The organism is Mesorhizobium sp. WSM4842, assembly GCF_055901575.1.
Genome location: NZ_CM148372.1, coordinates 1,023,193 through 1,079,834, shown reverse-complemented (window position 1 = coordinate 1,079,834; position 56,642 = coordinate 1,023,193). Strand labels below are relative to the sequence as shown.

Below are 56,642 nucleotides of genomic sequence, written 5' to 3'. Positions count from 1 at the left end.
GCGATCTGTTCGACGCCGCTCGGGTCGAGGGGGTCAAGGAGTGGCGGATCTTCCTGTTCGTAGCACTACCGCTGGCGCGGCCGATGCTGGCGGCGCTCGCCATCATCCTGTTCCTTGCCTCCTGGAACAACTACCTCTGGCCGCTGCTGATCAATTCCAAGCCCGGTGCGATGACGGCGCCGGTAGCGCTCGGCACGCTGATCGGCCTCACCAAAGTGTCGTGGGGCGGCATCATGGCGGGCGCCGTGATGCTCACCGTGCCGATGCTCGTCGTGTTCGTGCTCTTGCAGCGCCATTTCGTCGCCGGCATTGCCGCCGGCGCCATCAAATAGGATCAGCATGGCAGCGGTTACACTCAAGAATGTCGTCAAGCGCTTCGGCGTCTTCGAGATCGTTCACGGCGCGAACATCGACGTCAATGACGGCGAATTCGTCGTCTTCGTCGGCCCTTCCGGCTGCGGAAAATCCACGCTGCTGAGGATGATCGCCGGGCTCGAGGACATCAGCGGCGGCGAGATCGCCATCGGCGGCAAACTGGTGAACGATGTCGAGCCGGCCGACCGCGGCATCGCCATGGTGTTCCAGTCCTACGCGCTCTATCCGCATATGAGCGTCGAGCAGAATCTGAGCTTCGGGCTGAGGATGAACGGCAACCCGAAAGCCGACACCGAGCGGCGGGTGAAGCGGGCCTCCGAAATCCTGCGCATCGCCGAGCTGATGAAGCGGCGCCCGCGGCAATTGTCGGGCGGCCAGCGCCAGCGCGTCGCTATCGGCCGCGCCATCGTGCGCGAGCCGCAAGTGTTCCTGTTCGACGAGCCGCTGAGCAATCTCGACGCCGAGCTCAGGGTGCAGATGCGGGTCGAGATCTCGCGCCTGCACAAGGAGCTCGGCGTCACCATGATCTATGTGACGCACGACCAGACCGAAGCGATGACGCTGGCCGACAGGATCGTGGTGCTCAACGCCGGCAATATCGAGCAGATCGGCGCGCCGCTCGATCTCTATGACGACCCCGCCAACCGCTTCGTCGCCGGTTTCGTCGGCTCGCCGAAGATGAATTTTATGGCGGCGAACGTGGTCGGAAACGACGACGGCGCAATAACCGTCGAACTCGCCAACCATTGTGGCGCCAAACTGCGGAAGCCGCTTTCGGGTGCCCCGCCTGCGGTCGGTGCCGAGGTCGTGCTCGGCGTCCGGCCGGAGCATTTCTTCGAGGCCGGCGAAGGCGATTGCGACATTGCTGTCAAGGCCGACGTCGCCGAGCACCTCGGATCGGTGAGCTACATCTATGCCAATGCCGGGCCAGAGGAACTGATTATCGAGCGCGAGGCATCGCGGCAGCGGGCGAATGGCGACCACATGGCGGTGTCGATCAAGGCCGGCCGGTCGCTTCTCTTCGACAAATCAGGTGCACGCATTCGCTAATGCATGTCGCCCAAAAGCATGCCCTCGGGCGTGAACCGAGGATGCGCAGCGGTTTGGGACAACGACATGCACAAAACTAAGACACGCAATTTTTCTTTTACCAACTCGCGACGCCGAGGCGTCCCCAAGGAGATTTGAAATGACGTCCGAACCACGAAAGATCCACTGGGGCATTCTCGGGCCCGGCACCATCGCCAAGGCCTTTGCCGGCGGTGTGGCCCATTCGCATACCGGCACACTGGTTGCGCTCGGCGCACGCAATCCCGGCAAATCAGGCCTTGCCGATAACTTCCCCGGTGCCCGCATCCTCGACGGCTACGAGGCTCTGCTCGCGGATCCGGACGTCGATGCGGTCTGTATTTCGACACCTCACCCGAGCCACGCCGAATGGGCGATCAGGGCGGCCGAGGCCGGAAAGCATGTGCTTTGCGAAAAGCCGATGGGGCTGACCGCCTTCGAGGCGGACGCGATGATCCATGCAGCGCGCAAGGCCGGCACCTTTCTCGGCGAAGCCTTCATGTACCGGCTGCATCCGCAGACGGCAAAGCTGGTCGAACTGATCAGGTCCGGCGCGATCGGCGAGGTGCGCATGGTGAAGTCGAGCTTCGGCTTCGCCATGCCTGATTTCATGCCGGAACACCGGCTCTACGCGAACGATCTCGCCGGCGGCGGCATTCTGGATGTCGGCGGCTATCCCGTTTCGATGGCGCGGCTGATTGCCGGGGCAGCATTGGGAAAACCCTTCGCCGAGCCGGACAAGGTGGCGGGTGCTGCACATCTTGGTCAGTCCGGCGTCGACGAATGGGCTTCGGCGCTGCTGCATTTTCCCAGCGGCATCGTCGCCGAAGTCTCCTGCGGCATTTCGCTGGCGCAGGACAATGTCCTGCGCATCCTTGGCACCAAGGGCCGCATCGAGGTCGCGGATTTCTGGTATGCGAGCGGCAGGGAAGGCGGCACCGGCGAGATTCGCATCATCCGTCCGGGCGGTGAGGAGGTGGTCGAGGTCAGGGAAGACCGCTGGCTCTACGCTTTCGAGGCCGACGCCGCCGGTGAGGCGATCGTGGCCGGAAAGCAGGAGTTTGCCTGGCCGGGCATGGGCTGGGCCGACAGCCTCGGCAATCTGCGCGTGCTCGACAAATGGCGTGCCGCCATCGGGCTCGAATACGAGATCGAGAAGCCCGAAAAACGCGTCAACACCATCTCCGGCCGGCGGCTGCGCTCCGGCGGTACCACCATCCCGAAGCGCGAAATTCCAGGCCTGCCGCCGCCGGCCTCGTGCCTGGCGCTCGGCTTCGAGGATTTTCGCACGTTCTCCTCGGGGATGATCCTGCTCGATGCCTATTTCGAAGCCGGCGGCAACGTCTTCGACACGGCCTTCATCTATGGCAGCGGCTACACCGAAACGCTGCTCGGCCAGTGGTTGAAGAACCGCGGCGTGCGTGAGCAATCTGTGGTCATCGGCAAGGGCGCGCACACCCCGCTCTGCTATCCCGATGTGATCGGCAAGCAGCTCACCCAGTCGCTCGACCGGCTGCAGACCGATCATGTCGACGTCTATTTCATGCACCGCGACGATCCGGACGTGCCGGTCGACGAATTCGTCGACGCAATGGACAGGGAGTTCAGGGCTGGCCGCATCCGCGGTCCGTTCGGCGGCTCGAACTGGACGAGGGAACGCATGGACGAGGCCATTGCCTATGCCGAGCGGACCGGCAAGCAAAAGCCTGGCGCGCTTTCGAACAATTTTTCGCTGGCCGAAATGCTGGTGCCGATCTGGCCGGGTTGCGTCACATCGTCGAGCGATGAATGGAAGGCCTGGCTGACCGCCCGGCAGATGCCCAATTTCGCCTGGTCGAGCCAGGGCCGGGGTTTCTTCACCGGTCGCGCCGGGCGCGACCAGCGCGACAATGAAGAGCTGGTCCGGGTCTGGTACTCGGAAAAAAATTTCGGCCGCCGCGACCAGGCGATCGAGCTCGCCAACAGGCTGGGCAAGAGCCCGATCCATGTCGCGCTCGCCTATGTCCTGGCCCAGCCGTTCCCGTCCGTCCCGCTGATCGGACCACGCACGCTCGACGAACTGGAGGACAGCCTGCAGGCGCTCGACATTGCGCTTTCGCCTGACGACATCGCGTGGCTGGATGGCGGTTCGGACCAGCATCCCGCGCGCCGCACGGGCTGAGCTTCCTTCCACCTTCTCCCCTTGTGGGAGAAGGTGGATCGGCGCGCAGCGCCGAGACGGAAGAGGGGTGCTGGACGGAGTGCCGTCGGTGCCAAGCTGGAGCACCCCTCATCCGTCGCCTTCGGCGACACGTTCTCCCACAAGGGGAGAAGGGAAGACGGGGCGGCGCAACGCTGCGGCTCTGCCCTACCTACCAGCTCACCTTCGGTCTGCGGTTCCAGTCGGTCATCCCGCAGAAATCAGCCTGTAACTCTCCTACTTTACTGCCAAGCGGCGACCGCGGCTCTCGCTGGCAAGATCGCTATTCTCAGCAGCATGTGTTTGTTTTAACTGAGCTTTCTATTTCTTGAAAAGCTTGTTGCTTTCCTACATACTTCGGAAACCGGCCGCGTGAGGCGAGCAGGCAAGCGATGCGCGAACATGGTAGAGGTCGAGTTCTACGAACTGCAGGGGAAAGATTCATGACCGAAGCTGAAGGCCATGTACGATTGACCTCGGGCGACGAACCCGATGGGCGCGATCATGTCAGGCGCATCCCCGACATCATCTCGCTGGTCAAGGACTCTTACGGTGAATTGCGCCCGGCGGAGCGGCGCGTCGCCGATGTCGTGCTCGACGATGTCAGATTCGCGGTCGACGCTTCCAACGCAGCACTTGCCCAGCGCGCCCAGGTCAGCGAACCCACCGTGACCCGGTTCTGCCGGGCCATTGGCTGCGAGGGCGTGCGCGATTTCAAGCTGAAGCTGGCGCAGAGCCTCGTCGTCGGCGCGCTCTATCTGAGCAAGCCGCCGCCCACCAGCGGCGACAACGGCATGCCGTTCTGGAATGCCGTGTTCGGCGAAGCACGCCGGGCGCTGCAGGAGGCCGAACGGCAGCTTGATCCGGCACAGCTGGTGAAGGCGGCCGAGCTCATCGCCAAGGCGCGCCAGGTTACGGTGTTCGGCCTCGGCGGCAGCTCCTCGGCGCTGGCGCAGGAGACCCAGTACCGGCTGTTCCGCTACGGCATCACCGTCAGCGCCCAGTGCGACCCGTATCTGATGCGGATGACCGCCTCGACCTTGAAGCCCAGCGATCTGGTGATCGCCATTTCGGCGACCGGACGCACCCGCGAAGTGATCGAGGCCGTCGAACTGGCCAAGCACTACCGCGCCAACGCGATCGGCGTGACCGCGCCCGACACCGACCTTGCCCGCGCCTGCGACGTCAGGCTGACGGTGGCGGTGCCCGAATATCCCGACACGCTGAAGCCGACCGCCTCGCGGTTTGCCTTTCTGGCCGCGATCGACCTGATGGCGGTGGCGGCCGCCTACAAACTTGACGGCTCGGCTCGCGAAACGGTCCGCCGCATCAAATACAACGCCCAGATCCACAGGACGGGCAAAGAGATGGAGCCGCTGGGGGACTGAGAGGCGCGGCTCTCGTTCTCCCCTTGTGAAGGGCGGGCGAGGCCCGTGACTCGCCCCGGGCGGTGGATTGGCGCGTAGCGCCAAGCTGGAATACCCCTTGCATGTTCGGATTGCGGCTATTTGTGCAAGATAGCTGTACTCCCCGACGGATGGCCGTCCGCCGGGGAGTGGACGGATGGGACCGTACGCCCCTTGGTGTGAGCCGCGGATGAGCAAGGTCCATTCGTTCTCACATTGGTCCTGAACAGATGATGGGGAGCAAGTCCCGCATGCAAGGCAAGGTATTGTCCGAACCGAATGCGACGCCGCCAGTCTATGCCGGCATCGACGTGTGTAAAGAGTGGCTGGATGTCTACGTCCATCCGGCCGGCAAGAGCTTCCGCGTCGCCAATGACAGTGGCGGACTGCGGCGGCTGAAGCGCCTGCTCGGCGAGCTTGCGGTGAGGCGGGTGGTCCTGGAGGCGACGTCCAAATACCATCGGGCGGCGCAACGCTCGCTGCACGAGGCGGGATTGGCCGTGGCCGTCGTCAACCCGCTGCGCGCTCGGCTCTTTGCCGAAGCCTGCGGCCAGCTCGCCAAGACCGATAGGATCGACGCCAGGCTGCTGGCCTTGATGGGGGTCGCACTCGAACCGGCCGAGACGGTACCGGCTTCGCTTGCGATGGAAGCATTGCAGGAAATCGTCGGCGTGCGCGGTGCCGCCAGTGCCGAACGCACCGCGCTCATCAACCGCTTGGCGACACTCCAAAGCCCCTTTCTGCGCGCCGAACTCAAGCGCAGACTGCGGATGATCGAACGCCACCTCGTCCGTCTCGAAACCGAAACCGCTCGCCTGATCTCGGCCGACCCCGCCCTTGCCCGCCGCCACGCCATCTTGGTGTCGATCCCGGGCATTGGCCCGATCACGGCCACCGCGCTGCTGGTCGGTCTCGCCGAGATGGGCACGCTCAACGCCAAACAGGCGGCCATGCTGACCGGCCTCGCCCCCGTCGCCCACGACAGCGGGCCGCGTCAGGGCCGCCGTGCAATCAAAGGCGGACGCAAGGCTGTCAGAAACGTCCTCTACATGGCGGCGCTGTCGGCAAGCCGCTACAACAAGGACCTTGCCGCCTTCGCCGCACGCCTGCGCAACGCCGGAAAGGCCGCAAAGGTCATCCTCGTCGCCGTCATGCGAAAGCTCGTCGTCATGGCCAACGCACTCATCGCCCAAGACCGCTTCTGGAGCCCAATCGCCCCTTGACAACAAACACAGATGCTCATCCGTCGCCTTCGGCGACACCTTCTCCCACAAGGGGAGAAGGAAGACCGGGCGGCGGCGACTTGAAGGAGAAAAAACAGATGCTCGACATGGAACCATCGAAACAGGCGGCCACCTGGTTTTCCTCCCTCTCCCGCGCGCTCGAGACGGGCGACGCAGCGGCCGCGACCAACCTGTTCGTCGAGGATTGCTACTGGCGCGACCTGCTGACCTTCACCTGGAACATCAGGACGATGGAAGGCCGCGCGGCGATCCGCGACATGCTGGAAGCCACACTGGCTACGACCAAGCCGACTGCCTGGCAGCTCAGTGGCGAGGCAAGCTCGGACGAAGGCATCGTCGAGGCCTGGTTCACCTTCGAGACGTCATCGGCGTGGGGCCGGGGCATCATGCGCCTGCAGGACGGCCGATGCCGGACGCTGTTCACGGCGATGAGCGATCTTAAGGGTTTTGAGGAGCGCAAGGGGCCGGCGCGGCCGCTGGGTGTCCGCCACAAGGCCGATCCGGACCGCGAGACTTGGGCAGAGGCGAGGGCGCGCGAGATGCGTGATCTCGGCGCCGGCCAGCAGCCCTACTGCCTGGTCATCGGCGGCGGCCAGGGCGGCATCATGCTAGGTGCGCGGCTGCGGCAGCTCGGCGTGCCGGCCATCGTCATCGAGAAGAACGCTCAAGCCGGCGATTCCTGGCGCAACCGCTATCGCTCGCTCGTGCTGCACGACCCGGTCTGGTACGACCATCTGCCCTACATCCCGTTTCCGGAAAACTGGCCGGTGTTCACGCCCAAGGACAAGATGGGCGACTGGTTGGAAATGTACACGCGCGTCATGGAGCTCAATTACTGGACCTCCACGACATGCGTCCGCGCGTCCTACGACGAAGCCGAAAAAATCTGGACGGTCGAGGTCGATCGCGCCGGCGAGCGCATCACGCTCAAACCCAGGCACATCGTCTTCGCAACCGGCGCCTATGGCCCGCCGAGGCAGATCGACCTACCGGGCGCCACGGCGTTCCAGGGCGAGATCCTGCATTCCAGCCAGTATTCCAGCGGCGAAAAATTCCGTGGCAAGGCGGTCGCCGTCATCGGCGCGGCAAGCTCGGGCCACGATGTCGCCGTCGATCTCTGGGAGAGCGGCGCTGAGGTGACCATGATCCAGCGCTCGCCGACGACGGTGGTCAAATCCGACACGCTGATGGAGGTCGGCTTCGAGATTTTTTCGGAGAAGGCGCTGGCCCGCGGCATCACCACCGAGAAGGCCGACATGATCGTCGCCTCGACGCCGTTCGCGCTGCTGCCGCAAAGCCAGCGGACGCTCTACGGCGTGATCAAGGCGCGCGACGCGGCCTTCTACGACCGCTTGCGCGGCGCCGGCTTCGCCATCGATTTCGGCGACGACGAGACCGGGCTGCTGATGAAGGCCTACCGCACCGGCTCGGGCTACTACATCGACGTAGGCGCCTCAGATCTGATCATCGACGGCGAGATCGGCGTCCGCAGCGGCGTCGAGATCAAGTCGCTGACGCCGACTGGGATCCTGTTCGACGACGGCACCGAACTGGCGGCCGACGCGATCATCTCCTGCACCGGCTATCAGTCGATGAACGAGACCGTGGCGGTGATCGTCTCGCGCGAGGTCGCCGACAAGGTCGGCCCGTGCTGGGGGCTCGGCTCGGGCACCAGAGGCGACCCAGGCCCATGGCAAGGTGAATTGCGCAACATGTGGAAGCCGACGGCGCAGGAAACACTATGGTTCCACGGCGGCAATCTCGCACTGTCGCGTTTTTACTCGAAATTCGTCGCGCTGCAGATCAAGGCGCGCATGGAAGGCGTTGCGACGCCGGTTTATGGGGCGCCGGGGTGAAGCTGTGATCTCCCCCCTTGAGGGGGAGATGCCAAGTTCTGGCAAAGAGGGCAGGCCAAAGGGGGTCGCCGCATGTCGAGCGCCAACCTCCATCCGTTGCAAGGCGAGCCCGGTCGAACCGACCCCCTCTGTCGCCTTCGGCGAACATCTCCCCCTCAAGGGCCCTCAAGGGGGGAGATCACCCACGCCCGAAATGCCGGACAGCAACATCGACATGCGTCTCGTGCGCATGCGCTTCGAAGCGTTCGGTATCGCCAAAATCGTTAGCCGCCTCGTTCGGCCACCAGATGCCGCCAATCACAATGCCGTCCGAGACCAGCCTCTGCTCGGCGACCAGCGAGGCGCCGACCGCATCGACGAAGGTGAAACTGCCCGGGCGCAGCCGCAGCACCGCGATGTCGCCGACGGCACCGACTGCCAGCGCGCCAAGCTCGGGCCTTGCGATCGCCTCGGCCGGCCGCTGTGTTGCCGCGCGCAAAACCTCGACCAGCGGCATGCCGAGCGCCAGCAGTTTCGACATGCACACCAGAATGTCGAAGGCCGGTCCGTCGACGCAGTAGAGATGCACGTCGCTGCTGATCACATCAGGCGCCAGCCCCTCCTTGAGCATCGCTTTGGCGACCTCGAAATCGAACGAGCCCATGCCGTGGCCGATATCGAAGATGACGCCGCGCTCGCGCGCCAGCCGCATGTCGGGCCGCACCGCGCCGGATGCGAAGATCGGCGCGTTGGGAAACGGCCGGAAGCAATGGGTGAGAATATCGCCCTTGCGCAGGCGCGGCAGCACTTCCGAGCGGCCCGGCGGCGGCTCGTCGATATGCGCCATCAGCGGCAGGCCGGCCTGGTCGGCGGCCTCGAGCGCCAGATCGACCGGCGCGATGCCGCTGCTGCCGCCGGCATGGCGACCCGAGCGGACTTTTACGCCGACAATCATGTCTGCGTGCTCGCGCACCGCCGCCACCGTCTCGCGCGGTTCGCAGAGCCGGAGATCACTGCACTCGCCAACCGAAACGGTCTGCGAGAAGCCGAAAATCCCGGCAAAGGAAATGTTGACATAGGCCAGGATGCGGACTTTCGAGCGCTCGATGACATGGCGGCGAAAGCCGAGGAAGTTGCCGGCCCCAGCACTTCCCGCGTCGATGAACGTGGTGGTGCCGCTTTTTGCGGCGAGGCGGTCGGCATCGACGCCGAGCGAGGTGCCGCCCCAATAGACGTGGCTGTGCAGATCGATGAGGCCGGGCGCGACGATGGAGCCGGTGGCATCGATGACGCGCGCGGCGCGATCGAAGGGAATGTCGGCATCGATCGCGGCGATGCGGCCACCGGCGATGGCCAGATCGCGTTGCGCATCGAGGCCGGACGCCGGATCGATGAGGCGGCCGCCCTTCAGGAGGAGATCAAATTGCATCGGCGTCCGGCTCCGTTGTGTCTTTTCGTCAAACCGGTCTGTAGGCGACAGCCTCGACCTCGATCTTGATGTCGATCATCAGCCGCGACTCGACGGTTGTCCGCGCCGGCGGATCCTTTGCAAAATGCCTGGCATAAACGGCATTGAAGGCGCCGAAGTCGCGCGCGTCCTCGAGCCAGACTGTCGTCTTGACCACGTCGTCCATGGTGCAGCCGGCCAGCGCCAGGGCTGCCTGCACATTCGAAAGTACCTGCTCGGTCTGTTCTACGATACCGCCCATGACCACCACGCCGTCGCTGCCAACCGGCACCTGGCCCGAGATATAGACCATATCGCCGGCCCGGACTGCCGGCGACAGCGGCACATGCGATGTTCCAAAACACTGCTTGGGCAAGGTCTGTTCTCCTTCAAAAAGCATTGGTGCGTTGCCGTGCTGTCCGGCAATCGCCGCGAAGCTCCGCGCGGGCTCTTCGCTGCGCCGGTTTGCCCGTTCCCGGCGGAAGGCTATGCCTCCCGGCGATTCTCATACAGGCCGTGTTGGAAAGCAACATTTTTTAGAATTCATGTTGCTTTATTACAGGAGCATCGGAGGTGTGAGCGGAGTGCCGAAACTGCCGATCTCCCCCCAAGTGGGAGATGTCCGGCAGGACAGACGGGGCGCTGTCCCGCCGACGCCCCGAAAGGTTCCGCTCGACAGCAGCATTTGGAAGGGACCCTAAGAGTTTTTGCTTCGCCCTGGGAGGGAAGCGGCCCAATGCTCCCGCCAAGCCAGTCACCGATCAATCCGCGTCGACAGGATGATCGAAGACGATGTCCGCTCGACCCCGTCCATCGCGCCGATCTGGTCGAGAAGCGTGTCGAGATCCCTGATCGACGGCGCGTCGACGATGACGATCATGTCGAAATTGCCGCTCACCGAATGCAGCGTCCGCACCGGCGGCAGCGCCTGCAGGCTGCGCACCACCTTGTCGGCGAGCTTGGGCGTGACGGTGAGCAGGACATGCGCCCGCACCAGTCCCTGTTCGTAATCCGGCGAAAGCCTGACGCCATAGCCGGTGATGATGCCGCGCTGCTCCAGCCGCTCGATCCGGCTCTGCACCGTTGTCCGCGACACGCCCAGCCGCCGCGCCAGCTCGGCTGTCGAGGCGCGCGCATTCACGCGCAGCAGGGAGAGCAGGGCCTGTTCGGCGTTGCTAAGCACTTTCGACGAACCTCATCGGCATACTGAGCAATCTGACACTTCGTTTCGAACAATTCCACGCTTCCTTTCGACAGGCAAGCTGCGATTCTATCGTCTTGAGCAAATGTAAGGCGAGGGAACCGGTCATGAAGAAAATCATAGTTGTCGGCGCCGGCAAGATCGGCTCGACCATCGCCGAGATGCTGGCGTCCACGGGCGACTATCAGGTCACCCTCGTCGACCGCTCGGCCGCACAGCTCAGCGCAGCCGAATTGCCTGCCACGGTCGAGACGCTGGAACTCGACATCGAAGCCGCCGGAACGCTCGAAGCGGCCCTGGCCGGCAAGTTCGCGGTGCTCAGCGCAGCGCCCTTCCATCTGACCACGCGCATCGCCGAAGCGGCGGCCAGCGCCGGCGTGCATTATCTCGACCTGACCGAGGACGTCGTCGCGACCCGACGCGTCAAGCAACTGGCGCGCTCCGCCAACAGCGCCTTCATCCCGCAATGCGGGCTGGCGCCGGGTTTCATCTCGATCGTCGCCAACGATCTCGCCAGCCGCTTCGACACGCTGGAGAGCGTGCGCATGCGGGTTGGGGCGCTGCCGCAGTACCCCTCGAATGCGCTGAACTACAATCTGACCTGGAGCACGGACGGCGTCATCAACGAATATTGCGAGCCTTGCGAGGCGATCGTCGAAGGCGAACTGATCGAAGTGCCGCCGTTGGAGGAGCGCGAGGAATTCTCGCTCGACGGCGTCACCTACGAGGCGTTCAACACGTCCGGAGGGCTCGGCACTCTGGCCGAAACGCTGAAGGGCAAGGTGCGCACGCTGAACTATCGCACCATCCGCTACCCTGGCCACGCCGCGATCATGAAGGCGCTGCTCAACGATCTCGGCCTGCGCCACCGCCGCGACGTGCTGAAGGACATTTTTGAGAGCGCCCTGCCGGCAACGCTGCAGGACGTGGTCATCGTCTTCGTCACCGTCAGCGGCCGCAAGAACGGCCGCCTGCTGCAGGAGACCTACGCCAACAAGATCTATGCCAGGCGTGTCGGCGATACGGTGCGTAGCGCCATCCAGATCACCACGGGCTCAGCCATCTGCGCGGTGCTCGACATGCTGGCCGACGGCACCTTGCCGGCGAAGGGTTTCATCAAGCAGGAGGACATCGCGCTCGATGCCTTCCTTGCCAACCGCTTCGGCCACGCCTATGCGCAGCACGAGATGGTTAGCCGGCTGGCGGGGTGAGCTGTGTAATCTCCCCCCTCGAGGGGGAGATGTCGCCGAAGGCGACAGAGGGGGTCGCCTCGCGTAGAGCGCTAACCTCCATCTGTCGCAAGGGAGGTCGCATCCAGTCGAACCGACCCCCTCTGGCCTGCCGGCCATCTCCCCCTCAAGGGGGGAGATCACCTGCCCTCAAACATGCAGCGCGTGCCCAAGCGCCTTCAGCGCGGCTTCCTGAAAACCCTCGCCTTGTGTCGGATGTGCATGGATGGTGCCGGCGATGTCCTCCAGCCGCGCGCCCATCTCCAGCGCCAGGCCGAACGCCGCCGACAGTTCCGACACGCCCTGGCCGACCGCCTGGATGCCGAGCACCAGATGGTTGTCCGCGCGGGCAACAACCCGGACAAATCCATCTTCACCCATTTTGGTCATTGCCCGGCCATTGGCGGCAAAAGGAAACAGCCCGACCTTGATCTCACCGCCGAGCCCCTTTGCCTCCTCCGGCGACAGGCCTGCGGTGACCAGTTCCGGATCGGTGAAGCAGATGGCGGGAATGCAGCGTTTGTCCCAGCTGCGCTTGTGGCCGGCGACGATCTCGGCGACCATTTCGCCTTGCGCCATCGCCCGGTGCGCCAGCATCGGCTCGCCGGTGACGTCGCCAATGGCAAAGATGCCGCGCATCGAGGTGCGGCACTGGTCGTCGATGCGGATGAATTTCCCCGCCATGTCGAGGTCGATCTGCTCCAGCCCCCAGTCTTCGATCACCGGCTTGCGCCCGACGGTGACCAGAATCCTGTCGGCAGCGATCTTGCCATTCTTGCCGGTGGCCGTCTCGATCAGCAGCGCATCGCGCTTGGTCGACAACCCCTTGGCCTTGGCGTTCACGAGCACCTCGATGCCGAGCTCAGTGAGCCGTTTCACCACCGGCCGGGTCAGTTCGGCATCATACTGCGCCAGTACGCGCGGCAAAGCCTCGACCACGGTCACCCTGGCGCCCATCTTGGCGAAGGCGATGCCGAGCTCGAGCCCGATATAGCCGCCACCAACGACGGCAAGCCTTTCCGGCACTTCGCTCAGCCCCAGCGCTTCGGTGGACGAGATCACCGGCCCACCGAACGGCAGTGACGGCAGCTCGACCGACGCCGAGCCGGTGGCGATCACCACCGTCTCGGCGCGGACGACCTGTGTACCGGTCTCTGTCTCGACCTCGACAGTCTTGCCGTCACGGAATTTCGCCCAGCCATGCACGGTCTTGACCCCGGCCCTCTTGAGCAGGCCGGCGACGCCGCTGTTCAGCCGGCTAACAATGCCGTCCTTCCAGGCGACGGTCGTTTCGAGATCAATGGATGGTGTTGCGACTGAAATGCCAAGCGGGCTCTTGCCGCCGGCCATGTGCGACGCCTTTTCGAACTCTTCGGCCGCATGGATCAGCGCCTTGGACGGAATGCAGCCGACATTGAGGCAGGTTCCGCCCGGCTTGCCGAACTCGACGATAACCGTATCGATGCCGAGCTGGCCGGCGCGGATGGCACAGACATAGCCGCCGGGCCCGGCGCCGATGACGAGCAGCTTGCAGGATATTTCCTTCATGTCGATATGCTCTTTTTGGCGAAGAAAGGCCCCGTCATCCGGCCGCTTCGCGGCCACCTTCTCCCCACCGGGGAGAAGAGGCTGGCGCCGGCGCTGGAGACCTCCTCTCCCCTCGGGGAGAGGGTGGCCGTAGCGAAGCGGAGGCCGGGTGAGGGGGCCTTTGCGACCGTTCTCATCTCATCAATCCACAAAAATCAGCGCCGGGGTTTCCAGCAGCGTCTTGATCCGTTGAATAAACACTGCGGCATCCCAGCCGTCGATCACCCGGTGGTCGAAGCTGGAGGACAGGTTCATCATCTTGCGCGGAATAAATTGGGTGCCGTCCCATACCGGCCGCACCATCATCTTGTTGACGCCGAGGATCGCCACTTCCGGATGATTGATCACCGGCGTCGTCGCCACGCCGCCCATGGCGCCGAGCGAGGTGATGGTGATGGTCGATCCCGAGAGCTCGTCGCGCGTCGCAGTGCCGGATCTGGCCGCCTCAGCGAGCCGGTTGAGCTCGGCGGCGCAGTCCCAGATGTCGCGCGCCTCGGCGTGCTTGACCACCGGCACCACCAGCCCAGAAGGCGTCTGCGCGGCGATGCCGACATGGACGCCGCCATGCTGGTGGACGATGCCGCCCTCGTCATCGAACAGCGCGTTGATATTGGGCTGGTCGGCGATCGCCTTGACCATCGCCCGCATCAGGAACGGCAGCAGCGTCAGCTTCGGCCTTTCCGCGCCGCTGCGCTTCTCCTTGTTGAGCGCCGCGCGCAAATCCTCGAGCGCAGTAACGTCGATCTCCTCGACATAGGTGATGTGCGGGATGCGAGACTTGGCCAGCGTCATCTTCTCGGCGATCTTTCGCCTGAGCCCGAGGATCTTGATGTCTTCGACGGCCTCGTTGCGGGCGAGGCCGGAGACCTTCGCAAGTTGCGGTCCGCGTGCCAGGAAGGCGTCGATGTCCTCATGCTGGACACGTCCGGCCGGGCCGCTGCCCGCTACCTGCCGAAGGTCGACGCCAGCCTCTTTTGCCCTGAGGCGGATGGCCGGCGACGCCAGCGGCTTTTCGCCTTCGGGACGCGGCGCGGCGACGGGCGCAGTACTACCACCGACCGCAGTACCCCCACCCCTAGCCCCTCCCCACAAGGGGGAGGGGGATTCCGTCGCCATGGCAGATTCATCCTCACGCGCGGAGACTTTTGCGGACGGGCGCGCGACAGATTTGGCATCAGCCTTGGGAGCCGAAGCGCGTCCCCCTCCCCCTTGTGGGGAGGGGCTAGGGGTGGGGGTAGCGCCGGTAGCTTTCGCCTCACCCTCTAACGATGTCGTACCCTCCCCCACATTGCCCTCGCCGGCCACTTTCAACCTGACGATGGGCGAACCGATCGCCACCGTGTCGCCGATCTCGGCGCCCAGCCAGAGGATCTCGCCATCGACCGGCGAGGGAATCTCGACCGTCGCCTTGTCGGTCATCACGGCGGCCAGCACCGCGTCCTCGCGCACGAGATCGCCGACCTTGACCTGCCATTCGACGAGCTCGGCCTCGGCGACGCCTTCGCCGACATCGGGCAGCTTGATCACATATTCGCCCATCGTCGTCAGGCCTCCATCGTTTCAACGAGCGCTCGGCCGAGCCTGGCCGGACCAGGAAAATAGTCCCACTCCTGCGCATGCGGATAGGGCGTGTCCCAGCCGGCGACCCGCGCCACCGGCGCTTCCAGATGATAGAAGCAGTTCTCCTGTACCAGCGCCGAAAGTTCGGCACCGAACCCGGATGTCAGCGTCGCCTCGTGCACGACCACGCAGCGGCCCGTCTTTTTCACCGAGCCGACGATCGTCTCGAGATCGAGCGGCAGCAGCGTCCTCAGATCGACGATCTCGGCGTCGATGCCGGTCTCCTCGGCCGCCGCCTGCGCGACATAGACCATCGTGCCATAGGCAAGCACGGTGACATCGGCACCCGGCCGGCGGATCACCGCCTTGCCGAGCGGGACCGTGTAATGCCCGTCCGCGACCTCGCCGAGCTCATGCTTCGACCACGGCGTCACCGGGCGCTCGTGATGGCCGTCGAACGGACCGTTGTAGAGCCGCTTCGGCTCCAGGAAGATCACCGGGTCGGGATCCTCTATCGCCGCGATCAAAAGACCCTTGGCGTCGTTCGGGTTGGACGGCACGACGACCTTCAGGCCGGAGACATGCGTGAATAGAGCCTCCGGGCTCTGGCTGTGGGTCTGGCCGCCAAAAATGCCGCCGCCGGTCGGCATCCTGACCACGATCGGGCAGGTGAAATCGCCGTTCGAGCGGTAGCGCAGCCGCGCCGCCTCCGAGACGATCTGGTCATAGGCCGGATAAACATAGTCGGCAAACTGCACCTCGACGCAAGGTTTCAGGCCGTAGGCGGCCATGCCGATGGCCGAGCCGACAATGCCGGATTCGCTGATCGGCGCATCGAAGCAGCGGCTCTTGCCGTATTTCGCCTGTAGGCCCTGTGTGCAGCGGAAGACGCCGCCGAAGAAGCCGACATCCTCGCCGAACACGATGACGCGTTCGTCGCGCGCCATCGACACGTCCATGGCGTCGCGGATCGCTTCGATCATGGTCCGCCTTGGCATGGTCAGACCCCTGCCTGCTGGCGTTGGCGCCTGAGATGCGGCGGCATCTCGGCATAGACTCCCTCGAACATGTCGCGCGCCGAGGGCTTGCCGCCGGCATGCAGCGTGCCGTGGCGCTCGGCCTCCCTTTGCGCTGCGATCACCGTTTCGAGGATTTCCGCCTCGGCCTGAGTGTGGCGTTCGTCCGACCAGACGCCGCGCTGGATGAGGTGGTTTTTCAGCCTGACGATCGGGTCGCCGAGCGGCCATGCGTCGGACTCGGCCTTCGGCCGGTAGGCCGACGGATCGTCCGAGCTCGAATGCGCGCCGACGCGGTAGGTGACATATTCGATCAGCGTCGGCCCGAGATTTTTCCGCGCGCGCTCGGCCGCCCATTTAGCCACGGCATGGACGGCCAGATAATCGTTGCCGTCGACCCGCAGCGAGGGAATGCCGAAACCAAGACCGCGGGCGGCGAAAGTGCCGGAGCCGCCCCGGGCGATGCCCTGAAAAGTCGAGATCGCCCACTGGTTGTTGACGACATTGAGCACGACCGGCGCCTTGTAGGTCGAGGCGAACACCAGCGCCGAATGGAAATCGGACTCGGCCGTCGAACCATCGCCGATCCAGGCGGCGGCGATCTTCGAATCATTGCTGATCGCCGAAGCCATCGCCCAGCCGACCGCTTGGATATATTGCGTTGCCAGATTTCCGGAGATCGAGAAGAAGCCGTGCTCCTTCGACGAATACATGATCGGCAGCTGCCGCCCCTTCAGCGGATCGGCCTCGTTCGAATAGATCTGGTTCATCATTGTGACCATCGGATAGCCGTCGGCGATGAGCAGCCCGGCCTGCCGATAGGTCGGAAAGTTCATGTCGCCCGACGCCAGCGCCTTGCGGAAGGCGCAACTCACCGCCTCTTCGCCGAGATGCTGCATGTAGAAAGAGGTCTTGCCCTGGCGCTGCGCCATCTGCATGCGCGCGTCGAAGCTGCGCAGCTTCATCATATGGCGCAGCCCTTCCAGCAACTCGTCGTCGGAAAGCAGGCCGGCCCACGGACCGACGGCTTCGCCGGCGCGGTTCAGCACGCGGATGATCGAGAACGCCATGTCGCGGATGGTGCGCGGATCGACGTCGATCTCCGGGCGCGGCACCGAGCCGGCCTTGGGGATGGTCACATCAGAGAAATCCGGCGTCCCGCCCGGCCGCACCTCGGGTTCCGGCACATGGAAGCGCAACATTCCTGTTTCGGCCATGACCTTCGTCCTCCCATGTTGCCCGGCGCGATATTTGCACACCGCCAGACCAGTGCCAATTCGTCGGGCAGGGCTTCAGGCCAGCGACGCGCCAGCCAGCACTTGCCAAGATGAAGATATGTCGGCGAAATTTCTTGTCGATCTTCCGCCGCCATGCGCAATTTGGCGCATGATTGCGCCGGGTTTCCCGCCAGATAAGACAATGCGTCGGATTGAGGCCTCGCGCGGCGCCCCTTTCCTTCTCCCCTTGTGGGAGAAGGTGTCGCCGAAGGCGACGGATGAGGGTGTTCCAGCTTGGCAAGGACGGCACTCCGTCCAGCACCCCTCAACCGTCTTGGCGCTACGCGCCAATCCACCTTCTCCCACAAGGGGGAGAAGGAAAGGAGGGGTGCGCCGTTCACCCCGCACCCGCATCATGCTAACCAGAACCCATGGCACAGAAGAAAGGTTACGAAGTCGATTCGTGGTTGGCGCGGCCGGACCCGCGCATCTCGATCGTCCTGCTTTACGGGCCCGATCGCGGGCTCGTCGCCGAGCGGGCGAAGGCCTTTGCCGGCAAAACCGGACTGCCGCTCGACGATCCGTTCTCGGTGGTCAGGCTGGACGGTTCGGAAGTCGACCACGACGAGGGCCGCCTGCTCGACGAGGCGCGCACCGTGCCGATGTTTTCGGACCGGCGCCTGCTCTGGGTGCGCAATGCCTCGGGCCAGAAGGCGCTTGCCGATGACGTCAAGGCGCTGACATCAGAGCCGCCGCGTGACGCCATCATTCTGATCGAGGCCGGCGACCTGAAGAAAGGCGTCGGGTTGCGTTCCATCGTCGAGGCGGCAGACATTGCCATGGCCTTGCCGTGCTACGCCGACGAGGCCCGGGACATCGATGCGGTCATCGACGACGAATTGCGCAAGGCCGGCATGTCGATGACGCTGGAGGCCCGTCAGGCGCTGCGCCGTAACCTCGGTGGTGACCGGCTGGCCTCCCGCGGCGAGATCGAAAAGCTGGTGCTTTATGCCCACGGTCAGGCCGAAATCGGCCTCGACGACGTCAAGGCGACATCGGGCGACGTCTCCGGTCTGTCCTTCGACGACGCCGTCGATGCCGTGCTCGAAGGCAAGGTCGGCGATTTCGACATGGCCTTCACCCGCCACTGCCAGTCCGGCGGCCAGGCTTTTCTGGTGCTTTCCTCGGCGATGCGGCAGCTGCAGGCGATCCAGGCGATGCGCGGCTTGATGGACACCGGCGGCCGCAACGCCGCGGCGGTCGTTGCCGCGGCGCGCCCGCCGGTTTTTTTCTCGCGGCGCAAGTTGGTGGAGAACGCCCTCGAACGCTGGAACAGCGAGGCGCTTGGCCGCGCTTTGACCAGGCTGCAGACGGCGGTCCTGCAGACGCGGCGCCGGCCGGACCTCTCGGTCGCGCTGGCACGGCAGGCGCTGCTCGGCATTGCTGTGGAAAGCGCCCGGCTGCTCCGAGGTAACGGCTTGTAGGGGCCTCGTGGAAACGAAGAAACCAAAGCTCAATCTGTCAGAGCGAATCAAGCTCGCATTTCGTTATGGCGATCTTAATCCGACTACTGATTCCGAAGAACTCAAACGAAGGGATGAGTTTCTCGTCAGTATCTCAGGCTACTTCGTTATTATATTCAAACTGATACTCGTGGGCTTCGCCATCTTCGCGATTGCCGCCACAATAGTCATTAATCTTCAGTGAGAGCGTCCAGCCCAGACAAAACTCCAATTTGGAGGCTAGCAGTTGTCGATGCTTGCGCCGCCCCTCATTGCCCTGCCGGGCATTTCTCCCCGTAAACGGGGAGAAAGAGGCTGACCGCAGCCTCGGCACCTTTTCTGCAACGTTGGTGATTGGCGAAACCCTCGATGACAGCCCCCTCTCCCGTCGCTATACGGGGAGAGGATGCCGGCAGGCAGGTGAGGGGCGGCGGAAACGCTGGAGCAGGTAGGCTATGAGGTCGCCTGTCCTCGCCTAAAACAAGCAGACCCCGAGGCCATTGCCGGCTAATCACCGCTCCTGCTTCAACCGCCGGCAAAGCTCATCGAGCTGCTCCAGCGTCCGGTAAGCGACGCTGATCACGCCGCCGCGCTCCTTGTGCTCGATCGTGACGATCATGCCGATCGTGCCGGTCATCAGCTTTTCCAGCGCCAACGTATCGGCATCCTTCTGTGCCGGTGCTGCAGGCTGTCGCTTTACCGTTGGAGCGCCGGTCGGCATCTGCGCCAGCGCTTCGGCCTGGCGCACCGAAAGCCCGTCCTCGACGATCCGCTTGGCCAGGCCCGCCGGATCCTGCGCCGTCACCAATGTGCGGGCGTGGCCGGCCGACAGCGCGCCATCGACCAGCATGTCGCGAATCACGTCCGGCAGCTTCAGCAGCCTGAGCGTGTTGGCGACGTGGCTGCGGCTCTTGCCGATCACCTGGCCGAGATCGGCCTGGGTGTAGCCGTGATCGTCGATCAGCTGCTGGTAGCCCATCGCCTCCTCGACCGGGTTGAGGTCGGTGCGCTGGACGTTTTCGATGATCGCCAGTTCGAGCGCGGTGCGATCGTTGACATCGCGCACGATGATCGGGATCTCGGTCAGCCCGGCGCGCTGCGCCGCGCGCCAGCGCCGCTCGCCGGCGATGATCTCGTAGCGGCCAGCTTGCGTCGGCGATGGCCGTGCCACCACCGGCTGCACCACGCCATGTTCACGGATCGACTGGGCAAGATCGGTCAGGTCGGCGTCGCCAAAATGCCGGCGCGGATTCTTTGGGTTCGGGCTCAGGAACTCGATCGGCACCTTGCCGTCGGCATTCATGCCCTGCTTTTCCGGCGCTGCCGGCCGATCGATTTCGCCGATCAGCGCCGCCAGTCCCCGCCCCAGTCTTTTTCTCGAAAGGTCTTCACTCATCATCTGTCCAGATCGTTTCGGTATCGAATCGGCTTCTAGGCGGCGCGCAGTTTGCGCTCGCGGCGGATCACCTCGGAGGCAAGCTGCAGATAGGCCTGGCTGCCGGAGCATTTGAGGTCGTAGAGGATCGCCGGCTTGCCGTAGGACGGCGCCTCGGAGACACGCACATTGCGCGGGATCACGGTTTCATAGACCTTGTCGCCCATATGCGCCCGCACGTCCTGCACCACCTGGTTGGCGAGATTGTTGCGCCCGTCGAACATGGTTAGCACGATGCCCTGGATCGTCAGCTCGGGATTGATCGAGCGGCGAACCTGCTCGACCGTCTCCAGCAGCTGGCTCAAGCCTTCGAGCGCGAAGAACTCGCATTGCAGCGGCACCAGCACCGAATCGGCCGCCGCCATCGAGTTCAGCGTCAGAAGATTGAGCGACGGCGGACAATCGATCAGCACATAGCCAAAATTGGCCGATCGATCAGCCGAGGCGCGTAAGGCGTTGCGCAGCCGCAGCACCCGGTCCGGCGCCGACGCGATCTCCATTTCGATGCCGAGCAGGTCGAGCGTCGACGGCACGATCGACAGGCCCGGCACCGCCGTCGGGATCGCCGCCGCCTCCAGATCGAGCTCGCCAGTCAGCACGTCATAGGAGGAAACGGTGCGGTCGCGCCGGTCGATGCCGAGGCCGGTGCTGGCATTGCCTTGCGGATCAAGATCGACGATCAGCACCCGCTCGCCGATCGCGGCCAGCGCCGTGGCCAGATTGATGGCCGTCGTCGTCTTGCCGACGCCGCCCTTCTGGTTGGCTACGGTGATGATTCGGGGGCCATTCTTCATCATGGGTCTATGCCAGAAATTCATTCCGAGGTCGCCGATCTAAGTCAGTTGGCGCAAATCAGACAGTTCGAGGATGACGCCATGAGCGTCGGTCGCGCTGGCATGTTCTACCAGATCGAACGACCATCGTTGAGCGCTTTCTGCCAGTTCGGCACGGTAATCCCGGCCTTTGTGGAACAGGCCGCGCGCGCCGGCCGTCAGCCACGGCGCCGACAGTTTGAGCAAGACCGGTAGCGACGCCAGCGCTCTGGCAGTGACGATTTGAGGTGTTGAAACAAACGGATAGGCGTCGTCGATGCGACGCGCGACGACCCTGGCGGGCAGGTTGAATTGGCCGACGACCGCTTGCAGGAACGATGCTTTTTTCCGATTGCTTTCAACCAGATCGATACTGGCGCCGTCGCGCTCGGCGAGCAGGAACGCAAGCACAAGGCCGGGAAAACCGCCGCCAGAGCCGAGATCGATCCAGCGCTTCGCCTCTGGTTTGATTCGCGCCAGCTGCGCGCTGTCGAGGATGTGGCGGCGCCAGACATCGTCCTGCGTCGACTGCGCCGCCAGGTTTATCCGGCGGTTCCATTTCTGAAAGACCGTCTCGAACTCTACCAGGCGTTCGAATGTTTCACGTGAAACTGGACCGGCAGCCTCTTGCAGGCTCGCCCATGAGGCAGCGCTCACGCAACATTCCTTCGTGCAGCAGCCTCGGCGTTGCGGACATGCGCGACAATGATGGCCAGTGCAGCCGGCGTCATGCCTTCCATACGCTGCGCATCGGCGATCGAGCGCGGCTGACGCGCCAGCATCTTCTGCTTCAGCTCATTGGAAAGGCCTGGAACAGAGGCGAAATCGAGTGAATCCGGGATCAGCCGGCTCTCCTCATGCCTGATCTGCGTGACGTCAGCTTCCTGGCGATCGAGATAGACCGAATATCTCGCTTCCGTTTCGAGGCGCTCGGCCGTCTTGGCGTCGATTGCTGCAAACTGCGGAGCGATTCGGGCCAGCCAACCGACATCGACGCCGGGATAGGCCAGCAACTCATAGGCGGAGCGGCGCACACCGTCCCTGTTGATCTCGAGCCCATGGCGCGCCGCTTCGTTGGGGGTCATGGTCGTGCCAAGCGCAAGGTCCCTCGCCTTTTCAAGGTCCTGCACGACGTCGCTAAACCGTTGCATCCGCTCCTGCGAGGCAATCCCGAACTTCATCGCCAGCGGCGTGAGCCGCTCATCGGCGTTGTCGGCCCGCAGCGACAGCCGGAACTCGGCCCGCGAGGTGAACATCCGGTAAGGTTCGGCGATGCCGCGGCTGGTCAGGTCGTCGACCATGACGCCGATATAGGCCTCGGTGCGACTGAGCACGATCTGGTCGCTCGCCGGAGCCTGCCGCGCGGCGTTGAGGCCGGCCAGCAGCCCTTGCGCGCCGGCCTCCTCGTAACCAGTGGTGCCGTTGATCTGCCCTGCCAGAAAAAGACCGGAGATTCGCTTGGTTTCCAGCGTCGGCTTGAGCTCGCGCGGATCGACATGGTCATATTCGATGGCGTAACCCGGCTGCAGCATGGTGACACGCTCAAGGCCAGGAATGGTTTTTAGAATGTCGAGCTGTACGTCCTCCGGCAGCGAAGTCGAAATGCCGTTCGGGTAGACGGTGTCGTCGTCCAGCCCTTCCGGCTCAAGGAAAATCTGGTGGCCCTCGCGGTCGCCGAACTTGACGATCTTGTCCTCGATCGACGGGCAGTAACGCGGCCCAACGCCTTCGATAGAGCCGGAATACATTGCGGAACGGCTCAGATTGGCGCGAATCAGCTCATGCGTCGCCGCGGTCGTTCGCGTGATGCCGCAATGGATCTGCGGGTTGTCGATGCGGTCGGTCATCAGCGAAAACGGCACGGGATTGTCATCGGCCGCCTGACTCTCCAGCGACGCCCAATCGATCGTCCGCCCGTCCAACCGTGGCGGCGTGCCGGTCTTCAACCGCCCAAGCTTGAAGCCGGCGCGGCTCATCGTGGCCGACAGGCCGATGCTGGCCTGCTCGTTCATGCGGCCGGCAACGATCTTCTTCTCGCCGATATGGATCAGCCCGCGCAGAAAGGTGCCGGTCGTCAGCACCACGGCGCAGCAAGCAAGTCTGCGACCATCCGCCAGCAGCACGGCCGCTATGCGTCCATTGTCGATTTCGAAATCCAGAACCTCGCCCTCGACCACGTCGAGACCGGCCTGCTCGCGAATCGCCGCCTGCATGGCGAGCCGATAGAGTTTTCTGTCCGCTTGCGTCCGCGGCCCGCGAACTGCCGGGCCCTTGCGGCGGTTGAGCAAACGGAACTGGATGCCGGCCGCATCGGCGACGCGCCCCATCAGCCCGTCCATAGCGTCGATCTCGCGAACCAGATGCCCCTTGCCAAGCCCGCCGATCGCCGGATTGCACGACATGACGCCGATCGTCTCGAAGCGCAGCGTCACCAGCGCCGTCCTCGCGCCAGCGCGCGAGGCCGCGCTGGCCGCCTCGCAACCAGCATGGCCGCCACCCACCACAACCACATCATAATGATCGGTCATTTTAGAATCCCGAATTCAAGTGGACCGACACATGTGCCCGGAGGCACGCGCTGTCAAGAACACCGTCGATTGGCGGGTAATCTCTTCGGATATGTAGCAGGGACAAACCCATGCTGAGACGGCCAAAGTCGGCGCCGCCCCTCTTGCCTTCTCCCCTTGTGGGAGAAGGTGGATTGGCGCGCAGCGCCGAGACGGAAGAGGGGTGCTGGCCGGAGTGCCGACTTTGCCAAGCTGGAACACCCCTCATCCGTCGCCTTCGGCGACACCTTCTCCCACAAGGGGAGAAGGAAGAGCCGCACATCGCCCCGGAAGAATGAAGCGATTGCCCAGCGAATCGTTTCACGTGAAACAATGCCTTCGAGCTAATCGCGTGGTGTTTCACGTGAATCATCCGAGGCCGCCCAACCTCCCCAAGTGTTTCACGTGAGTCACTTGCCAATGCAGAACTGCGAGAAAATAACGTCCAGCATGTCCTCGACATCGACCGCTCCAATGATGCGGCCAAGCCTATCCGCTGCCAGCCGCAATTCCTCGGCCCGCAACTCCTGCCCGCGCTCATCCCCTGCCACTGCCGCAAGCAGGAAGCGCTTCGTCTCATTGAGGAGTTCGACGTGCCGCAGCCGCGACGGCAGGACGTCACCGGCCTCGCCGATCTGCGCGGCGGCGCGACGGCCGATCTCCGCCAGCAATTCCGCCTGCCCTGTCCCGTCCCTGGTCGAGATTACCACGTCGTAGCGCGCCACAAGCGATTCATCCCGCAGCAAATCGACCTTCGTCCCGATCCTCAATGACGGGACATCGGCTGGAACTACGCCGATGGGGACCGGCTCCATCATATCCTCCAACACCAGCAACAAATCGGCAGTGCCGGCCTTGCTCCTCGCCCTTTCGATACCGATCGCCTCGATCCTGCCGGGTGTCTCACGCAAGCCGGCGGTGTCGGTTACTCTTACCCGCATCCCCTCCAGATCCAGCACCACTTCGAGCAGATCGCGGGTGGTGCCGGGCTCTTCGGTGACGATCGCCGCCTCGCGCCGGGCCAGAGCGTTGAACAGGCTGGATTTGCCGGCATTCGGTGCGCCGAGGATGACGACCTCGAACCCGTCGCGGATGATCTCGGCGGCCCGGAACCCTTGGACATGACGTTCGATCTCGTCGATCATCGCGCGGACGTCCGACCAGACCGTCTCCGCAACGGAACCCGGCACATCGTCTTCGTCGGCAAAATCGATCTCGGCCTCGATCATCGCCCGTGCATGAATAAGCCGACGGCGCCAGTTGACATAGAGCTCGCTCTGCGCGCCTTCGGCATTCTGCACGGCAAAGCGCCGCTGCGCCTCCGTCTCGGCATTGACGAGATCGGCCAGCGCCTCGGTCTCGACCAGATCGACCTTGCCGTTGAGAAACGCACGGCGGGTGAACTCGCCCGGCTCGGCATGCCTGACGCCGTCAAAGCCGGCGATCGTTTCCAGCATCTTCGCCACCACGGCACGCCCGCCATGGACATGGAATTCGGCGATGTCCTCGCCGGTAAAGCTGTTGGGCCCGGCAAAAAAGACGACCAGGCCGCTGTCGAGCACCGATCCGTCGGGCGCCCTGAACTTGCGATATGCGGCAACACGGTTCTGAACAATCGAACCGGCAATCGTTTCGACGACGAATCGACTCTTCGAGCCGGAAATGCGGATCACGGCAACACCGGCGGGCAGGCGGCCGCTCGACAGGGCAACTATGGAATCACCGGAAATCATTTGCCGACCCAGCACAACCGCCCTAGCTTCGCTTGTTCATTGACAATTGCCGAGTTATCAACCGTGACATTGCCCGCGCAAAATCTACTTGCCGAAGAGGCCAGCCCCTACCTGCAGCAGCATAGCGGCAACCCGGTGCATTGGCGGGCATGGTCGCCGGCGTCGCTTGCCGAGGCAAGGGCGCTCGAGCGGCCAATCCTGCTCTCGGTCGGCTACGCGGCCTGTCACTGGTGCCATGTCATGGCCCACGAAAGCTTCGAGAACGACGACGTCGCCGCCGTCATGAACCGTCTCTTCGTCAATATCAAGGTCGATCGCGAGGAGCGGCCGGACATCGACCAGATCTATATGGCCGCACTGTCCTCGATGGGCGAGCAGGGCGGATGGCCGCTGACCATGTTCCTGACACCGGACGGAAAACCTTTCTGGGGCGGCACCTATTTTCCGCGCGAGGCACGTTACGGTCGCCCTGGCTTCGTCCAGGTGCTGGAGGCGGTCGACAAGGCGTGGCGCGAGAAGAAAGAAAGCGTTAACCAAAGCGCCGACGGCCTGACCACGCATGTCAAGGCGCGGCTGGCGGGCACGCATGCCAAGGCCGTGCTCGATCGCGACACGCTCGCCACGCTCGCCAACGGTATCGACGGCATGATCGACCGGGATCTGGGCGGCCTGCGCGGCGCGCCCAAATTCCCCAATGCGCCGTTCATGCAGACGCTCTGGCTGTCCTGGCTGCGCGACGGCGCCACAGCCCATCGCGACGCCGTCCTGCTCAGCCTCGAAAAGATGCTGGCTGGCGGCATCTACGACCATATCGGCGGCGGGCTGAGCCGCTACTCCACCGATGCCGAATGGCTGGTGCCACATTTCGAAAAGATGCTCTACGACAACGCCCAGCTCGTCCGGCTGTGCAACTGGGCTTATGCGGCGACCGGCAATGAATTGTTCCGGGGGCGAATCGAAGAGACGATCGACTGGCTCTTGCGCGAGATGCGCGTCGATGGCGGTGCCTTCGCTGCCAGCCTCGACGCCGACAGCGAGGGCGAAGAGGGGTTGTTCTACACCTGGAGCAGGGATGAGATCGAAACCGCTCTCGGCGACGAATCAGCCTTATTTGTCAAATACTTCACGCTTTCCGGCCCGCATGGCTGGGAGGGCAAGCCGATCATCCACCAGACTGAGGCCCAGCAAAAGCAAAGCGTCGCCGATCGCGACCGGCTCATCCCGCTGAAAGAAAAATTGCTGGCAGCCCGGGAGCAGCGCGTCAGACCCGGGCGTGACGGCAAAATCCTGACCGATTGGAACGGCCTGGTGATCGCGGCTCTCGCCGAAGCCGGGCGCGCTCTGAAACGGATCGACTGGATCGAGGCGGCGGAACAGGCCTTTGCTGCCATTGCCAGCGCTGGTCGAGACGGCCGGCTGCCGCATTCGATGCTTGGCGCAAAGAAGCTTTTTCCGGCGCTGTCGAGCGATTACGCCGCCATGACCAACGCCGCGATCTCATTGTTCGAGGCTACCGGCACATCGAGTTATGCCAAGCTGGCCGGCCAATTCATCGCGCAGCTCGATCAATGGCATAGCGATGAGAACAACATCGGCTACTATCTCACCGCGTCGGACAGCAGCGACGTGCCGATCCGCATCAGGGGCGATGTCGACGAGGCCATTCCGTCAGCGGCCGGCCAGATCATCGAGGCTCTGGTTCGATTGTCTTCGCTTTCGGGCGATCTCGAATTGCAGGAAAAGACCTTGAGGATCGCCGAACACGCGGCCGGCCGTGCGGCGCACCAGGCCTATGGCCAAGCGGGTGTCGTCAACGCCTGTGCCTTGGCGATCGAGCCGTTGAAGCTGGTGCTGGTGGAGAACCCGGAGAATCCGGGGCTTGTTCCGGTCGCGAATCGAAATCCGGACCCGCGCCGGATCGACACTATCGTGCCGGTCGGTTCGGCGACAAACCTGCCGATGCTCCCAGGCGGCGTTCTGCCGCCAACGACCGAGCCCGGCGCCTGGCTGTGCACCGGGCAGGTCTGCCTGCCGGTGATAACGGACACTGAGGAGCTCGAGCGGCGGTTGCGGCGCGGATAGGTGAGGGGGTGCGCGGTTCTCCTTCTCCCCTTGTGGGAGAAGGCAGGAAGGGGCAGCGCTGTCCAACCCCTTACGTATTCATCGAATCGAAGAAATCCGCGTTGGTCTTGGTCTGCTTGAGCTTGTCGATCAGGAACTCGATGGCGTCGGTGGTGCCCATCGGCGCCAGGATGCGGCGCAGCACGAAGATCTTCTGCAGATCCTGGCGGGCGACCAGCAGGTCTTCCTTGCGGGTGCCGGACTTGAGGATGTCCATGGCCGGATAAATGCGCTTGTCCGCGACCTTGCGGTCGAGCACGATCTCCGAGTTGCCGGTACCCTTGAACTCTTCGAAGATGACCTCGTCCATACGGCTGCCGGTGTCGATTAGCGCGGTGGCGATGATGGTCAGCGAGCCGCCTTCCTCGATGTTGCGGGCGGCACCGAAGAAGCGCTTCGGCCGCTGCAGCGCATTGGCGTCGACACCGCCGGTCAGCACCTTGCCGGATGACGGCACCACGGTGTTGTAGGCACGGCCGAGGCGGGTGATCGAATCCAGCAGAATGACGACGTCGCGCCCGTGCTCGACAAGGCGCTTGGCCTTCTCGATCACCATTTCGGCGACCTGGACGTGGCGCACCGCCGGTTCGTCGAAGGTCGAGGAGACGACCTCGCCCTTCACCGAACGCTGCATGTCGGTGACTTCTTCCGGCCGCTCGTCGATCAAGAGCACGATCAGATAGCATTCCGGATGATTGGTGGTGATCGAGTGGGCGATGTTCTGTAAGAGCACCGTCTTGCCGGTGCGCGGCTGCGCCACGATCAGGGCGCGCTGGCCTTTACCGAGCGGCGCCACCAGGTCGATGACGCGGGCCGAAATGTCCTTCGAGGTCGGAACATCCATTTCCATCTTCAGCCGCGAGGTCGGATAAAGCGGCGTTAGATTGTCGAAATGGATCTTGTGGCGGATCTTTTCCGGGTCGTCGAAATTGATCGTGTTGACCTTGAGCAGCGCGAAATAGCGCTCGCCCTCTTTCGGGCTGCGGATCGGGCCTTCGACCGTGTCGCCGGTCTTCAGCGAGAACCGGCGGATCTGCGACGGCGAGATGTAGATATCGTCCGGACCCGGCAGATAATTGGCGTTGGCCGAGCGCAGGAAGCCAAATCCGTCCTGCAGCACTTCGACGACGCCGTCACCGATGATCTCGATATCCTGGGTCGCCAGCCGCTTCAGGATCGCGAACATCAGCTCCTGCTTGCGCATCACACTGGCGTTCTCGACCTCGAGCGATTCGGCATAGGCAATCAGCTCTGGCGGTTTCTTGTTCTTGAACTCGGTGAGTTTCATTTCTTGCATCATTAGACGGACTCTGAGTGAGTAAGCATGGGGAAAATATCGGCGGGATGCGACAAATGCCGGGCGCGGCCGAAGCGATGAATGGGCGGCGCATGACGGGAAGGAAGACCCGTCTTTTATCGTCGGTCGACTAAAAGAGCAAGCCGCCTTTTGTGGCCGCTGCGCGTCTCTCTTGACGCGCAAAGGGACGCTGTAAGACTTTTCGAGTCCCGCATCGTACTTTCCGAAAATCGATTCCGATTTCTGGCCGATGCGGCGGCGTCAGAACGGCTTCACGATGACCAGCACGACGACGACGATCATCAGCAATGTGGGGATCTCGTTGACGATCCGCCAGTGCTTCGCGGGCTTTTCGTTGCGGTCCTCGGCGAATTTGCGGACCGCGCCTGCCAGATAGCCATGAACGGCGGAGAGCCCGAGCACCGCGGCGATCTTGGCATGCAGCCATCCGCCCTGAAAAGCAAAGCCTTTCCAGGCCAGCCAGAGGCCGAATACCCAGGTGATGATCATGGCCGGATTGATGATGCCGCGTAGCAGCCGGCGCTCCATCACCTTGAAGGTTTCCGACTGGGCGGAGCCTTTCTCGGCGTCGGCATGATAGACCAGCAGCCGCGGCAGATAGAGCATGCCCGCCATCCAGGAGATGACGGCGATGACATGGATCGCCTTTGCCCAGGGATAGAAATCATCCGGCCCGAACAGGAACAGAAGCCCAGCCAGGACGAGGAAGATGACGATGGCGATCGCTGCTCGACGCATCGCTCCCGCCCCGCTGCTGTCCGCACCACTGTTGGCGTTATTCGTGTCGGTCATCGACGTGCCCGCACCATCTTCACCATCGCCTCGACATGCGCGATCGGCGTCTCCGGCGTGATGCCATGGCCGAGATTGAAGATCAGCGGCCCATCGCCCAATGCTTTCAGGATTGCGTCGACGCCGTCGGCTAGCGCCTTGCCGCCGGCCACCAGCCGCAACGGATCGAGATTGCCCTGTACGGCGCCACCGCGCTGCAGTTCCTTCGCCGTCGTCAACGGCACGGTCCAGTCGAGCCCCAGCCCCGTCACGCCGGTTTTTTTGCGATAGCTGCGATAGTGGGCGCCGGCGCCCTTGGGAAAGCCGATAATCGGAACATTGGGATGGACGGCCCGAACCTGCCTGACGATCTCCGCCACCGGCCCGACGCAAAAGACCTCGAATGAAACTTCATCGAGCACGCCGGACCACGAGTCAAAGATCTGCACCACATCGGCGCCGGCTTCGATCTGGCGGATCAGATAGGCGGCCGAATGATCGGCAAGGACGTTCAGCAGCTGCAGGAAAGCCGCCGGCTCGCGATAGGCAAACAGCCGCGCCGGCGCCTGATCTGAGGTGCCGTGGCCGGCGATCATATAGGTCGCCACCGTCCACGGCGCGCCGCAGAAGCCGATCAGCGTCGTTTCATCTGGCAGCTTTGCCCGCAAACGTCTGACCGTCTCATAGACCGGTTCGAGATTCACGTGAAACGTTTCGCCGTCGAGAGCCGCAATCTCCGTTGCCGAGATCGGCGTCAACAGCGGCCCGCGTCCCTCTTCGAAGCGCACGTCGCGGCCCAGCGCATGCGGCACGACAAGGATATCGGAAAACAGGATCGATGCGTCGAAGCCGAAGCGTTCGATCGGCTGCAGTGTCACTTCCACGGCAAGATCGGGATCGTAGCAAAGATCGAGGAATGACCCGGCCCGCCTGCGTGTCTCCCGATATTCCGGCAGATAGCGGCCAGCCTGGCGCATCATCCAGATCGGCGGCGGAAACGCAGCCTTGCCCTTCAACACGTCCAGCATGATCCGGTTTTCAGGCATTCAGCACTCGCCTCTCCAGGCTTCTCTATAATTAAATATTCTATTTCTAGGAATCTTATGATTCTAAGAGTCTGTTGGTATCGGTGGTTGTTTCCTGTCCCGCTTTGCCCCGGAAAAGGCCAGCCAGCATATTGTCGCGTGCTTCTTCTGCGGGATAGGAGGACTTTGGGGACAGTTGGAAATTTCCAACTGGGAACAATGCGTTGCCGCCCGCGCAAAGAAAACGGACCTGTGGATAACGCCTAGTCAAAAAAGCACGTCCCCGAACTTGTCCCCAGCCGCCCGACGAAGCCGACAGCGCATCGAATTGTGGACAAACTGGCATCTGATACAGTCGCCCCGAACCGGCCGATCTTTCCGACCGACCTTATCCACATCGGCCCACAGCTTGGAACGAACCCCTGTGAACAAACCCCAGAGCTTCTTTCACCTTCACCTGATTTCCGATGCCACCGGTGAAACGCTGCTGGCGGCCGGGCGCGCGGCTTCCGCGCAATATAAGGATGCGCGCGCCATCGAGCATATCTACCCGCTCATCCGCACCGAAAAGCAGGTGACGAAAGTGTTCGAGGACATAGAGGAGGAGCCGGGCATCATCCTTTATACGGTCGTCGACCAGAACCTCGCCCGCGGCATCGACGAACGCTGCGCGGCAATGGGCCTGCCTTGCGTCTCCGTGCTGGAACCGGTGCTGACCGTGTTCCAGTCCTATCTCGGCACGCCGGCCGGCCGCCGCGTCGGCGCCCAACATGTCCTCGACGCCGAATATTTTCGCCGCATCGACGCGCTCAACTTCACCATGGAGCATGATGACGGACAGCTGCCGGCCAATATGGACGATGCCGACATTGTGCTCGTCGGCATTTCGCGCACCTCGAAGACGCCGACCAGCATCTATCTCGCCAATCGCGGCATCAAGACCGCCAATATCCCGATCGTGCTCGGCGTGCCGGTGCCGGAAAGCCTGGTCAACGCCGCGAAGCCGCTGATCGTCGGGCTCATCGCCACCGCCGAGCGCATCTCGCAGGTTCGCCAGAACCGCATCCTCGGCAACACCAGCGCCTATGAGCCTACCGACTATGTCGACCGCGCCGCGATCAGCGAAGAGCTTGCCTATGCCCGCAAGATCTGCACCCGGCATGGCTGGCCGATGATCGACGTCAGCCGCCGCTCGATCGAGGAGACGGCGGCGGCTATCGTTGCCCTGCGCGGCAAGACGCGCTAGGGCGTGTGATATTCAGGTGATGCCGGCCTGCAAACGGCGGCTTCCTGCGCTTCCGGTGCTCACGTACGAAAAGTACGCTCCGCTCCGGTTCTCGGAAGCCACCATTTTCGGCTCGGCCTGACCTGAATCTCGACACACCCTAGTGAGCGTCAGGAATCGGGCGATAAAAAATGGCCGAAAAAATCATCCTTGCCTCGAGCAGCTCGTTTCGCAAGGCGCTGCTTGTCCATGCCGGCGTGGCGGTCGAGGCGGTTCCGGCGGAAGTCGACGAGCGCGCGCTCGAAGCGCCCTTGCAGGGCAGCGGTATCTCGCCCGAGGACGTCGCACTGGTGCTTGCCGAGGCCAAGGCCACCGAGGTCAGTGAGCGAAAGCTCGGCGCCCTTGTGCTCGGCTGCGACCAGACGCTGTCGCTCGCCGACGAAGTGTTCCACAAGCCAGCCGACATGGAAGCCGCGCGCCGCCATCTCTTGGCGCTATCGGGAAAGACCCATCAACTCAACAGCGCCGTCGTGCTGGCCCGCGACGGCGCGGCCCTGTGGCGGCATGTCGGCATCGCCAGCCTGACCATGCGAAAGCTCGAGCCCGCCTTCATCGGCCGCCATCTGGCGCGAGTCGGCGCCAAGGCGCTGTCCAGCGTCGGCGCCTACCAGATCGAAGGCGAGGGCATCCAGCTGTTCGAAAGAATAGAAGGCGACTATTTCACCATTGTCGGCCTGCCGCTTCTGCCCGTCCTGGCCAAGCTGCGTGACCTCGGCGCCATCGATGGCTGAGGCCGCGAAAAAGGCCTTCGTCACCGGCCACCCGGTAGCGCATTCCCGGTCGCCGAAGATCCATGGCTATTGGCTGGCGAAGTACGGTGTCGACGGCAGCTACCGGGCGATCGACGTCGCGCCGGAGGCTTTTGCCGAATTTGTCAAAACGCTCGCGGCGAATGGCTACCGTGGCGGCAACGTCACCATCCCGCACAAGGAGGCCGCCTTCGCGCTGGCGGCGCGCCGCGACGATGCGGCCGAACAGATCGGCGCGGTCAATACGCTCTGGTTCGAGGGCGGAAAACTGTGGGGCGGCAACACCGACGCCCATGGCTTTGCCGCCAATCTCGACGAGCATGCGCCGGGCTGGGCAGACAATGGCCCGGCCGTGGTGCTCGGCGCCGGCGGCGCCTCGCGCGCGGTCATCCATGCGCTGAAGCAGCGCGGGGTTGACGATATCCGCATCGTCAACCGGACGCTCGCCCGAGCCGAGGAGCTGCGCCACCGCTTCGGCGGGGTCTCGGCCCACAGCACGGCCGCGACCGGCGAGCTGCTTGCCGATGCCGGCCTGCTGGTCAACACGTCAGCGCTCGGCATGCACGGCAATGAAGGCCTGTCCGCCGATCCGGCCAGGCTGCCGCACCATGCCATCGTCACCGACATTGTCTATGTGCCGTTGGAAACGCCATTACTGGCCGCAGCCAGAGCACGGGGCCTGAAGACCATCGACGGGCTCGGCATGCTTTTGCACCAGGCGGTGCCCGGCTTCGAGCGCTGGTTCGGCATCAGGCCGCAGGTCACTGCCGAATTGCGGCAGATGATTGTCGCCGATCTTGGCGCCCAAGCAATGACCAGGGAATGAAAAGCATGATCGTGCTCGGCCTCACCGGATCGATCGGCATGGGCAAGTCGACGACGGCAAAGATGTTTGCCGAAGCCGGCGTGCCCGTCCACGATTCGGATGAGGTGGTACATCGCCTCTACGTCGGCAAGGCCGCTCCGCTGGTCGAGGCGGCTTTTCCCGGAACGACAAAATCCGGGTCGGTCGACCGCACCAAGCTGGCCGAGCGGGTGCTCGGCGATGCAGCCGCGCTGAAACGACTGGAAGCGATCATCCACCCGCTGGTCCGCGCCGACGCCGACGCCTTCCTGGCCAGGAGCCGCGCTGCCGGCGTACCGCTTGTCGTTCTCGACATCCCGCTGCTGTTCGAAACCGGCGGCCGCGACCGCGTCGACAAGGTCGTCGTCGTCACCGCCTCGCCCGACGTCCAGCGCGCCCGGGTGCTGGCGCGGCCGGGCATGAGCGAGGAGAAACTGGCGTCGATCCTGGCCAGGCAGGTTCCCGACGCCGAAAAGCGTAAGGCCGCCGATTTCGTCATCGACACCGGACAAGGTTTTGATGCGGCGCGCGCGGCGGTTAATGCGATTGTCGCCGAACTGGTCGGGGATAAAGCCGGCAAGCCTGCTTAACGCCGCTTGCGTCCGGCGTAATATGTTGCCAATTTGTTCCCATCATGATTCGGCTGAAATAACGCCGGAACCAACGGACTGATTCGATGCGCGAGATCATCTTCGATACGGAAACCACCGGTCTCGATTTCCGTGATGACCGCGTCATCGAGCTTGGCTGCATCGAGTTGGTCAATCGGTTCCCGACCGGCCGCACCTTCCACCATTACATCAATCCGCAAGGACGACCGATTCATGCGGAGGCGCAGGCCGTTCATGGCATCAGCGCCGCCGACCTCATGGGCAAGCCGACCTTCAGCGACATCGCCGAGGAGTTTCTTGCCTTCATCGACGGCGCCAAGCTGGTCGCCCACAATGCCACTTTCGATATCGCTTTCCTCAATGTCGAGTTCGGTCGGCTTGGCCACCCGGTCGTTGATCCCGGACTTGTCGTCGACACGCTGGCGCTGGCGCGCCGCAAGCATCCGATGGGCCCCAATTCGCTGGACGCGCTGTGCCGGCGCTATGGCATCGACAATGCTCGCCGAACCAAGCACGGCGCGTTGCTCGATTCGGAATTGCTGGCCGAGGTCTATATCGAGCTCATCGGCGGCAAGCAGGCGGCGCTCATCCTCGACAGTGCCACGGCGCCGGCCGGCGGCAGAAGAAATGTCGACGATATTGACATCAGCATCGGCGTGAGGCCGATTGCGCTGCCGTCTCGCCTGACCGACGCAGAGCGCAGCGCGCACACGAGCATGGTCGGCACATTAGGCGAAAAGGCGCTCTGGCTGCGCGTCGCCCCCGAAGCGAGTTCCGCGGCATAGTGATTTTGACGGGTGCCGATCGGCAGTGGCGTCGATATGCAAATCTTCGAGATTGGCCGAAAACGCCCCTCCACTTCGTCATCCTAGGGCGGAGCAAGGAGCGACGCGGCGCAGACCCCTGGATCCATGCCGTTACCTCAGCCGAAGAATGCAGCGTTCAGGATCAGCCGACCCGTAGCGATCCTTCGCGCCCCCTCTGTCCTGCCGGACATCTCCCCCACGAGGGGGGAGATTGGCAGTTTCGGCGCTCCGCTCACTCCGGCAAGGTTGGCGATTGGAGAAAGCCGGTGTGAAGTCCGATCTCCCCCCTTGTGGGGGAGATGTCCGGCAGGACAGAGGGGGCGCTGTCCCTCCGGCGTCCCAAAGAAAAAACCCGGCGCGAGGCCGGGTTTTTCAAACGTCACCGAGCAATCGCCTCAGCTCGCCTTGGCCTTGCCGGCGGCCTGGTCCTCGGCCAGCTTCTGCTGGAACATCTGCGCGAAATCGATTGGGTCGAGCATCAGCGGCGGGAAGCCGCCATTGCGGGTGGCCTCGGCGATGATCTGCCTGGCGAACGGGAACAGCAGCCGCGGGCATTCGATGAACAGCAGCGGCAGCATGTGCTCCTGCGGGAAGCCGCTGATGGCGAACACGCCGCCATAGACCAGCTCGACGTTGAACAGCACTTCCTTATCGAAGGACGCCTTGGCGTTCAGCGTCAGATTGACGTCGAACTGCTTGTCCGAAAGCGGGTTGGCGTTGACATTGACGTTGATGGCGATGCCGGGGGCCTTGTCGCGGCCGCGCAGCGAGTTCGGCGCGCCGGGGCTTTCGAACGAAAGGTCTTTCACATATTGGGCAAGCACGTTGAGCGAAGGCTGCGTCGCGTCGCCGTTGCCACTGGCCGCGCCGGTCGGCGCGTCGTCTTTGCTGGCCATAAGCCTTTGTCCTTTTGCCTCGGCAGCGTTGCTGACCGGATTGAAATCGGGCGTTCGCTACCATGGTCGGCATGACAAGACAAGGTTTGGCGACCTGCTCGTCCTTAAAGGCGACCTACTCATCCTTGAGGCGGCGCCAGGGGGAATTGTGATCCGGGCCGCGCTCGTCGCCGCGCGAATAGTCGCTGTCGTCGAGGTCGATGGTCTTGTCGCGTTGCCGGGCCCCGAATCCGCCGGTGCCGAAACTGGTGGCCAGCACGATGCGGCCTTTCAACAGGCGCCAGGCGAGGTCGCGGACCGGCGGCAGGAACAGCAGAATGCCGAAAATGTCCGTGATGAAGCCGGGAATGATGAGCAGGATCGCGGCCAGAACGATCATGGCGCCGTGCGCGAGCTGGCGGCTTGGATCACGTCCCGCGTCCATTTCGGCGCGGACCCGGGTCATGACGCCGAAACCCTGGTATCGCAACAACAGAGCGCCGGCGATGCTCGAAGCCAGCACCAGGCCGACCGTCGCCAGCGCGCCGACCTGGCGGCCGACAATGACGAAACCGGCGATCTCCAGAAGCGGAAGCGCGAGGATGAACAGAGGAAGCAGCGAAATGCGCAAATCTTGACCGATCGTTTCGATGTTTTGCCGGCCGGCGAGCAATCGCCGCTGGCACTGAACCTTTTAGATAGGTATGGCTGCCTTTAATTTGAATGATTGCAGCTTGCGTTCTATATGCTTTGGATGTTGAACGCTATGCGACCGCAGCCATTGCCTGGCCGGGCGGTCCGGCCGGAGTAGGGATTGATTGGCGGAAGATATGGGATTCTTCGACTTCGGCACGATTTTCTTTCTGGTTGCGGCGGTTGTGATCTTTTTCCAGCTGCGCAATGTGCTCGGCCGCCGCACCGGCAGCGAACGCCCGCCGTTCGATCCCTATACGGCGGGCCGCACGCGCGAGGACGCCCAGAAGCCCGAGAATGTGGTCTCGCTGCCGCGCAAGCGAGCGCCGGGAGAGCCGGCAAGCGACGCCTATGCGGCGATTGACGCCTTCGCCAAGCCTGACACCGATCTCAACAAGGGCCTGCGCACGATCAAGGACAATGATCCGGCATTCGACCCGAAGACCTTCGTCGACGGCGCCAAGATGGCCTATGAGATGATCGTCATGGCCTATGCCGATGGCGATCGCAAGACGCTGAAGAACCTGTTGTCGCGCGAGGTCTATGACGGCTTTGTCGCGGCCATCGGCGACCGCGAGGCGAAATCGGAAAAGATCCAGTCCTCCTTCGTCGGCATCGACAAGGCCGACATCGTTTCCGCCGAGATGAAGGGCAGCGAGGCGCATATCACGCTGCGCATCGTCAGCGAACTGATTTCGGCGACGCGCGACAAGGCCGGCGCCGTCATCGACGGCGATCCCGAAACCGTCGCCGAGGTCAAGGATGTCTGGACCTTTGCCCGCGATACGCGCTCGCGCGACCCGAACTGGAAGCTCGTCGCCACCGAAGAAGAAGACTGAGCCCGGACCACGGCGGGGTCTGTCGTGTCGCTTTCTCAGGCGTTCAGCGAAAAATCCTTTGACGATCTGCCCGGTTGGGACGAGGACGACCATCTGGCAGCGTTCGCCGCTTTCCGGCGCTCGGCTTTTCATGTCATGACGAAACCCTATCGCTCCGGCGGGCTCGGCGTCGACTTCAATGCCTTCACCGAAGTCTACGCTGCAGCCCGCACCGTGTCGCCAACCGACCGGCGCGAAGCCCGCGCCTTCTTCGAGCGGCATTTCATCCCGGCGCACATAGGAGCCGAAAGCGGCGGCGCCGGCCTCGTCACCGGCTTCTATGAACCCGTGGTCGACGCCTCGCCGGTGCGAACCGAACGATTTGCGGTGCCGCTGCTGTCGCGTCCGGCCGATCTCGTCGACATCGACGACGCCAACCGGCCGCACGGCATGGATCCCTATCTCGCCTTCGGCCGCGCCACGCCGAACGGACCGGTCGAGTATTTCGACCGCGGCGAGATCGAGCGCGGCGCGCTTGCTGGCAAGGGTTTGGCTGGCAAGGGTTTGGAAATCGCCTGGCTCGGCGACAAGGTCGACGCCTTCTTCATCCACGTACAAGGTTCTGCGCGGCTCACCATGACCGACGGCCGGCTTTGCCGCGTCACCTATGCCGCCAAATCCGGCCAGCGCTTTACCGGACCGGGCAAGATACTGAGCGAGACAGGCGAAATCCCGCTCGAAGCGGTGACCATGCAGTCGGTCCGCGCCTGGTTCCAGGCGCATCCGGATCGCATCGACGAGATCCTGTGGCGCAACCGCTCCTATATTTTTTTCCGCGAGACTTCGGTCAGCGAGGCGGCTGTCGACGACCCGGAACTCGGGCCGATCGCTGCCGCCAAAGTGCCGCTGACACCGGGCCGTTCCGTCGCTGTCGACCGTCTGCTGCATACATTCGGGACGCCGTTCTACATCGATGGGCCGTCGCTGACCGCTTTCGGCAACAAGCCGTTCCGGCGGCTGATGATCGCGCAGGACACCGGCTCTGCCATTATCGGGCCAGCCCGTGGCGACCTGTTCGCCGGAACGGGACATGCGGCCGGCGAGATCGCCGGCGTTATCCGCAATCCTGCCGATTTCTACGCGCTGATACCGCGTCCGCTTGTACCGGGAGCGGGGCGATGACCCGGCGCATCGACAGGCTGAGCGAGGACGACCGGGTCCTGTGGAACCTGGTGGCGCGCACCGCCAAGCCGCTGAAGGGCAAGTCCGCCATCGACAGTCCGGACATCGGCCCGGGCATCGCTGATGACACGAAGCCACCGCCGCGTGTCCAGGCGATGGCTCCGGCTGCGGCGGCGAAAGCCAAGACGCAGCATGTTTCGCATGCACTCGACGAACCGACGCTGGAAAAGCTGTCGAAGGGCCGGCTGCCGATCGAAGGCCGCGTCGACCTGCATGGCCTGAGCCAGGACGAAGCCTATTCGCTGCTGTTTTCCTTCCTGCACCGGGCGCACGCCGGCGGCATTCGCTACGTGCTGGTCATCACCGGCAAAGGCTCCTCGTCGGGCGGCGACGGCATCCTGCGGCGCGCCGTGCCGGCCTGGCTGTCGACACCCGCATTCAGGCCGCTCGTCTCCAGCCACGACCATGCTGCCCGCAACCATGGCGGCTCGGGCGCGCTCTACGTCCGCCTGCGGCGCGCACGCACATGAGAATGCACCCCATGAGGATGCACTTGTGACTCCGTTCGGCGAAAAGCTTCGCGCCCTGCGAAGCGAACGCGGCGTCAGTCAGAAGGCCATGGCCGAGGCGATCGGCGTCAGCGCCGCCTATCTGTCGGCGCTGGAGCATGGTCGCCGCGGCGCGCCGACCTGGACGCTGATCCAGAAGATCATCGGCTATTTCAACGTCATATGGGACGATGCCGAGGAACTCGCACGGCTGGCCGAGACCTCGCACCCACGGGTGAAGCTCGACACGTCGGGCCTCAGCCCCGCCGCCACCGAGCTTGCCAATGTTTTGGCCGAAAACATCGAAAAACTCGACGAAGCGGCGCTTCGCCGCATCACCGCATCGATCCGCGCCGCGCTGAAGCAGCCAAAGTGACGGCCTGCTACTGGACCGCGCCGACCAGAACCGGCTGGCCATCACGGATCGAGACCCAGCGGCCGGTATTGTCGATCGCTTGTCGCTTGAGGAAGCGGTAGCCGGTCCGGTCCCATGAGCGGACCTTTCCGTCCAGATTGTCGAGGATGTAGTCGCCCTTGCTTGTGCGCACCGTCAGCACGGCATGGCCCTCGCCGTCCGGCTTGCGCACGACGGTCATCAGAAGATTGGCGTAGGACAGGCCCAAGCGATTCAATTCGCGGCGCTTTTCCAGGACATAGTCCTCACAGTCGCCAACGCCCTTGACGGGATAGGCCCAGACCTCGTCCCTGCCATAGATGTCGATGTCGCTTATTGGCTTGACGGCGGTGTTGACCCTGGCATTGACGCTGAGGATCTTGCGCCAGAGCGCACCGGTCATGGTGGCGGGGGCGAGATGGCCCGGGTGGATCGAGCATTCGGCCGGACTGGTTTTGCAGAAATCATAGTGGCCGATCGGCTGCGATGTCGGCCCGCCGGTTGCCATTGGTCCGGCCGCCGATGCCGTCGTCGACCAGCCTGCCGCAAGTGCCAGCCCAAACAGTGCGCACACGCGTAGCGTTCTCGCCAGTGGTGAGGAAATCATTGTCCCCCTCGTCCCTTGTTGTTAACGAAAGGTTAAGGGCGATTGACAGTCCCTGTCAATTATACCAACGGCCAGTTTTGCGACATGGTTACCCGCGCGGCCGAAACAGCGGCTATTGTGCAACAGATCGACTGAGCGGACACGAGACCGCCGTTCCACCGGCCGCTCCCTTACTTGCTGGCGATGCGGACCAGCTTCGGCTTCACCGCAACGCGGGTCTGGCGGCCATAACTGGTGATGAAGTCGATGATGCGCGGCACGATTTCGGAGCGGAAGCGCGAGCCGTTGAAGACGCCGTAATGGCCGACCGCCGGCTGCATATAGTGAGCGTGCCTGTCCGCCGGGATGTTGACGCAGAGGTCGTGCGCGGCCTGGGTCTGGCCGAGGCCGGAAATGTCGTCGTTCTCGCCCTCGACCGTGAACAGGGCGACATTACGGATATCGGAGGGATCGATGGCCACGCCGCGATGCGTCATTTCGCCCTTGGGCAAGGCGTGGCGGACAAACACGGTGTCGACCGTCTGCAGGTAGAACTCCGCCGTCAGATCCATCACCGCCATATATTCGTCGTAGAAGTCGCGGTGCTTCTCGGCATTGTCGCCATCATTCTTCACCAGATGCATGAAGAAGTCCTTATGGGCGATGATGTGGCGGTCGAGATTCATGCTCATGAAGCCCGAAAGCTGCAGGAAGCCGGGATAGACCTCGCGGCCGAAGGCCGGTACCGGCCACGGCGCCTGCATGATGACGTTGTCGCGGAACCAGTCGACGCCCTTCTCCTCGGCCAGAAGGTTGACCGCGGTCGGATTGCGGCGGGTGTCGATCGGCCCGCCCATCAGCGTCATTGTCGAGGGAACGAACGGGTCGCCGCGCGTTTCCATCAGTGCCACCGCCGCCAGCACCGGCACCGAAGGCTGGCACACCGCCATGACGTGGGTGTCGGGCCCCAGCGCATGCAGCATGTCGACAATGTAGTCGATGTAGTCGTCGAGGTCGAAGCTGCCCTCGCTGAGCGGTACCATGCGGGCGTCGACCCAGTCGGTGATGTGGACGTCGGCATGGGGCAGCATCGCCTCGACCGTGCCGCGCAGGAGCGTTGCATAGTGGCCCGACATCGGCGCCACGATCAGCAGCTTCGGATCAGGCCGGCGGCCGGCGGAAACCGCCCGCTCGAATCGGAGGAGATTGCAGAACGGCCGCGACCACACGGTCTTTTCGGTGACATCGACGCTTTTCCAGTCGACCACGGTCTTGGTCAGGCCGAATCGCGGCTTGCTGTAGCGGCGCGTCGTGCGCTCGAACAATTCGGCGGTTGCCGCGACCGAGCGGCCCCACGACGTGTGCGTGAATGGATTGAGCGGATTGGTGTAGAACATCCGCACCGCATCGGCATAGAGCCGGGCCGGCTGCACGGCGGCGTGGTTAAATTCGTAGAACTGGTAGAACATCGAGAACCCCCGCTGCTGCGACCGAAGGGACGACAGCAGCGTCGAGCCTTGAATCTCTCGCGCGGAGGTTAACAACAAACTGCTGCGATGCAATACGTCAAGTGAAGTGATTTATGCTCATACTTTCGTTTAAGCTGTTGAAAACCGGCTTTGAACGGCGGGAGCCGGCTTATTGTGCGAATGCGAAGGCCGGCAACGGGCAATCGCTACAGCATAATCTCAGACGCGTGGCATCACACGCGGTCGGTGCACACAGCGGTATGGCCCGAACTGATGAAGCCGAGCCGTCTGGCGGCGCCCTTCGACAGGTCGATCACGCGTCCCTTGATGAACGGGCCGCGGTCATTGATGCGCACGACGACGCTGCGGCCATTGTTGCGGTTGGTGACCTTCAGCTTTGTGCCAAAAGGCAAGGTGCGGTGCGCGGCGGTCAGTGCCGACGGGTTCATGCGCTCGCCGGAAGCGGTCTTCGAGTGCAGTGCGTACCAGGAGGCGCGGCCGCATTGAGCGGCGGCAGGGGAGGCGCCGACCATCAGGCCAGCCGCGATCGTCACCGCGACAAGCGCGGTCTGGTTTGGTTTCTTCATCTGCGGCAAATGGCTCCGTTTGACAACCCGGCCGTTACGGATCGAATGTGGCATGAAATGCGGCAGTCATCTGGCGGTTCCATGACTACAGAACACGTTTGGAGTCGGTGGGAAACACTTTGTCAGAGGGTTATTCGGCGTTGCCGCGTATCCCGATGGTCTTCGTCCCGATATCCGACGTCGATATACAAGCAGAAGCGAATACGATCGGGTCGCTTCCTTTCGCTTTGCCGCGGCGGTCATGGCTGAATTGAGGATCGACTTGGGAACGAAATTCCGACGATGAGATTGATCAAAAATCTGCTGGCGTTGATCGTGCTCGCCATCGGCGCGCTCTGGTCGCTGCAGGGCGTCGGCCTGGTCGGAGGCAGCTTCATGACCGGCCAGTCGCAATGGCTCTATATCGGCATCGTCACCGCGCTGGTCGGGCTGGGCGGATTGGTGTGGGCGAACCGTTCGCGCCCCTGACATTGATACTGGCCTGACATTCACATTGAAATGGATCGCTGATCAGGCCGGGTACCCTTCACCGCGTTTCGGGCAACCGGCTGCAAACAAGCATTTCTCGCTTTGCATCCTCCTCAGGCAAATCCATGCTGCGGATGGCCGAGGATTTGAAAACTGATCCCTGTATTCGCGGTTAAGTATAGTAGTCTTATCGACATTGCAGAAATTGGAGAGGACGATGAGCGACGGCAGCCTCCATATCGATCGCCGGCGGTGCATCGGCCTTCAACGCCGACGCGCTGACTGCCCAGCTGCCTCTATGCCCTCAATGGCGCAAAACGTCCGTCAAAATGGCGGCAGCGGGCTTAAAAACGAAACAAAATCAACGGTGCTCGGCTTGTATATCATGTCACTAGAATTTATGTGTCATGTAAGCTTGGACGCGGTGGAGACGCACGCCAGGCGTTTCACAACCGGTGGCCCTGCGCCATCGCACAACAGAGAAACGTTCGGTCTATGCTCACGAAAAAGGGCAAGTACGGCCTCAAGGCGCTCGTCCATCTCGCGCGGCTGCCGGTTGGACAGCTCGCCTTCGTTGGCGATATCGCCACCGGAAACAACATTCCGAAGAAATTTCTCGATGCCATCCTGGTCGAGCTGCGCAACGCCGGTTTTGTCCAGAGCCGCAAGGGCAAGGAGGGCGGCTATCGCCTGGCGCGGCCGGCGGATGAAATCAAGATCGGCCATGTGGTGCGCGTGCTCGACGGGCCACTGGCCCCCATCCCCTGCGCCAGCCGCACCCGATATCAGCGCTGTGAAGACTGCAACGAGGCGACATGCCAAGTCCGACATCTGATGCTGGAGGTCCGGCAAGCGATCGCCGAGGTGCTGGATCAGCGCAGCCTCGCCGAGATGCGCGATATCGCCGGCGACGACGACCTTTCGGCTGCGTTGAAAATCCAGGCCTGAGCCGGAACCGACGGCTCCTAAGGCAATTGGTGCGCGCATGACCGGCCGCGCAAATTCGATCGTCCCGAATTCGATCATTATTGTCGGCGGCGGCGCCAGCGGCGTCGTCCTTGCCGCGCATCTCCTGAAGTCGCCCAATCCCGATCTCCGCGTCACGCTTATCGAAAAGCGTCCGCATTTCGGACAGGGCATCGCCTATTCCACGCTGCTGTCGGCGCATGTGCTGAATGTCAGCGCGGCCGGCATGAGCGCCTATGCCGACGACCCCGGCAATTTCTGGCGCTGGCTGCTTGAACGCGGCCTGGCAACTCCAGAGCAGGCGCCGGTCTATGCGCCGCGCAGCGTCTATGCCCGCTATCTGAAGGAGCTGCTGGACGAGCTCGAGGCTCGCGAGACCGGGCGTCTTCGGCTGATCCGTCAGGAGAGCCGGTCGATCTCGCCGACTGCGTCCGGGGTCGAGGTGACGCTGGCCAACGGCACCAGCGTCGTCGCCCATCTTGCCGTGCTGGCGACCGGGCATGACGAGGAGCCGGGCGCCGGCCAGGGCCACGCGATCAGGATGGGATCAGAGGCCGACACCGCGCTGGACCCCGAAGCCCGAGTCCTGGTGCTGGGCACCGGCTTGAGCATGGTCGATACCTTCCTGTCGCTCGAACAGCGCGGCCATCGCGGTGAGATCGTGGCGGTGTCGCGGCGCGGCCTGCTGCCTTCGCCGCATCGCAAGGGCAATCCGATCAAGCTCGACGTCGCCGACATTCCGCTCGGCACCCAGCTTTCCTACTTTGTCGGCTGGTTCCGCGATCTGATCCGGGAAAACCAGAAGGCCGGCATCGACTGGCGCGACGTCGTCGACGGTCTCAGGCCGTTCAACCAGAAGATCTGGCAGAACTGGCCGTCTTCGGCCAAGCGCCGCTTCGTCGAGCACACCAAGGCGTGGTGGGATATCCACCGCCATCGCATGGCGCCGGAAGTCTATGGCCGCGTCACCGAGGCGGTTCAATCGGGCTGCATCCGGCTGGTCGCCGGGCGCGTCGTCGGAATCACCGCGGGTGACGATTTCAGCGTGCAGGTCCAGTCGCGCCACACGCAAAACATCGAGACGTTCGAAGTCGCCCGCATCTACGACTGCACCGGCATCGCCAGGGATATCTCTACCACCACGAACAGCGTGGTGCGATCGCTGGTCGATCGCGGGCTGGCGCGGCCGGACCCGCTGCGCCTTGGCCTCGACGTATCAGACAATTGCGAGGTCATCGCCAGCGACGGCACCGTATCGGCCAAGATTCTCGCGGTCGGGCCACTGACGCGCGGCACCTTCTTCGAGATCGACGCCATTCCGGATATTCGCGTCCAGTGCGCGCGGCTGGGCAAGCGGTTGCTGGGGTGAGGCAGAACCTGTTGATGCCGGAGGGGGGTGGGAAGGATCGCTGCAGGCAGAAGGCATTTGGGTTGGGACCACCGGCAGCGAAAGCCGGAATCCCATTCCCCGTCTGGCCAATGGATTGGCACGATCTATCTTCTTTCAGACTGCAAACGGCTGGAAAAGAAGATAGGCTGACAGCCTGCCCAAGGCGGTCGCTTGACCATGGAGCATCTGATATGAGCAAGCATAAGATCGCCGCACCCGACAGGTCCCCCTCGGGCAGTGCCCATTCGGACGAGGCCCCATCCTCAGACAGGGCAATGTCCCGCCTGCGTCCGCCCTATGCATCAGTTCTTGACCTGATCGGGCAGACGCCGGTCGTCGAGCTGACCAAATTCGACATCGGCAAGTGCCGGCTGTTCATCAAGCTTGAAAGCCAGAACCCCGGCGGCTCGATCAAGGACCGCATCGCGCTGTCGATGATTGCCGCCGCCGAAAAGCAGGGCAAGCTGAAGCGCGGCGGCACCATCGTCGAGGCGACCGCCGGCAACACCGGTCTTGGCCTCGCCCAGGTCGGCATCCCCAAGGGCTACCGCATCATTCTCGTCGTGCCCGACAAGATGTCGCGCGAAAAGATCCAGCATCTGCGCGCCCTCGGCGCCGAAGTCCGCATGACCCGTTCCGACGTCGGCAAGGGCCATGCGGAATATTACCAGGACATGGCCGAAAAGATCGCCGCCGAGCTGCCCGGCGCCTTCTATGCCAACCAGTTCGCCAACCCGGCCAATCCGCTCGCCCATGAAACCACGACCGGTCCGGAAATCTTTCAACAGCTCGATGGCGACGTCGATGCCGTGGTCGTCGGCGTCGGCTCCGGCGGCACGCTGACCGGGCTTGGCCGCTATTTCGCAAAGGTCTCGCCGAAGACCGAGATGATTCTCGCCGATCCGGTCGGCTCGGTGCTGGCGCCCTTGATCAAGACCGGCAAGATGATAGAGGCCGGAAGTTGGACCGTGGAAGGTATCGGCGAGGATTTCGTCCCGCCCAATGCCGATCTGTCTCTGGTCAAGAAGGCCTACTCCATCACCGACAAGCAGAGCATGCTGGCCGTGCGCGACCTGCTTTCGCGGGAAGGCATCCTCGCCGGCTCGTCGTCCGGCACGCTGCTTTCGACCGCGCTTCGCTATTGCCGCGAGCAGACCGTGCCGAAACGGGTCGTCACCTTCGTCTGCGACAGCGGCAACAAGTACCTGTCGAAAGTATTCGACGACTTCTGGCTGGCCGAGCAAGGGTTGGCCGAGCAGGAGCAGCATGGCGATCTGCGCGATCTGGTGATGCGCACGCTACGCACCGGCGACATCGTGTCTGTCGGCCCGGACGAAAGCCTGCTCAACGCCTATGGCCGCATGCGCCGTTCGGATGTCTCGCAACTGCCGGTGCTGGACGACGGCAAGCTGGTCGGCATCGTCGACGAAAGCGATATCCTCGCCCACGTCGAAGGCCCCTATGACAGCCGCTGGGACCGTTTTAAGGCCCCGGTCCGCACGGCGATGACCTCCAATTTGCACACGCTGCAGGCCAGCCAGACGCTGGACGCGCTACTGCCGGTGTTCGACCGCAACGAAGTCGCCATCGTCTTCGATGGCGACGAATTCATTGGCCTGATAACCCGCATCGACCTGATCAACCATCTGAGGCGCGCCCGATGACCATCAAAGCCACCGTATCGGGCAGGAATCGCCTGGCCTTCTCGACGCGCACGATCCATGGCGGCCAGAGCCACGACCCGACGACGGGTGCGGTGATGGTGCCGATCTATGCGACCTCGACCTATGGCCAGCAGAGCCCGGGCGTGCACAAGGGTTTTGAATATGCCCGCAGCCAGAACCCGACCCGCTTTGCCTTCGAGCGCGCCGTGGCCGACCTCGAAAGCGGCGCAGCCGCCTTCGCCTTCGCCTCGGGGCTGGCGGCGATCGCCACCATTTTCGAACTGCTCGATTCCGGCGCCCATGTCGTCGCCACCGACGACATCTATGGCGGCACCTTCCGGCTGCTCGAGCGGGTGCGCAAGCGCTCGGCCAACCTCCAGATCGACTTCGTCGACTTCACCGATCTGGCCGCGGTCGAGGCGGCGATCCGCCCGGAAACCAAAATGCTCTGGGTCGAGACGCCGACGAACCCGCTGCTGCGTGTCGTCGACCTCGAGGCGGTCGCCGCGCTGGCCAAGCGCAAGGGCGTAATCTCGGTTGCCGACAACACCTTCTGCAGCCCCTATCTGCAGCGGCCGCTGGAGGTCGGCATCGACATATCAGTCCATTCGACGACGAAATACCTCAACGGCCATTCCGACATGGTCGGCGGCGTCGCCGTGGTCGGCGACAACAAGGATCTGGCCGACCGGCTGAAATTCCTGCAGAACGCGATTGGCGCCATTTCCGGGCCGTTCGACAGCTTTCTCGCGCTGCGCGGCCTCAAGACGCTGGCGCTCAGGATGGAGCGCCATTCGTCGAACGGCCAGAAGATCGCGCACTGGCTGGAAAGCCGTCCCGACATCCGCCGCGTCATCTATCCCGGTCTCCCCAGCCACCCGCAGCACGCCATCGCCAGGCGGCAGATGCACGCCTTCGGCGGCATGATCACAGTCGAGCTCGACCGCGACCTCGCCGGCACAAAACGCTTCCTCGAACACACGCAACTGTTCACGCTGGCCGAAAGCCTCGGCGGCGTCGAAAGCCTGATCGAGCACCCGGCGCTGATGACACACGGCTCGATCCCGGCCGGGAAGCGGGCCGAGATCGGGATTTCCGATTCGCTGGTGCGGTTGTCGGCCGGGATCGAGGATGGTGACGATCTGATTGCGGATCTGGATCAGGCGCTGGCGAGCTGAGGGGCGTTCATGCGGTTAGTCCGTTGACCTGCGCCGCATTTCAAGCAACTGAACTTCGCCGGCGCCTGTCATTGATCGGGTTTATCACTGTCGGCGCCATTCGCTTTGCCTTGCCTGATTGTGCTGCCGGTCCGCGGCAAGCCGGCGCACTCGATTATCTTTTCCGACAACCAATCCAGGCCAATATCTGATGCCGATCTTACATGCCGCACGAGGGTGAACGTGAAGGGATCGACAGCGAGCGGCGGTTCAAGCACCGCAAGCCCGAATTGATTGGCGTATTTGGCGGCGAGTCTGGCCGGAACCGTTGACGAGAGATCGCTATTCGCGACAACGCCCATGGCGGTCATGAACATTGGAACGCTCGCGACGACCCGCCGCCGGAGCCGGCGCTTTTTCAAAGCCTGATCGACCATGCCATGAAAGCCGCCTCTGAATGAGACAAGCACGTGATCGAGTGCCAGGTAGTGGTCGAGCGATATCGGACCGTGCGCAACGGGATGGTCTTTCCTGACCACGACGACAAAGTCCTCATCGAAGACCGGCATCGCCTGGAATTCATCCGGCAAATCCCAGAAGCGCCCAATCGCCATCTCCATTTCGTTCGTGCGCAGGGCGTTCAGGCTTTCGGCTCCGACAGCGAATTGAAACGCGACCCGGCATCCAGGTGCTTCGGCGCGCAGCATCCCTATCAGCGGAGGGGCAATCACGGCGCCAACCAGGTCGTTGCCCGCGAGCCTGAAGGTGCGTGATGATGTTTCAGGTTCGAAATGCGTGGGAACGTCGAGCGCCGCGTGGGCAAGCCGAAGAATGATTTCAATCTGCGGAAGAAGCTGTGAGGCGCGAGGCGTCGGCTCCAGCCCGTTCGGACGCCTGATGAACAGGGGATCGTCGAACAGCTCCCGCAGCCGCGCGAGCGCATGGCTGACGGCGGACTGACTTACGCCCAGCGCTGCCGCGACAAGCGTGGTTTTCTGCAGCCGTACGAGATCGCGGAAGATTGCTAGCATGGTGAAGTCCAGCCGGCGCAGCTTCAGCTGATCGGTATTGGCTTTGCGCATCAACTGCATCTCCTCTTCGCCACGCGATCACCTGTTCCAGCGATATCAACTTCATTCATATCGCATATCTAGAGATTTCAGTTGATCAAATAATGGCAAATCCTATGATCGATGGCTAGACGCCGGTACTGCCATGGCCTGTGGAGCTTGGAAGGGAATTGCTGAACATGATGCGCACCCCAGTTGCGACAAAGCCCGGATCACTGGATCGAAGGCAGTTCCTGGGCATGGCCGGCGCGCTAGTCTTATCGGCGAACTTGACCGTGAAAGCGCAGGCCGCATCCCCGGACAAATTCGTGAATGCCTGGCTGCGCATCGATCCGGACGATCAAGTGACGATAGTGCTGTCCCAGTCGGAAATGGGACAGGGCATCCAAACCACCCTTCCCCTGGCGCTCGCGGACGAGCTCGGCGCCGACTGGTCGCGGGTAAGGCTGGAATGGTCCGATTTCGATCCCGCATACCGGCATCCGCAATATCAGTGGATGTTCACCGGCAACAGTGAATCGATCCCGACCTTCTTCCCGATCATGCGGACCGTCGGCGCTGCCGCGCGCGAGATGCTCGTCGAGGCAGCCGCGGCGCGTCTGGATGTTGCGGCCGCCAGTCTTCGCGTCGACAAGGGCCGCATCCACCATGATCCGACAGGCCGGATGCTGACCTTTGGCTCGGTTGCTGCGGACGCGGCGAGGCTTGAGGTCCCGAAAGATCCCCAGATCAAGCCGGCAAGCAGCTCGGACCTGATCGGCAAGCCGCAGCCGCGCGTCGACATACCCCCGAAGGTCGATGGATCAGCCATCTTCGGCATCGATGTGAAAGTGCCTGGCATGGTGGTGGCCGCCATCCGCCGGGCCCCTTCGCAAGGAGGATCGCTCGCGGCATTCGATGCAGCGGCGATCAAGGCCGAACGTGGCGTGCTTGCCGTCGTCGAAATTCCATCCGGCCTCGCCGTCGTTGCCAATGACTACTGGACGGCGAAGCAGGCTCTCGATCGGGCCAATCTTTCATTCACGCCTGGTCCGCTCGCCGGATATTCAACCGATGGCCAGAAGGCCGAATACGTCGCGCTGCTGAAATCCGCCCCGTTCGACACAATGGTCAAAGCGGGTGATACCTCTGCCGCTCTTGCGGCTGCGAACGACGTGCTGGAGGTCACATTCGAAATTCCCGCCCAGGCGCATGCGACAATGGAGCCGATGAACTGCACGGCCCATGTGACGCAGGACCGGTGCGAGTTATGGATTCCGACACAGGGCGTCGAGATCACCCATGCCGTCGCCAGGCAGGTGACGGGCCTCGCGGACGACCAGATCATTATCCATAGGACGTTGCTCGGTGGCGGCTTCGGCCGGCGGCTGCTCGCGGATTTCGCCAAGATCGCTATCATCGTTGCAAAGGCCGCTGGCCGCCCTGTCAAGGTCATCTGGAGCCGGGAAGAAGATTTTCGCTACGACGCCTACCGCCCGCCAATGCTTCATGCGGTGAAGGCGTCTCTCGGCAATGACGGCCTGCCGGTGGCCATGACGCATCGTGTCGTCTCGCCTTCCCACATGCTCTACATTTTCCCGCGCGGCGCCATCAAGGCAGAGGGCGACTGGGCGCGGCCGATCATGCCGCCGGCAGCCTATGACAGCATGGCGGTCGAAGGTCTGACAAAGACGCCTTATGCCATTCAAAACTACGCCGTCGAGCAGCATCGCGTCGACACGCCGATTGCCGTTTCCGTTTGGCGCACAACCGGCCACGGGCCGAACAACTTTGTCCTGGAAAGTGTTGTCGACGAATTGGCGCACCGCGCCAAGGACGACCCGCTTTCCTATCGGCTGACGCTTGCCGCTTCCGACCCTCGTGCGGTCGCGGTGCTGAAAGCTGTCGGCACATTGTGCGGCTGGTCGAATGCTCTGCCGGCCGGACGGTTCCGCGGCCTGGCGCTCGCCAATGCGTTCGGCGGCTATATCGCGCAAGTCGTCGAAATCTCCGTCAAGGACAGGGACATCAAGTGTCACCATGTCTGGAGCGCCGTCGATGTCGGCCAGACGCTCGACCCGGGCATTGCCACGTCCAACATCGAAGGCGGCGTGGTCTGGGGCCTTTCCGGACTGCGCACGGAAGTCACCTTCGCGGACGGTGAGATCCAGCAGACGAACTTCGACCAATTCGATCCGCTGCACCTGTCGGAAACCCCTGTCATCACGACACAATTCGTCGAGAGCGGCGGCAAGCCGACCGGCGTCGGCGAGATTGGTCCGGTGCCGACGCAGGCCGCTTTCGGCAATGCCGTGTTCGCCGCGACTGGCGAGCGCATCCGGACCCTGCCGATTTCGCGCAGCGGCTATCAGTTGGTCTGACGGGAGCCATACAATGACGAGATTTTCAGTCAATGGGAGTGCGGTCACGGTCGACGCCGATCCGGACATGCCGCTGCTATGGGCCTTGCGCGACCACCTCGGGCTGACCGGCACCAAATTCGGCTGCGGCATCGCTGCCTGCGGCGCCTGTACAGTGCACGTCGATGGCCAGCCAGTACGCTCCTGTTCCTTTTCGCTCGCTGACGCGGAAGACAAGCAGGTTACAACGATTGAGGGGCTATCGGACGATCGCGCGCATCCCTTGCAGCAGGCCTGGATTGCGGAACAGGTTCCACAATGCGGCTATTGTCAATCCGGCATGATCATGGCCGCCGCCGCGCTGCTTAAAGATAGGCCGCATCCAACCGATGACGACATCGATGCGGCAATCACCAATCTGTGCCGCTGCGGCACCTATGCCCGCATCCGCGCCGCGGTGCATCGCGCCGTGCGCGGTGCGTGATGATTGGCCGTCCGCTTCAGTCGCGAGCACTCGCCGGCGTGACGCTCGGCGTGATGGCAGCCTTGGCCTTCGTGCCGCCGCTGTGGCCGCAAACGAAGGGCGACAGCACGTCGTCGGCCGACGCCTTCGACACGATTGCCCGCGTCATGGCCAGCCCTCGCTGTCAGAATTGCCACACCCTGACGGACTTTCCGCGCCAGGGCGACGACCGGCATCGACACATGTTCCATGTAAAGCGTGGACCCGCGGATGACGGTGCGGCCGGCCTGCCCTGTTCCACCTGTCACGGACGATCGAACAACGCAGCCAGCGGCGTTCCCGGCGCCAACGACGAGTGGCGGCTCGCGCCCCTCACCATGGGTTGGGACGGCCTTTCCCAACATGAGCTTTGCGAACACCTGAAGGATCCACAACACAACGGAAACCGCAATGGCGGCCAGGTCATCGATCATCTCAGATCGGCCCTCGTCAGATGGGCCTGGTCGCCAGGCGTCGACCGGACCGGGAAGGCACGAACGACCCCGCCCGTCCCCTATGAGGAATTCACGAAGGATGCCGAAAGCTGGATGACGAGCGGAGCCGCATGTCCGAAATAGCCGAAGCTGAGGACTTGCCGGGTCGCGGCGCACCGAGCAAAGGCGGCACCGATCGAGGCCGCCGCCACTTCCTGCAATGTGTGGCCGCAGCCACGGTCGCGCAGGCCGGGTTTTGCGGATGTGGACTTCATCCGGCGCTCGCGGCCGGCGGCACCATCGCGGCGTCCGGCACGGGCCCTCTGGTCGATCCTGGCAAGGGCTACCTCGTCCAGCAGATTGGCGACGGGCTCTATTGGGTTACGGACGGTGCGTACAGCACAATGTTCATGGTCTCGTCGGCCGGGGTGGTTGCCTGCGATGCGCCACCCACGCTTGGGGAGAATTACTTCAAGGCCATTGCTGAAGTCACAGACAAGCCGGTGACGCATCTGGTCTACAGTCACGAACATGTCGACCATATTGCCGGTGCGCATCTGTTCGCAAAGGACGTCACGATCGTCGCCAACGCCCGGACGGCCGAACTGCTCGCTTCGCGGAAAGACCCGCGACGTCCGGCCCCAACCGTAACCTTCGACACGGCCTACACGCTCGAACAGGGAAACCAGCGCCTCGAACTGGCGTATGGGGGCATCAACCATTCGATCGACAACATCTTTATCTTCGCGCCTCGCCAAAAGACCCTCATGTTCATCGACGTCGTCTATCCCGGCTGGATGCCCTATAAGAATCTCGGCATTGCCATCGACATTCCGGGCTTTGTCGAGGCGCATCGCAAAGTTCTTGCCTACGATTTCGAAACGCTTGTCGCCGGCCACATCGACCGTCCCGGCAACCGCCAGGATGTCGAGACGCAGGCCGAACTGGTAAAGGACCTCGTCAACGCGGCGGAACTGGCCTATGCGAGCCTATCTTTCCCCGCCTTCCTAACGCAGCATCCGCCGAGGCTCGCCGGAAGAACGGCCTGGGACCTCCATCAGGATTATGAGCAGATCCTGGTCTCCCAGATGCATGATGGGCTTCTGCCGAAATGGCGCGACAGGCTCGCCGGGACCGAAACCTACCTGCGCGACAATTGCTGGGCGATGCTCGAAGCTTTCGTCGTCCAGGGAAAGCCTGATATCTCGGGGCTGTAGCGCATTACCGCTCGTGGGCTCGATATCCGCGCATCGACGCCTTGCTTTTGCAACGAGCCTTGCGGATCAGCACCGACTACCAGTTGACCTGACGCGCGTCCGGCAGAATTGTGCTTCGTGCAATTGTCGACGAGCACCGCTGCCCCATGAACCCGCGCGACCCACCAAAGCCTACAGACGCCCCGCTGACCTTCGCGGTGCTGGTCTTCCCCGGTTTTCCGATGATGGCGTTCAGTTCGGTCATCGAGCCGCTGCGTGCGGCCAACGTCCTGGCCAAGCGGGACTGCTATCGCTGGATCATCGTCGGCGCCGCCGAGGGGCCGGTCGAGGCCTCGAACATACGCAACTGTTCACCCTGGCCGAAAGCCTCGGCGGCGTCGAAAGCCTGATCGAGCACCCGGCGCTGATGACACACGGCTCGATCCCGGCGAAAAAGCGGGCTGAGATTGGGATTTCCGATTCGCTGGTGCGGTTGTCGGCCGGAATCGAGGATGGCGACGATCTGATTGCGGATTTGGATCAGGCGCTGGCGGGTTGAGGGGGTCCGTGCCCTGTTGGATAGGGGCGTCAGTTTGAAATTTCCCGGCTGACCGGCGCATCCAACTGTGAATTGACAAAGGCGACGTACCCTCGCTTTGCTATCGGGCAACCTGGGAGGGAAAGTCATGGCTTACTCGTATCGTTGCAGGAACTATCCGGGAAACGAGGCCTGTCCAGCGACGTTCACGGCAGAGACCGAGGCGGAAGTGATGAAGCATGTCGAACTTCACGGCGCGATCGCTCATGGGGAAGACCCGAAGCAATGGTCGCCGGAAGACCGTGAACAGGTCAAGAAGCTAATTGTAGCTACCTAAACCTGCTGTTTGTATGGGACGCGCAGAGCGCCCGCCACTATCTCCAATGCTTCGGCAAGCATTTAGGAGTTCGGCCCGATAGGCGACAACGCCTAGGCGCGGTGACAATTTCAAACTGACCCACCACCGCCCGTTGACCTGAGTGGCATCCGGCGGAATTGTGGTCTTTCCTGCAATTGCCGACAGGCACGATTGAAGCATGACCATTCGCGAGCGCCACCAACCACCGGCAACCGAAGGCCCCCTCACCTTCGCGGTGCTGGTCTTCTCCGGCTTTCCGATGATGGCGTTCAGTTCGGTCATTGAGCCGCTGCGCGCGGCCAACGTGCTGGCGAAGCGGGACTGCTACCGCTGGATCATCGTCGGCGCCGCCAAGGGACCGGTCGAGGCCTCGAACGGCGTCGTTATCCAGCCCGGCTTTTTTGCCGGCGATGCGCCGAAGGTCGACTGCATCGTCGTCTGTTCGGGCGGTGATGCCGATCATCTTGTCGCCGACGATGCCGTGAGCTGGATACGCAGGAGCCTGCGCGGCGGCGCCCATATCGGCGCGGTGGCGGACGCCGCCTTCTTCCTGGCGCGGGCCGGCCTGCTCGACGGCCATGCCTGCACCTTGCACTGGACAAGCCAGGCCGCCTTCACCGAAGCATTTCCCGATATCGAGCTGAGGCGCGATCTCTACGTCATCGACCGCAAGCGCTTCACTTCGGCCGGCGGCGTCGGCAGCCTCGACATGATGCTGGAGATCATCACCAACGATTTTGGCGCCGAACTCGCGGCCGGCGTCGCCGAGTGGTTCGTGCACAGCCCGCTGCGCTCCAGTGTCGACCGCAAGCTGATGCCGCTGCGGTTACGCACCGGCGTCCAGAACGAGCTGGTGCTGTCGGCCATCGCCATCATGGAGGATGCGGTCGAGGAGCGGCTCGGCATGGCGGATCTGGCGGAAAAGCTCGGCGTCTCCTCCGACAAGCTCGAACGAAACTTCCGCTCCGAGCTCAGCATCTCGCCCAACGGCTATTACCGCCGCCTGCGGCTGAAGCGCGCCGCCGATCTCCTGGCGCATTCGACGCTGATGGTGCGCGACGTGGCGCTCGCCTGCGGTTTTGCTTCGATGTCGAGCTTTGCGCGGGCGTTCAGGGAGGAGCATGGCCACGCGCCGAAGGTGGCGCGCAGGCATTAGTTGCGGCCAGCGCCCGACACGGGAGGACGTTGACCTTCCGCCCGTGCCACGCCATGCCTGCGACCTCCCGCGACGCTAATGCGTGTCCGCAAAAGTGCGCCGCGGTTTTGCGATAGAGACATGCATAAAAACAAGAACTTAAAGCGCGTCGCATCAAATCCGTTCAAACGCGACGCGCTTCAGGTGTCAGCTCGGCCTGATGTTCTGGTTGACCCGGAAGAAATTGGTCGGGTCGTATTTGCCTTTCAGGGAAACAAGGCGGTCGTAATTATCGCCATAGGTGGCCTTAAGCCGGCTTTTGTCCTCGTCATCCATCATGAAGTTCACATATCCGCCCCTGTCCGAATAGGGGTGGATGGCTTCCCAATAGCCCTTGGTCCAGCGCGTGATCTCACCTGCCTTTTGCGGGTTGGCATCGATGCCGGCAATGACCATCGACCATGTCGCGTCACGGGTGTTCCAGGCTGTGTCGTTCCTGCCCGCACGCCGCACCGCACCGTCGATCGGATAGAGGTGCATGAGCGAGAGCGCGCTCGGCAGCTTCCTCGCCTGCGCGATATGGACGTCGATCGCCTCGTCCGTCAGTTCCTTGACGAAGTCACCGCGCCAATACCATTGCAGGCCCTTTGGGAAAAATGGGTCGAACATCGACTGCAATGCCGGGAATGGCATGGCGCCCATCCAGTTGAAGAGCGGCGCCGGCAGCCGGCCAAGCAACTCGCCCATGAGCGCCTCGCCCTTTTCCGCGGGTCCATTGTAGCAGGAGATGATGGCGCAGGCGCGTTTGCCCTGGTGTTCCGCTGGGAAAGGGTCCACCGGCGGAACGGTTTTCAGTCCGACGAAACTCCCGAGTTCCTCCGGCGCATCGGGCAGGAAATCCCGGTAGGCGCGCATGACGGGCGCGGCATCTTCGAGATCCCAGAAGATCGGACCGGCATAAACCATGCTCACGGGATGAGCCTGGAACAGGAAGCTCGTCACAATGCCGAAATTGCCGCCGCCGCCGCGCAGGGCCCAGTAAAGGTCAGCGTTCTCGGTCGCATTGGCGGTGATGATGCTGCCGTCGGCGAGCACGACATCGGCTTCGAGCAAATTGTCGATGGTCAGGCCATGTTTGCGGGTCAGGTAGCCCGTGCCGCCGCCCAATGTAAGGCCGGCTATCCCGGTGGTGGAAACGATGCCGGCGGGCACCGCCAGCCCGTAGACATGTGTCGCGTGGTCGACATCGCCCTGGGTGCAACCCGGGCCAACGCGAACGGTGCGCTCAGCCGGATCGACACGCACGCCCTTCATCATCGACATGTCGATCATCAGGCCGTCGTCGACGCTG

General features: G+C 63.3%; 51 protein-coding genes and 2 pseudogenes (2 of these 53 only partly in view). 31 read left to right on the top strand and 22 right to left on the bottom strand.

The annotated features are described in order from the left end of the window. The 6 genes from AC0NIE_RS05015 to AC0NIE_RS04990 all read left to right on the top strand — a co-directional run. On the top strand, positions 1 to 332 hold the end of the coding sequence (locus tag AC0NIE_RS05015; protein WP_473485999.1) for a carbohydrate ABC transporter permease. Its footprint begins 520 nt before the window's first position; only the last 332 of its 852 coding nucleotides appear in the window; its start codon lies beyond the left edge, outside the window; its stop codon occupies positions 330 to 332. Between the two features lie 7 nt (positions 333 to 339). Beyond that, a complete protein-coding gene (locus AC0NIE_RS05010) occupies positions 340 to 1,425 on the top strand; it encodes an ABC transporter ATP-binding protein (RefSeq protein WP_473486000.1) in 1,086 nt (361 codons plus the stop codon). A gap of 139 nt (positions 1,426 to 1,564) precedes the next feature. Next, positions 1,565 to 3,604 carry an aldo/keto reductase gene (locus AC0NIE_RS05005; protein ID WP_473486001.1) on the top strand — a complete coding sequence of 680 codons (2,040 nt, stop codon included), beginning with the start codon at positions 1,565 to 1,567 and terminating at the stop codon, positions 3,602 to 3,604. A gap of 461 nt (positions 3,605 to 4,065) precedes the next feature. Continuing rightward, positions 4,066 to 5,010 (top strand): MurR/RpiR family transcriptional regulator, encoded by a 945-nt coding sequence (locus AC0NIE_RS05000; RefSeq protein WP_473486002.1) that lies wholly within the window; start codon positions 4,066 to 4,068, stop codon positions 5,008 to 5,010. Positions 5,011 to 5,279: 269 nt separating this feature from the next. After that, a complete protein-coding gene (locus AC0NIE_RS04995) occupies positions 5,280 to 6,251 on the top strand; it encodes an IS110 family RNA-guided transposase (protein ID WP_473490043.1) in 972 nt (323 codons plus the stop codon). Positions 6,252 to 6,349: 98 nt separating this feature from the next. Next, entirely contained in the window at positions 6,350 to 8,128 is a 1,779-nt protein-coding gene (locus AC0NIE_RS04990) for an NAD(P)-binding domain-containing protein (protein ID WP_473485814.1), read from the top strand. A 178-nt stretch (positions 8,129 to 8,306) separates the two neighbouring features. On the opposite strand, the gene AC0NIE_RS04985 is transcribed toward AC0NIE_RS04990, so the two are convergent. From AC0NIE_RS04985 to AC0NIE_RS04975, 3 genes are all read right to left on the bottom strand, one after another. Next, on the bottom strand, positions 8,307 to 9,536 hold the full coding sequence (locus tag AC0NIE_RS04985) for an amidohydrolase/deacetylase family metallohydrolase (RefSeq protein WP_473485813.1): 1,230 nt from the start codon (positions 9,534 to 9,536) through the stop codon (positions 8,307 to 8,309). Between the two features lie 28 nt (positions 9,537 to 9,564). Continuing rightward, a complete protein-coding gene (locus AC0NIE_RS04980) occupies positions 9,565 to 9,954 on the bottom strand; it encodes a RidA family protein (RefSeq protein WP_473485812.1) in 390 nt (129 codons plus the stop codon). A 354-nt stretch (positions 9,955 to 10,308) separates the two neighbouring features. Further along, positions 10,309 to 10,737, bottom strand: coding sequence for an Lrp/AsnC family transcriptional regulator (locus tag AC0NIE_RS04975; RefSeq protein ID WP_455839200.1), 429 nt, complete (start codon positions 10,735 to 10,737; stop codon positions 10,309 to 10,311). 125 nt (positions 10,738 to 10,862) lie between these two features. Between AC0NIE_RS04975 and AC0NIE_RS04970 the strand changes: the two genes are divergently transcribed. Then, positions 10,863 to 11,966, top strand: a complete 1,104-nt coding sequence (locus AC0NIE_RS04970) for a saccharopine dehydrogenase family protein (RefSeq protein WP_473485811.1) — start codon at positions 10,863 to 10,865, stop codon at positions 11,964 to 11,966. 168 nt (positions 11,967 to 12,134) lie between these two features. Here AC0NIE_RS04970 and lpdA read toward each other — a convergent pair whose 3' ends face one another. From lpdA to AC0NIE_RS04950, 4 genes are all read right to left on the bottom strand, one after another. Then, positions 12,135 to 13,532, bottom strand: a complete 1,398-nt coding sequence (gene lpdA / locus AC0NIE_RS04965; protein WP_123148726.1) for a dihydrolipoyl dehydrogenase — start codon at positions 13,530 to 13,532, stop codon at positions 12,135 to 12,137. Between the two features lie 180 nt (positions 13,533 to 13,712). Then, positions 13,713 to 15,110, bottom strand: coding sequence for a dihydrolipoamide acetyltransferase family protein (locus AC0NIE_RS04960; RefSeq protein WP_473485810.1), 1,398 nt, complete (start codon positions 15,108 to 15,110; stop codon positions 13,713 to 13,715). A gap of 5 nt (positions 15,111 to 15,115) precedes the next feature. Then, positions 15,116 to 16,129 (bottom strand): alpha-ketoacid dehydrogenase subunit beta, encoded by a 1,014-nt coding sequence (locus AC0NIE_RS04955; protein ID WP_473485809.1) that lies wholly within the window; start codon positions 16,127 to 16,129, stop codon positions 15,116 to 15,118. Between the two features lie 2 nt (positions 16,130 to 16,131). Continuing rightward, positions 16,132 to 17,364 carry a thiamine pyrophosphate-dependent enzyme gene (locus tag AC0NIE_RS04950; RefSeq protein ID WP_473485808.1) on the bottom strand — a complete coding sequence of 411 codons (1,233 nt, stop codon included), beginning with the start codon at positions 17,362 to 17,364 and terminating at the stop codon, positions 16,132 to 16,134. A gap of 431 nt (positions 17,365 to 17,795) precedes the next feature. Here AC0NIE_RS04950 and holA point away from each other — a divergent pair, with 431 nt between their 5' ends. Then, positions 17,796 to 18,848, top strand: a complete 1,053-nt coding sequence (holA, locus tag AC0NIE_RS04945; RefSeq protein ID WP_473485807.1) for a DNA polymerase III subunit delta — start codon at positions 17,796 to 17,798, stop codon at positions 18,846 to 18,848. A 529-nt stretch (positions 18,849 to 19,377) separates the two neighbouring features. Here the strand turns inward: holA and AC0NIE_RS04940 are convergent. From AC0NIE_RS04940 to mnmE, 5 genes are all read right to left on the bottom strand, one after another. Further along, positions 19,378 to 20,262, bottom strand: a complete 885-nt coding sequence (locus AC0NIE_RS04940) for a ParB/RepB/Spo0J family partition protein (protein WP_473485828.1) — start codon at positions 20,260 to 20,262, stop codon at positions 19,378 to 19,380. Positions 20,263 to 20,297: 35 nt separating this feature from the next. Then, positions 20,298 to 21,098 (bottom strand): ParA family protein, encoded by an 801-nt coding sequence (locus AC0NIE_RS04935; RefSeq protein WP_123148722.1) that lies wholly within the window; start codon positions 21,096 to 21,098, stop codon positions 20,298 to 20,300. 36 nt (positions 21,099 to 21,134) lie between these two features. Then, a complete protein-coding gene (gene rsmG, locus AC0NIE_RS04930) occupies positions 21,135 to 21,770 on the bottom strand; it encodes a 16S rRNA (guanine(527)-N(7))-methyltransferase RsmG (protein WP_473485806.1) in 636 nt (211 codons plus the stop codon). Further along, positions 21,767 to 23,641 (bottom strand): tRNA uridine-5-carboxymethylaminomethyl(34) synthesis enzyme MnmG, encoded by a 1,875-nt coding sequence (mnmG, locus tag AC0NIE_RS04925; RefSeq protein ID WP_473485805.1) that lies wholly within the window; start codon positions 23,639 to 23,641, stop codon positions 21,767 to 21,769. Before mnmG ends, rsmG begins: the two co-directional genes overlap by 4 nt. 428 nt (positions 23,642 to 24,069) lie before the next feature. Then, positions 24,070 to 25,392: a tRNA uridine-5-carboxymethylaminomethyl(34) synthesis GTPase MnmE gene (gene mnmE, locus AC0NIE_RS04920; protein WP_473485804.1), complete on the bottom strand. Its 1,323-nt coding sequence runs from the start codon at positions 25,390 to 25,392 to the stop codon at positions 24,070 to 24,072. Positions 25,393 to 25,455: 63 nt separating this feature from the next. On the opposite strand from mnmE, the gene AC0NIE_RS04915 reads away from it, so the two are divergent. Continuing rightward, entirely contained in the window at positions 25,456 to 27,474 is a 2,019-nt protein-coding gene (locus AC0NIE_RS04915; protein WP_473485803.1) for a thioredoxin domain-containing protein, read from the top strand. A 70-nt stretch (positions 27,475 to 27,544) separates the two neighbouring features. On the opposite strand, the gene rho is transcribed toward AC0NIE_RS04915, so the two are convergent. The 3 genes from rho to hemE form a co-directional block, all read right to left on the bottom strand. Then, on the bottom strand, positions 27,545 to 28,810 hold the full coding sequence (rho, locus tag AC0NIE_RS04910; protein ID WP_027153631.1) for a transcription termination factor Rho: 1,266 nt from the start codon (positions 28,808 to 28,810) through the stop codon (positions 27,545 to 27,547). Positions 28,811 to 29,071: 261 nt separating this feature from the next. After that, positions 29,072 to 29,623, bottom strand: a complete 552-nt coding sequence (hemJ, locus tag AC0NIE_RS04905; RefSeq protein ID WP_473485802.1) for a protoporphyrinogen oxidase HemJ — start codon at positions 29,621 to 29,623, stop codon at positions 29,072 to 29,074. Further along, positions 29,620 to 30,648 carry a uroporphyrinogen decarboxylase gene (hemE, locus tag AC0NIE_RS04900; RefSeq protein ID WP_473485801.1) on the bottom strand — a complete coding sequence of 343 codons (1,029 nt, stop codon included), beginning with the start codon at positions 30,646 to 30,648 and terminating at the stop codon, positions 29,620 to 29,622. Before hemE ends, hemJ begins: the two co-directional genes overlap by 4 nt. A gap of 403 nt (positions 30,649 to 31,051) precedes the next feature. On the opposite strand from hemE, the gene AC0NIE_RS04895 reads away from it, so the two are divergent. From AC0NIE_RS04895 to dnaQ, 5 genes are all read left to right on the top strand, one after another. After that, positions 31,052 to 31,873 (top strand): pyruvate, water dikinase regulatory protein, encoded by an 822-nt coding sequence (locus tag AC0NIE_RS04895; protein ID WP_473485800.1) that lies wholly within the window; start codon positions 31,052 to 31,054, stop codon positions 31,871 to 31,873. A gap of 170 nt (positions 31,874 to 32,043) precedes the next feature. Then, a complete protein-coding gene (locus AC0NIE_RS04890; protein ID WP_473485799.1) occupies positions 32,044 to 32,643 on the top strand; it encodes a Maf-like protein in 600 nt (199 codons plus the stop codon). Then, complete coding sequence (locus AC0NIE_RS04885; protein WP_473485798.1) at positions 32,636 to 33,487, top strand: shikimate dehydrogenase; 852 nt, start codon at positions 32,636 to 32,638, stop codon at positions 33,485 to 33,487. Before AC0NIE_RS04890 ends, AC0NIE_RS04885 begins: the two co-directional genes overlap by 8 nt. A gap of 5 nt (positions 33,488 to 33,492) precedes the next feature. Continuing rightward, the gene (coaE, locus tag AC0NIE_RS04880; protein ID WP_473485827.1) at positions 33,493 to 34,095 is read left to right on the top strand and encodes a dephospho-CoA kinase; all 603 of its coding nucleotides are present in this window, start codon (positions 33,493 to 33,495) and stop codon (positions 34,093 to 34,095) included. Positions 34,096 to 34,181: 86 nt separating this feature from the next. After that, positions 34,182 to 34,901 (top strand): DNA polymerase III subunit epsilon, encoded by a 720-nt coding sequence (gene dnaQ, locus AC0NIE_RS04875; RefSeq protein ID WP_473485797.1) that lies wholly within the window; start codon positions 34,182 to 34,184, stop codon positions 34,899 to 34,901. Positions 34,902 to 35,317: 416 nt separating this feature from the next. Here the strand turns inward: dnaQ and secB are convergent, their stop codons facing one another. Together secB and AC0NIE_RS04865 are read right to left on the bottom strand one after the other, a co-directional pair. Beyond that, a complete protein-coding gene (gene secB, locus AC0NIE_RS04870) occupies positions 35,318 to 35,818 on the bottom strand; it encodes a protein-export chaperone SecB (RefSeq protein ID WP_123148712.1) in 501 nt (166 codons plus the stop codon). A 115-nt stretch (positions 35,819 to 35,933) separates the two neighbouring features. Next, on the bottom strand, positions 35,934 to 36,428 hold the full coding sequence (locus tag AC0NIE_RS04865; protein WP_473485796.1) for an FxsA family protein: 495 nt from the start codon (positions 36,426 to 36,428) through the stop codon (positions 35,934 to 35,936). 199 nt (positions 36,429 to 36,627) lie between these two features. On the opposite strand from AC0NIE_RS04865, the gene AC0NIE_RS04860 reads away from it, so the two are divergent. From AC0NIE_RS04860 to AC0NIE_RS04845, 4 genes are read left to right on the top strand one after another with little or no spacing between them, the layout of a single operon-like run. Beyond that, positions 36,628 to 37,329, top strand: a complete 702-nt coding sequence (locus tag AC0NIE_RS04860; protein WP_123148711.1) for a Tim44/TimA family putative adaptor protein — start codon at positions 36,628 to 36,630, stop codon at positions 37,327 to 37,329. 24 nt (positions 37,330 to 37,353) lie between these two features. Next, positions 37,354 to 38,490, top strand: coding sequence for a murein transglycosylase A (gene mltA, locus AC0NIE_RS04855; protein WP_473485795.1), 1,137 nt, complete (start codon positions 37,354 to 37,356; stop codon positions 38,488 to 38,490). After that, positions 38,487 to 39,020, top strand: coding sequence for a Smr/MutS family protein (locus AC0NIE_RS04850; protein WP_123148709.1), 534 nt, complete (start codon positions 38,487 to 38,489; stop codon positions 39,018 to 39,020). Before mltA ends, AC0NIE_RS04850 begins: the two co-directional genes overlap by 4 nt. Before the next feature lie 25 nt (positions 39,021 to 39,045). Next, positions 39,046 to 39,414, top strand: a complete 369-nt coding sequence (locus AC0NIE_RS04845; RefSeq protein WP_123148708.1) for a helix-turn-helix domain-containing protein — start codon at positions 39,046 to 39,048, stop codon at positions 39,412 to 39,414. Positions 39,415 to 39,421: 7 nt separating this feature from the next. Here AC0NIE_RS04845 and AC0NIE_RS04840 read toward each other — a convergent pair whose 3' ends face one another. The 3 genes from AC0NIE_RS04840 to AC0NIE_RS04830 form a co-directional block, all read right to left on the bottom strand. Further along, positions 39,422 to 40,039: a transglutaminase-like cysteine peptidase gene (locus AC0NIE_RS04840; RefSeq protein ID WP_473485794.1), complete on the bottom strand. Its 618-nt coding sequence runs from the start codon at positions 40,037 to 40,039 to the stop codon at positions 39,422 to 39,424. Positions 40,040 to 40,209: 170 nt separating this feature from the next. After that, positions 40,210 to 41,487, bottom strand: a complete 1,278-nt coding sequence (locus AC0NIE_RS04835; protein WP_473485793.1) for a polyhydroxyalkanoate depolymerase — start codon at positions 41,485 to 41,487, stop codon at positions 40,210 to 40,212. A gap of 233 nt (positions 41,488 to 41,720) precedes the next feature. Next, positions 41,721 to 42,074 (bottom strand): septal ring lytic transglycosylase RlpA family protein, encoded by a 354-nt coding sequence (locus tag AC0NIE_RS04830; RefSeq protein WP_473485792.1) that lies wholly within the window; start codon positions 42,072 to 42,074, stop codon positions 41,721 to 41,723. Positions 42,075 to 42,356: 282 nt separating this feature from the next. Between AC0NIE_RS04830 and AC0NIE_RS04825 the strand changes: the two genes are divergently transcribed. The 5 genes from AC0NIE_RS04825 (at position 42,357) to AC0NIE_RS04805 (ending at position 47,740) form a co-directional block, all read left to right on the top strand. Next, on the top strand, positions 42,357 to 42,542 hold the full coding sequence (locus AC0NIE_RS04825) for a hypothetical protein (protein ID WP_473485791.1): 186 nt from the start codon (positions 42,357 to 42,359) through the stop codon (positions 42,540 to 42,542). Between the two features lie 495 nt (positions 42,543 to 43,037). Continuing rightward, entirely contained in the window at positions 43,038 to 43,490 is a 453-nt protein-coding gene (locus AC0NIE_RS04820) for an RrF2 family transcriptional regulator (RefSeq protein ID WP_258121253.1), read from the top strand. Positions 43,491 to 43,527: 37 nt separating this feature from the next. Beyond that, on the top strand, positions 43,528 to 44,877 hold the full coding sequence (locus AC0NIE_RS04815; protein ID WP_473485790.1) for an FAD/NAD(P)-binding protein: 1,350 nt from the start codon (positions 43,528 to 43,530) through the stop codon (positions 44,875 to 44,877). 212 nt (positions 44,878 to 45,089) lie between these two features. Beyond that, on the top strand, positions 45,090 to 46,562 hold the full coding sequence (locus AC0NIE_RS04810; RefSeq protein WP_473485789.1) for a pyridoxal-phosphate dependent enzyme: 1,473 nt from the start codon (positions 45,090 to 45,092) through the stop codon (positions 46,560 to 46,562). Continuing rightward, positions 46,559 to 47,740: a cystathionine gamma-synthase gene (locus AC0NIE_RS04805; RefSeq protein WP_473485788.1), complete on the top strand. Its 1,182-nt coding sequence runs from the start codon at positions 46,559 to 46,561 to the stop codon at positions 47,738 to 47,740. Before AC0NIE_RS04810 ends, AC0NIE_RS04805 begins: the two co-directional genes overlap by 4 nt. A gap of 68 nt (positions 47,741 to 47,808) precedes the next feature. Here the strand turns inward: AC0NIE_RS04805 and AC0NIE_RS04800 are convergent, their stop codons facing one another. Next, entirely contained in the window at positions 47,809 to 48,801 is a 993-nt protein-coding gene (locus AC0NIE_RS04800; RefSeq protein ID WP_473485826.1) for a LysR family transcriptional regulator, read from the bottom strand. Positions 48,802 to 48,968: 167 nt separating this feature from the next. Between AC0NIE_RS04800 and AC0NIE_RS04795 the strand changes: the two genes are divergently transcribed. The 8 genes and pseudogenes from AC0NIE_RS04795 to AC0NIE_RS04760 all read left to right on the top strand — a co-directional run bounded on the left by AC0NIE_RS04795 (position 48,969) and on the right by AC0NIE_RS04760 (position 55,312). After that, on the top strand, positions 48,969 to 51,149 hold the full coding sequence (locus tag AC0NIE_RS04795; protein WP_473485787.1) for a xanthine dehydrogenase family protein molybdopterin-binding subunit: 2,181 nt from the start codon (positions 48,969 to 48,971) through the stop codon (positions 51,147 to 51,149). A gap of 13 nt (positions 51,150 to 51,162) precedes the next feature. After that, a complete protein-coding gene (locus AC0NIE_RS04790) occupies positions 51,163 to 51,612 on the top strand; it encodes a (2Fe-2S)-binding protein (RefSeq protein WP_473485786.1) in 450 nt (149 codons plus the stop codon). After that, entirely contained in the window at positions 51,612 to 52,208 is a 597-nt protein-coding gene (locus AC0NIE_RS04785) for a hypothetical protein (protein WP_473613629.1), read from the top strand. Before AC0NIE_RS04790 ends, AC0NIE_RS04785 begins: the two co-directional genes overlap by 1 nt. Further along, positions 52,196 to 53,281, top strand: a complete 1,086-nt coding sequence (locus tag AC0NIE_RS04780; RefSeq protein WP_473485784.1) for an MBL fold metallo-hydrolase — start codon at positions 52,196 to 52,198, stop codon at positions 53,279 to 53,281. Before AC0NIE_RS04785 ends, AC0NIE_RS04780 begins: the two co-directional genes overlap by 13 nt. 146 nt (positions 53,282 to 53,427) lie before the next feature. Then, a pseudogene (locus AC0NIE_RS04775) lies at positions 53,428 to 53,619 on the top strand (GlxA family transcriptional regulator); the annotation flags it as partial. Beyond that, positions 53,604 to 53,819: pseudogene (locus tag AC0NIE_RS04770) on the top strand (PLP-dependent transferase); the annotation flags it as partial. The pseudogenes AC0NIE_RS04775 and AC0NIE_RS04770, both read left to right, overlap by 16 nt. Before the next feature lie 127 nt (positions 53,820 to 53,946). Continuing rightward, the gene (locus AC0NIE_RS04765; protein WP_127211681.1) at positions 53,947 to 54,135 is read left to right on the top strand and encodes a DUF1059 domain-containing protein; all 189 of its coding nucleotides are present in this window, start codon (positions 53,947 to 53,949) and stop codon (positions 54,133 to 54,135) included. A 199-nt stretch (positions 54,136 to 54,334) separates the two neighbouring features. Next, complete coding sequence (locus tag AC0NIE_RS04760) at positions 54,335 to 55,312, top strand: GlxA family transcriptional regulator (protein ID WP_473485783.1); 978 nt, start codon at positions 54,335 to 54,337, stop codon at positions 55,310 to 55,312. A gap of 186 nt (positions 55,313 to 55,498) precedes the next feature. Here the strand turns inward: AC0NIE_RS04760 and AC0NIE_RS04755 are convergent, their stop codons facing one another. Further along, positions 55,499 to 56,642, bottom strand: partial view of an FAD-binding oxidoreductase gene (locus AC0NIE_RS04755; protein ID WP_473485782.1) — the 3' portion only. 236 nt of this gene lie beyond the right edge of the window; only the last 1,144 of its 1,380 coding nucleotides appear in the window; the start codon falls outside the window, past its right edge; the stop codon is at positions 55,499 to 55,501.

Bases quoted from the DNA above. Each gene is read 5' to 3' on its own strand.
- AC0NIE_RS04950 (WP_473485808.1), bottom strand. From the start codon at position 17,364: ATGGCCGAAACAGGAATGTTGCGCTTCCATGTGCCGGAACCCGAGGTG.
- AC0NIE_RS04830 (WP_473485792.1), bottom strand. From the start codon at position 42,074: ATGAAGAAACCAAACCAGACCGCGCTTGTCGCGGTGACGATCGCGGCT.
- AC0NIE_RS04970 (WP_473485811.1), top strand. From the start codon at position 10,863: ATGAAGAAAATCATAGTTGTCGGCGCCGGCAAGATCGGCTCGACCATC.
- AC0NIE_RS05000 (WP_473486002.1), top strand. From the start codon at position 4,066: ATGACCGAAGCTGAAGGCCATGTACGATTGACCTCGGGCGACGAACCC.
- AC0NIE_RS04955 (WP_473485809.1), bottom strand. From the start codon at position 16,129: ATGCCAAGGCGGACCATGATCGAAGCGATCCGCGACGCCATGGACGTG.
- AC0NIE_RS04960 (WP_473485810.1), bottom strand. From the start codon at position 15,110: ATGGGCGAATATGTGATCAAGCTGCCCGATGTCGGCGAAGGCGTCGCC.
- AC0NIE_RS04800 (WP_473485826.1), bottom strand. From the start codon at position 48,801: ATGCGCAAAGCCAATACCGATCAGCTGAAGCTGCGCCGGCTGGACTTC.
- AC0NIE_RS04995 (WP_473490043.1), top strand. From the start codon at position 5,280: ATGCAAGGCAAGGTATTGTCCGAACCGAATGCGACGCCGCCAGTCTAT.
- AC0NIE_RS04980 (WP_473485812.1), bottom strand. From the start codon at position 9,954: ATGCTTTTTGAAGGAGAACAGACCTTGCCCAAGCAGTGTTTTGGAACA.
- AC0NIE_RS04820 (WP_258121253.1), top strand. From the start codon at position 43,038: ATGCTCACGAAAAAGGGCAAGTACGGCCTCAAGGCGCTCGTCCATCTC.
- lpdA (WP_123148726.1), bottom strand. From the start codon at position 13,532: ATGAAGGAAATATCCTGCAAGCTGCTCGTCATCGGCGCCGGGCCCGGC.
- AC0NIE_RS04890 (WP_473485799.1), top strand. From the start codon at position 32,044: ATGGCCGAAAAAATCATCCTTGCCTCGAGCAGCTCGTTTCGCAAGGCG.
- AC0NIE_RS04805 (WP_473485788.1), top strand. From the start codon at position 46,559: ATGACCATCAAAGCCACCGTATCGGGCAGGAATCGCCTGGCCTTCTCG.
- rho (WP_027153631.1), bottom strand. From the start codon at position 28,810: ATGCAAGAAATGAAACTCACCGAGTTCAAGAACAAGAAACCGCCAGAG.
- AC0NIE_RS04835 (WP_473485793.1), bottom strand. From the start codon at position 41,487: ATGTTCTACCAGTTCTACGAATTTAACCACGCCGCCGTGCAGCCGGCC.
- AC0NIE_RS04990 (WP_473485814.1), top strand. From the start codon at position 6,350: ATGCTCGACATGGAACCATCGAAACAGGCGGCCACCTGGTTTTCCTCC.
- AC0NIE_RS05010 (WP_473486000.1), top strand. From the start codon at position 340: ATGGCAGCGGTTACACTCAAGAATGTCGTCAAGCGCTTCGGCGTCTTC.
- coaE (WP_473485827.1), top strand. From the start codon at position 33,493: ATGATCGTGCTCGGCCTCACCGGATCGATCGGCATGGGCAAGTCGACG.
- AC0NIE_RS04785 (WP_473613629.1), top strand. From the start codon at position 51,612: ATGATTGGCCGTCCGCTTCAGTCGCGAGCACTCGCCGGCGTGACGCTC.
- AC0NIE_RS04765 (WP_127211681.1), top strand. From the start codon at position 53,947: ATGGCTTACTCGTATCGTTGCAGGAACTATCCGGGAAACGAGGCCTGT.
- AC0NIE_RS05005 (WP_473486001.1), top strand. From the start codon at position 1,565: ATGACGTCCGAACCACGAAAGATCCACTGGGGCATTCTCGGGCCCGGC.
- AC0NIE_RS04790 (WP_473485786.1), top strand. From the start codon at position 51,163: ATGACGAGATTTTCAGTCAATGGGAGTGCGGTCACGGTCGACGCCGAT.
- hemJ (WP_473485802.1), bottom strand. From the start codon at position 29,623: ATGACCGACACGAATAACGCCAACAGTGGTGCGGACAGCAGCGGGGCG.
- AC0NIE_RS04850 (WP_123148709.1), top strand. From the start codon at position 38,487: ATGACCCGGCGCATCGACAGGCTGAGCGAGGACGACCGGGTCCTGTGG.
- mnmE (WP_473485804.1), bottom strand. From the start codon at position 25,392: ATGATTTCCGGTGATTCCATAGTTGCCCTGTCGAGCGGCCGCCTGCCC.
- AC0NIE_RS04840 (WP_473485794.1), bottom strand. From the start codon at position 40,039: ATGATTTCCTCACCACTGGCGAGAACGCTACGCGTGTGCGCACTGTTT.
- AC0NIE_RS04985 (WP_473485813.1), bottom strand. From the start codon at position 9,536: ATGCAATTTGATCTCCTCCTGAAGGGCGGCCGCCTCATCGATCCGGCG.
- AC0NIE_RS04860 (WP_123148711.1), top strand. From the start codon at position 36,628: ATGGGATTCTTCGACTTCGGCACGATTTTCTTTCTGGTTGCGGCGGTT.
- AC0NIE_RS04795 (WP_473485787.1), top strand. From the start codon at position 48,969: ATGATGCGCACCCCAGTTGCGACAAAGCCCGGATCACTGGATCGAAGG.
- AC0NIE_RS04815 (WP_473485790.1), top strand. From the start codon at position 43,528: ATGACCGGCCGCGCAAATTCGATCGTCCCGAATTCGATCATTATTGTC.
- AC0NIE_RS04780 (WP_473485784.1), top strand. From the start codon at position 52,196: ATGTCCGAAATAGCCGAAGCTGAGGACTTGCCGGGTCGCGGCGCACCG.
- AC0NIE_RS04760 (WP_473485783.1), top strand. From the start codon at position 54,335: ATGACCATTCGCGAGCGCCACCAACCACCGGCAACCGAAGGCCCCCTC.
- hemE (WP_473485801.1), bottom strand. From the start codon at position 30,648: ATGCCTGAAAACCGGATCATGCTGGACGTGTTGAAGGGCAAGGCTGCG.
- AC0NIE_RS04935 (WP_123148722.1), bottom strand. From the start codon at position 21,098: ATGATGAAGAATGGCCCCCGAATCATCACCGTAGCCAACCAGAAGGGC.
- secB (WP_123148712.1), bottom strand. From the start codon at position 35,818: ATGGCCAGCAAAGACGACGCGCCGACCGGCGCGGCCAGTGGCAACGGC.
- AC0NIE_RS04885 (WP_473485798.1), top strand. From the start codon at position 32,636: ATGGCTGAGGCCGCGAAAAAGGCCTTCGTCACCGGCCACCCGGTAGCG.
- dnaQ (WP_473485797.1), top strand. From the start codon at position 34,182: ATGCGCGAGATCATCTTCGATACGGAAACCACCGGTCTCGATTTCCGT.
- mnmG (WP_473485805.1), bottom strand. From the start codon at position 23,641: ATGACCGATCATTATGATGTGGTTGTGGTGGGTGGCGGCCATGCTGGT.
- AC0NIE_RS04940 (WP_473485828.1), bottom strand. From the start codon at position 20,262: ATGAGTGAAGACCTTTCGAGAAAAAGACTGGGGCGGGGACTGGCGGCG.
- AC0NIE_RS04825 (WP_473485791.1), top strand. From the start codon at position 42,357: ATGAGATTGATCAAAAATCTGCTGGCGTTGATCGTGCTCGCCATCGGC.
- AC0NIE_RS04810 (WP_473485789.1), top strand. From the start codon at position 45,090: ATGAGCAAGCATAAGATCGCCGCACCCGACAGGTCCCCCTCGGGCAGT.
- holA (WP_473485807.1), top strand. From the start codon at position 17,796: ATGGCACAGAAGAAAGGTTACGAAGTCGATTCGTGGTTGGCGCGGCCG.